The following is a 56,578-nucleotide window of genomic DNA, read 5'->3' as shown; positions in this document are numbered from 1 at the left end:
AGCGTCGGCCGCCTGCTTCCGCTGACCGATCACCCGTCCACCGAGGATCTGCTCGACTCGTACTCGACCACCGCGATCCGGCCGGGGATCTTGGTCGAGCACTGGCCCAACATCCTTCCGGACCCGGACGAGGACAGCGGGATGCCGATCGGACTCAGCGATTTCCAGGGCCTGGAGTCGCTGATGGACTGCCTGGATGAGGCATACAGCAGCTGGATGCGGGACATCGAGCTGGGCAAGGCCCGGATTCTGGCGTCAGCCGAGATGCTGGACGCCGCACCCCAAGGCCGTTCGCGGTGGTTCGGCGGCCGTGCCGCACCTGCCAAGGTGTTCGACGAGGACGCGCGCGTGTTCACGCCGATCCCGGGCCTGCCCGCCGACGACGCGGGCAAGGCCGCTCCGCTCACGCCGGTGGAGTTCGCGATCCGGTTCGAGGAGCACCGCGAGACCTGCAAGGCTTGGATCGACGCGATTGTGTCGCGCGCAGGGTATTCGCCGCAGACGTTCGGGATCGACGTGGACGGTCAGCTCTCCGGCACCTCGTTCCGGCTGCGACGGCACCGTTCGTCCCGGACCGGCGGCCGGAAGCGCCGTTACGCACGCCCGCCGATCGAGCGGTTCGCCGAGACCCTCGCACTCATCAACGCCGTCCAATTCGGACAACCCAAGCCCACCACGCGCCCGACTCTGTCGTGGCCCGAGGGGGACCAGGACGCGAAGGAACTCGCCGAGGTCGTCGAGCTTCTGCGCCGCGCGCAGGCAGCATCCGACGAGGTGGTGGTGCGCATGCTCCACCAGGATTGGGATGACGACCAGGTCCAGGCCGAAGTGGACGCGCTTGCCGACGAGCGCGCGATCGCGCCGAGCTGGGACGGCACGGAGCCGATCACCCCCGGCCCGGTCGACGACGGGCCTGCCGACGGCGGCGGCGAGTAGTCGTGGTGCGCGGGGTCAGTCCCGGCGACGCTGCCCGCGTGCTGAAACTCCTGCTGGACGTGTGGGACCAAGCGGCCGAGCGGATGCTGGCCACGGTCGTCAAGCACCTCGTCCGCGGACACACTGCGCCGGACTGGGCCACGGCCAAGACCCGGGAGACGCTGGCCCTGCGCGCCGAGCTGCGCGCCGTCGTCGCCCAGGCCGACGCGCTCACGCCCGAGCTGGTCACGCTCGCGCTCGACGAGGCGTACGCGATCGGCGCGCGGGCCGCGACGACGCTCGACGTGCCCGCGGTCGTGTCCCGCCCGCAGGCGGTGCAGCAGCTCGCCACCCGACTCGTCACGCGACTGGAAGGCGCGCACGTCCCGGTCATCGCCGCGCACGAGCGGATGGCATGGCGGGTCGTGTCCGATGTGGAGCTGGGCGTGCAGGCTGGGGCGGGCACCCGGCAGGACGCGATCGCCGAAGCGGTCGACAAGCTGCTCGTGCGCGGGGAGGACCGGTTCGTCGACAAGAGCGGGCGCCGTTGGCATCTTGACGCCTACGCTCGGATGGCAGGCCGCACTATCAGCGGGCAAACCGCCGTGCAGGGCCAGTTGGACACCATGGTGGCCGAGGGCAGGGACCTGGTGGTCGTCTCCGATTCGCCCAGAGAGTGCGGTGTCTGCCGCCCGTGGGAGGGCAACCTGCTGTCGATCACCGGGCGGACCGCGACCGGCACGGCCGTCGACAGGCTCACGGTCGCGGGCACCGTCGCCGAGGCGGTCACCGCTGGACTCCAGCACCCCAACTGCACGCACCGCCTCGATCCCCACGCAGTCGGTTTCACCCGCGCGCCGCGTCCGGCCGAGAACCCCACCGGCTACCGCGAGCAGCAAACCCTGCGCCGCCTGGAGCGGGAGATGCGGGACCTTCGCCGCCGCCAGTCCGCCGCCGAGCAGATCGACCACAACGGGCCGGTCGCACGCCGTCTGCGCGCGCAGATCCGGGCGAAGTCGACGCGAATCCGCGAGCACACCGAGGCCACAGGCCAGATTCGGCGGCGCGATCGGGAGCAACCCGCTGGGTGACAGATCTGTTGCACAGTGTCGCCATGAGCAACCTGACCGACGGCAACCCGCCCCGTCCGATCCTCCGCTACTTCGAGCACAACCACCTGCCGCCCGCGCTGGCCGAAGTGGCCCGCATGTTCCATGCGCTCGCGCATGAGCTGGAAGGCCGGTTCACCCCGGACACCGATCCGGCCGAGCACACCACCGCACTGCGGAAGCTCTTGGAGGCCAAGGACGCGGCCGTCCGCGCGCACCTGTAGGTGACAGCGGCGGGCCACGGTGACCCCGGCACACACCATCGTCCAGGCCGAGGAGTCCACCGTGGCCCGCACCGCAATCCCCGTCCAGCTCGCCGACACGACCGGCGCCGAACTCACCTTCAGTGCGGTCGACGCGAGCGCTGCCCCGAACGGCAACTCGTTCCTCTACGACGGCGGCCCCGCCGTGGTGCTCATCAAGAACGCCGACACCGCGTCGCACACCATGACCGTCCCGATCCCGCTGCTGGTCGACGGACAGACCGTGACCTCGCGAACGGTCACCATCCCGGCGGGCAAGACCTACCGGTGGCGGCCGAGCCCGGTCTACCGGCAGCAGGACGGCAACGTGTACCTGAACTTCGACGCCGCGACGTCGATGACGGTCGCGGTGGTGGACCTGTAGGTGACACCAAGGGCACAGGGTCCGGGGCATGACCGCACCTACCCCCGGACCCGCCCCGACCGCGCCCGGAGTCGCCCCCGATGGGCAGCAGCCCGCGCCCGTGGCAACCCCGCCCGCCGGGCCCGCCCCCGCCGGGCCGACCACCCCCGCCCCCACCGCCCCCGGTGGAACGCAGCCCGAAGGGGCCACGCTCGGCCTGACGCAGGCCGACCTCGACGCGCTCATGAAGGACCGGCTCGACCGGCAGGCCGCAAGCCTCACCGCGCAGTTCACCGCGCAGCAGCAGGAGTTCCAGGCGAAGCTCTCCGCCGCGTTCGGGCTCGCACCGGAACAGCAGCAAGACCCCGCCGCCGCACTGGCGGCAGCACAGCAGCAGGCCGCCGCCTACCAGGACCAGGCGCGGGCCGCGATGGTCGAGTCCCTCGCGCTCGCCGCGGGCATCAAGGCTGAGCGGGTCGGGGTGTTCGCGAGGCTGGTTGACCTGACCGGTGCACTGAACGGCGTCAGCCCTACTGACACCGCCGCAGTGCGGCAGGCCATCAGCGGAGCGGTGACGACCACCGCCGAGCAGTACCCGGAGTGGAAGACCGCCCCGGGCCTGCCAGCGTCGTCCGGCGGTGACCGTACCGGTGTCGGTGCCCCCAGCCTGGACGAGCAGATCGCCGCCGCGCAGCGGGCAGGCGACCATCGCACGGCGATCGCGCTCAAGCGGGCGAAGGCGCTCCAGACCCCGCAGTGACACCGGCCGGGTCTAGTGAGGACCGCAGGCACCCCGCCCGGATCACTGCGCCCGGCACCACGGAGGCTCCTTCGCTCGAACTCCGCGAGCACGAGAACACCTGACTGTCCAAGGAGAACGCCATGTCCGGAATCACGGGCCTGGGAACCATTTTCAACCTCCCGAACTACACGGGCGAGCTGTTCGCGCTCACGCCGGAGGACACCCCGCTGCTCTCGTCGATCGGTGGCCTGTCCGGTGGTGGCCAGACCACATCGACCGAGTTCGAGTGGCAGACCTACGACCTGCGCGACCCGGGCCAGCGAGTCAAGGTCGAGGGCGCCAACGCGCCGACGGCCGAGGAGCGGGCGCGGGCGAACGTGACCAACGTCGTCGAGATCCACCACGAAGCCGTCGAGGTCTCGTACACTAAGCAGGCCGCGACCGGGAACCTGGCCTCGCCGCAGTCGGCGCCGTACGTGCACCCGGGCGGTGGCCCGAACCCGGTCGCGAACGAAATGACGTGGCAGGTCGAGCAGGCGCTCAAGTCGATCGCGCTGGACGTGAACTGGACGTTCTGGAACGGTCAGTACGCGAAACCGAGCTCAAACGCCAGCGCCCGCCAGACCAAGGGCCTGCTCGCCGCGTGCACCACCAACCGGATCGCGAAGGCGACCACGGTCACCGGCGCCAGCTCGGCGACCGACACGATCACCTCGACCGCGCACGGCCTGATCGACAACGACAAGATCGTCTTCCGCACGACCGGCGCCGCGACCAACATCGTCGCGGGCCGCGTGTACTACGTCGATCAGATCGACACCAACAACTTCAAGGTGTCGACCTCGCAGGGCGGCGCCGCGCTCGCCCTCGGTACCGCGACCGGCCTGTCCTGGGTGAAGCCGTGGACCACCACGCTCACCAAGGACCACGTCCACGACATCATCCAGGCCGTCTTCGACAACGGCGGGCTCACCGAGCAGGGCACCGCGACCCTCGCGTGCAACAGCATCCAGAAGCGCGCCCTGACCGCCGCGTTCGCTGACGCCTACGGCAAGTACACCGAGACCAGCCGCACCGTGGGCGGTGTCGCGCTGACGACGATCGTGACCGACTTCGGGACGTTCAACACGATGCTGGACCGGCACCTGCCGCAGGACATGATCGTCCCGGTGTCGCTCGAACAGCTCATGCCCGTCTTTCTGTCCATCCCGGGCAAGGGCGTGTTCTTCGAGGAACCGCTCGCGAAGACCGGGGCGAGCGAGCGCAGCCAGATCTACGGCGAGATCGGCCTCAAGTACGGCAACGAGCGCGCCCACGGGGTCCTCGAAGGACTGAAGGTCTGATGCCGACCTTCGAGCGCAACAGCGGCGGGCACCTGGCCGCGAGCATCCGCACCCACGACCAGACCGAGATCGCCCGATACCGACGTCTGGTCGAGGACGGCATCGAGGGCTGGCGTGAAGTCGCCGACCCTGGCAAGGCGCCCAAGGGGAAGACCAAGGGTATGTGGCAGGCCGACGCCGAAGCGCTCGGCCTGGACACCTCTGGCACCATCCCCGAGCTGGTCGAGCGGATCAACGCCAGGATCGTCGAGCTGAACGAGCAGGCGGCCGAGCTGGGCGTCGACCCGACTGGCCTCACCGCGGTGGAGCTGGCCGCGGCGATCGAGGCCAAGCTCGGCGAGTAAGCGGGAGCCCGCGGCCCGGCAGGTTGCCGTGGTGGGCACCGGGGAAGGTGGTCCCGGGCTGCGGGCTCCTACCATCATGAGGAAGGGGGTGGACGGCGATGCCGTGGTACGCACAGCGGAAGGGCTTGCCCGAGACGCACTGGATGTGGGTCGACCCGGGGACTGAGCTGGAGCGCGCGTACGTGGCGATCGGGTACGTGGTCGTGCGGGTTGACGTGGTGTCGGTCGACGAGCCGCCGGTCGACGCCGCGCCCGCCCCGACCAAGCGGAGGCGGTAGCGGTGCAGGATCTTCCTGTGGTCGCGTGGGTGTTGTCCGTCGCTGCTGTGATCGCGGCGTTGATCATCATTGGTAGGGCGGTCAAGGCCACGCTCGCGTTCATGCGGACGCTGGCGCATTTCGCGGATGACTGGTTCGGGGAGCCCGGTCGTCCGGGTATTCCTGCGCGTCCGGGGGTCATGGCGCAGCTCGCGGCGGTGCGTGCGGAGCAGGCCGCGATCGTCGAGCGCTTGGCGGTCGTCGAGCACGAGCTGTTGCCCAACTCGGGTAGCAGCCTGCGGGACGTGGTGGATCGGGTCGAACAGGCTGTCCGGCCGGAGTGACACCCGCGCCTGATGGTCCGGGTGTGGCTGACGAGTACTTCCCGTTTGATGGTGCCCCGGTCTACGAAGGCCAGTGGGCGGGTATGGCTCCCCTCTGGGCGCCGGATGGCCTGGATGCGCGCACGCCCGTGGTGACCTTGGGGTCCGGGTTGACTTTTACGATCCCGAGTGGACTGTCCGGGTGGGTGCGCGGCCACCGGTATCGCAACACGGCCGCACAGGCGAAGACGGCCGCTGCGAACACGAACAGCAACCCGCGTATCGATCGTCTCGTGCTCAAGCTGGATCGGTCGGCGAACTCGATCCTGCCCGTGATCAAGGTCGGCACCCCGTCGGCTTCGCCGGTGGCGCCGGCCCTGACCCAGACGGACACGCTGTGGGAGCTGCCGATGTGGCGGGCCACCTGTCCGGGGTCCGGGTCCGCGCAGAACTACAGCGGACTCACGCCGGAGTGGCGTCCGGTGTCGACGGAGCGCGCCCGGCACGTGTGGACGTCCTCGGTCACGGTCGGTGCCGGGGGCCAGAACTTCAACGCCGCATGGGCTGCGGACACGCAGCAGCGGGACGGCGTGGCCAGTATCGACGGGAGCGGGCGTCTGCTGCTCAACGTCCCTGGCCGTTGGTCGATCCGATGCGACTTCACGTCCGATGCGGTCGCGGCGGGCATCAGCCAGGTGTGGATGTCCTGGCCTGGAGGCAGTTTCGAGGCCGCGGGCGGTGAGATCCGGGACCGGCGAATGCGCGGCTCGGGCAGCCCAGGGTGGGGCGTTCTGTCGCAGTCGCTTTCCTGGGATGGACTGGTGCTCGCGCCGGAGCACCTGGCGCCGATCACGTGCGCTGCGGCTTGGGACGGCCCGACGTCCGCGGTGCCCTACTACGCCCGGCTGGCCGCGCACTATCTCGGCGGGTGACACCCGGGCCTCAGGCTCACCGGCATGGCGCTACCACTGGCGAACCTGCCCGCGATCCTCCGTGCGGCAGGGATATCGGTCGTCGAGTACCCCGGGTGGTCGACACGAACTCAGACAGACGGTCCATTCGCCCCCAAGGGCGTGATCTGGCATCACGACGCGAGTCCACCCGGTCCGACGCCGAGCGAACCCGCGTACATGGCCGATCCGGCGCACAACGGAGCCCAGTGCTGGGTGGACACCCGAGGCGTGTGGACGGTCATCGCGGCGGGCCGGATGTGGCACGCCGGACTCGGAGCCGGGTGGGGCCGGATCGCGGCGAACCAGGGCAACAGGGACGCGATCGGCATCGAGACCGATCACACCGTGGGCGAGGCGTGGCCCGCCGCGCTGCTGGACAGCCTGCGAATCGGGACCGCCGCGATCTGCCGAGCGTACGGCTGGGACCCGGCCACATCCCTGTGCGGGCACAAGGAATACGCGCTGGGTAGGAAGCCGGACCCGGACAGGCTCGACATGGCGGCCGAGCGGCGCACGGTCGTCGCGCTCATTACCAACCCCAAGCAGTCCCAGGAGGACGACGTGGTGACCCCACAGGACATCGACGCGATCGCAAGGGCAGCAGCCCAGGCGACCGCTCCGGCAACCGTGAACGAGCTCATGAGCCGGGGAATCGGGCTCGGCGTTCCCGTCGAGGACCACTCGCTGCCCTTCTCCGGTGCGGTCAAGTACCTCGACGCCAACGCATCGGCCACGCGGGAGATCGCAGCTCGGATCGAGGGCCTGGTGCAGCAGCTCATCGCGGCGGTATCCGCTCACGGCGTGCCCGTGTCCGCCATCGACTACGACAAGCTCGCGGCCGCCGTCAACGACGACGCCGCGCGCAGAATGGAGAACTGATACATGGGCGACAAGCTGACCGCGTGGGTACGCACCGTCGTGCCAGGACTGTGGGCCGCGCTGGTGGCGTGGCTGGTCTCGCTCGGCCTGCCTACCGAGGTGGTGACGGCGGTCGACGGGCTTGGGCAGATCGTGCTGGTGCCGGTCGCACTCGCGGCGGTATACCAGGCGGCTCGGTGGGTTGCGAGCAGGTCTCCGGCTTGGCTCGCAGTCCTGCTGACCGGCTCGACCACCACCCCGACCTACCAGCCCTCCGCGAAGGACTGATCCGCCGTGCCGATCCCCGGAAACCTCACACTGGTGACGGTCACCGGAACCTACGTCTACACCGACGGGAGCCCGGGGGTCGGCACCGTGTCGTTCAGCCCGACCGACGGAGCGTGGTTGAAGGACGTCGCGGCCGAGACCACGGTCGTGGCGAAGAAGGTCGTGGTCACGCTCGACGGGGCTGGCGCGTTTTCCGTGCAGCTCCCGGCGACGGATGATCCGGACGTGTCACCGTCGGGCACGACGTACGACGTCGTGGAGACGGTCGGCGGGGTGTCTCGTTCCTACTCGATCGTGCTGCCGATGTCGGACACTACGGTGGCGCTCGTCGAGCGGGCGCCGGTTGCGCCGTCCGGAAGCGTCTCCCAGCTGGTCGTCAAGGTCAACGGGAAGCTTCCGAACGCGTCCGGCGAGGTAGTCCTCTCCGCATCTGACCTGGGCGCGGCCACCGCGACTGACCTGACCAACGGGCTCGCAGGCAAGGCGGCCTTGAGCCACACGCACAGCATCGCGCAGGTGACGGGTTTGCAGGCCGCGTTGGACGGCAAGGCCGCGGCCTACGTCCCGCAGGCGCTCACCGACGCAGCGACGCTGTCCGTTGACGCGTCACTCGGGCGGCACTTCAGGGTGACGCTCGGCGGCAACCGGACGCTCGCCGCGCCGTCGTCCGGTGTGGACGGGCAGATGATCCTGCTCGAAGTGACCCAGGACGGAACCGGCGGCCGGACACTGACCGCGGGTACCGGCGTAGTGCTCGGCGACGATGTCGCGTCGCTGGCGCTGTCGACGGGCGCGAACCGAACCGACTACGTCCTCTTGCTGTTCCACGCGGCCAAGGGGAAGTGGTCCGTGCTCGGTGTGATCCACGGGTACGCGCTGTGAGACACCTGCATCCACCCCAGACCCACCCGCACACCACGGCCTTCGCTGGCGCGGGCGCCACCTACACCATCGCGCTGGCCGACTCCTGCGTCGCGGGCTCGCGCGTCGTGGTGGTCGCGTCCGGTGGCGCGCAGCCGACGATCCGGTTCACCAACTCGTCCGGCACGGCGTTCGTCCGCCGTGCGCAGGCGTTGTCCGCGCTCGACGTGTCGATCCATGACGCCGTAGCGACCGGTGGCGAGTCCGTTCTGCATGTGACTCTGAACGGTGACGAGAACGTCGTGGTGACCGTGTACCACACGGACGCCGGGGAGTACGTCGCCGGAAGCGCGGGCACCAACGGCAACATCGTGGCGGAGGTACCAACCGCGGTCAGCGTCGCCGACCCGGCTGTGTTGTTCGTCGGGGCTGCTGTGCAGAAGAACACGGCGGCCGACGAGGTGCTGAAGCTGCGCCAGCTTGGGCCGCTCGGGCGCTTCTACGCGAACGGCGCCCACCAGCCGGGCAGCGGGACGAAGCTGATCTACGCCAACGGTTGCGCGGACATCGACGCCGCGCACTGTTTCCCGGCGACGCTGGCGGCCGGGCAGTACAAGGCAACGACGATGTGGGTCAACGGGGGCGGAGACCTGGTTCATATCGCGCAGGCCGCCTACGCGGACAGCACCGGCATCCCGTCGAATCCGTCGCCAGCGAATCCGGTCGTAGCGGAGAACAGCCTCCCGGGGGATCTCCAGAGCGCGTGGTTCGGTGGGGTCGCGGCGACGTCGGCGACGATCGCGGGCTACACCGATGCTGTGTCCTACCAGCCCGGCGACACGGTTTCGTTCCGCGTGGACAGCACCGGGCATCCGTTCCGCGTCGAGCTGCGCAGGCTCGGCTACTACGGGTGGGAGACCATCGGCGCCCGGCTGGTCGCCCCGTACATCACGGGCACGGTGGCCAGCCAGCCCGGGCCGACAGTGGACCCGGTGCTCGGCTCGACGTCGTGCGCCTGGTCCACGAACGCGTCGTGGACGATCCCGGTCGACGCGTGCAGCGGCGTCTACCTCGCGACGTTCCGCCGCACCGACGACACCACCGCTTACCACCAGCACCATTTCGTCGTGCGCGGGGACCCGGCGGGCCGGGTGCCGGTGGTCATCGCGGACCAGACGTACCAGGCGTACAACGTCTGGGGGCAGACCGGTGACCACGGTGCCCGGTTCGGCGCGGGCACGCAGTGGTCCGGGCGGTCGCTCTACGGGTACGGGCCGGACACGAGCGAGCAGTACGCGCACCGCGGCTACGCGGTCAGCTTCGACCGGCCGTACTCGTGCGCGTCGACGCAGGCGAACACGTACTTGTGGGACTCCGATTACCCGTGGTTGCACTGGGCCGAGGCTCAGGGCCTGGATCTCACCTATGTGTCTGATGTGGACCTCGACAAGGACACGGGCCTGCTGCTCGGTGCGCGGGCGGTGGTGGTGTTGGGGCATCACGAGTACTGGACGACCCGGGTCTACGACGCGATGCGGGCGGTGCAGGCCGCGGGCATCAACATGCTGATCAACAGCAGCAACACCGCGCTGTGGCGGGTGCGGTATGCGTCGGACGACACCCTTCGCCGCACGGTGATCTGCTACAAGGAATCGCTCACCCGCGATGGCGCGCCCGGGTGGACGGGGACCGGGTACGACCCGGTGGCCTGGACGGGGACCTGGAGGGACGCGGGCACGGCGAACGGGCGCGCGAACCCGGACATTCGCCGGGAGAACGCGCTCACGGGCCAACTGTTCCGGCTCAGCGCTCCGGTGGCTCAGCGGTACGGCGTGCCGTACGCGAGCAGAGCGGTCCCGTGCTGGCGCAACAACAGCGCGGTGCAGGCGCTCACCAGCGGTCAGACGTGGCAGGCACCGGCGGGCACGATCGGCGACGAGGCGGACGCGGCCGACGGCTCGACCGGCCAGCCCGCGAACCTCGCCAACCTCTGCCCGACCTCGATCTCGGGCACGACCGGCCCGAACGCTGCCGGGACGCTCTACTCGACGTCGGTCACGATCACGTGCGGGTGGACGGTGCACCGGACAGGTGCCGGTGGCCTGGTAGCCAATAGCGGTTCTTGGCGGGCCGGGCAGGGGCTGACGCGCTGGGCGCAGTCGACACTCGGGAACGTGGTCACCTCGTCCTCCGTGGACTGGCAGTCGTCCTGGCTCGCCCTGCTGTGGGACCTGGAGATCCGGGCCGCCACGCCACGGTCGCTGCGGCCGGGGCTTGACGCTGCGCCGGTCGATCCCGCGACTGGGGCACCAGCCGGTCCCCGTAACCGGGTGGCCGTTGCATACGGATTGAGCGTGCCACCCACCTCCGGCCTGCTGACCTTCTTCCTCCAGGGGGCACGATGATCTGGGCGACTGTCGACGAGGTGCGCGGCTACCGGCCCGCGCTTCCCTTGTCCGGGTTGGACGATGCCGAGCTGGGCGGGCTGATCGCGTCAGCGGTCCGCGCGCTGGTGCCGTACGTGATCCGCTGGCCGGTGGTCGACACCGACACCGACCGGCCTGCGGACGACACCGTGCGTGCGGATGTGGTGGCCGCGGTCGCCGAGCTGGTGCGCGACCGGCGCGCGGCGACGCTGGCCGAGACCGAGCTGGGCGGCACGGGCGCGGCGGCGGTGATCGCGGCCGGAGGCAGCGTCACCGCCGGGAGCCTGACGGTCTCGGGCGGGCGCGGCGCTCGGGTCGGGTCGACGGATCGACCCGTTCCGCGGGCCGCGCTCGACGCGTTGTGCAGCGCAGGCATGGTTGGCGGGAGCGTGCCGACATGGTGACCTTGCTGGGGTTCGTCGGCGCGACGCGCACGGTGCTGTACGAGGCATCGCTCCCGGACACCGGCACCCGGTCGCAGTGGGCCGCCCCGGTTGCTGTCGGGCCGTGCCGGGTCGAGCACGGGACGCGGCGTATCCAGACCCGCACGGGCGCCGTGGTCGTCATCACCGCGACCGTGTTCATGCCCGGGACGCCGGAGATCGTCCCGGGCGGTCGCCTGGACCTCCAGGACGGACACGGACTCCGGATCATCCACCAGGTCGACGCGCCGGTCTGGCTCGACGGCAGCCGGATGCATCACGAGGTCGGTGTGGCGTGAGGGACTACGAAGAGGTTTCACGAGCCGCTGAGGCTGCGTCGGCGGTTGGCGCCGAGCAGGGCGTCCGTGAAGCGGTCGACGATCTTGGTTCGCTGTCGCAGGACCTCGTGCCCTACGACACCGGTCTGTTGAGCCAGTCACTGTCCAAACAGGTCACTGGGCACGGCGCGTCGACAGTCGGTCAGGTTGCCTACGACCGGCCGCCCTACGCGGAGATCCAGCACGAGGACGAGACGCTGCGCCACCAGGACGGCCGCGTCGCGCACTTCCTGTCCGGGCCGCTCAAGGTCGAGGCTCGCCGGTACGTCAACCACATCGCGCGGCGGACCGGTGAGGCCATCAACCACGCCTGACCGCCGGGTGACACCCGGGCCTGATCGTCGGGGGCGTGTTGTCGACCGCGTGCTGCATCCATCTCGCCTCGCTCGGACTCGGGATCTCCTTCCCGCCCGGTGCAGGTGTGCCTGCGTACGCGGAGGAGCTGCCGGGTGAACCGGACGCGGCGGTCGCCGCCTTCGTGTTGCTGGGTTCGGCACCGCCGGACCTGTCCGGCTACGTCACGCCGATCGTGCAGATCGTCGTGCGCGGCGCGGCGGGTGACCGGGAGACGGCGGCGGACCTCGCCCGCGCGATCCGGTCCGCTCTGGACGGGACGGACACGGTCACGTGGGCGGCCGGGACCGCGCACGCGGTCGAGCTGCTGACGGTCGCCACCACGACATCGCACCCCACCAACCGCGGGCTCGACCTGCTCGGCCGTCCGCTGTGGTCGGTCGATTTCCGCGTCGAGTATCTGGAGGACTGACCCGTGACGCTGAAGAAGCGCCTGTCCCGCAAGTGGTCTGTGTGGGTTGACACCGGCTTGGAGGGCAGCCCGAACTATGTGCGGCTCAACGGGCTGAGCAACTTAAAGCTGACGGTCGACGGTAACGAGGTCGACGTCACCGACTTCGACTCGGATGGTTTCGAGGACTCGCTGACGACGATGCGGAAGTGGTCTCTCGCGGCGTCTGGGTTCGACGGCTACACCGGTCCCGACGGTGCCCAGGTCGACGATCCCGCGCAGGCGTACCTCAAGACCAAGGGCTTGCTGTCCGGTCCCGACGCGTACGTGTCGCTCCGCCTGTACCGCACCGATACCGGCAAGGGCTTCAGTGGCCGGGCGGTGGCGAACTGGACAGGCGCGGGCGGTGAGGCCAAGGGGGTCGAGCCGTTCGAGTGCAACTTCACCGGCTCCGGCGCGTTGTCGCCCTACACCGCACCGTAAGGACTCACCGTGACCACCTTCCCCGACTTGTCCACCCTCGGTCCCTTTGTCGAAGAGACGGAGGACCACATCCTGTCCCTGCCTGTGCACGGCACTGTCCACACCTGGCGGGGCGCGTTGCCATGGACCACTGGCCTGCGTGTCCGGCTGCTCCGCGAGCGCGCCTTCGCGCTGGCGGTAGCTCAAGAGGAGGCCGAGCGTACCGGCGAACCACTCGACGCGACCGCGGTTGCGGACCTTCCCGAAACCGATTGGGACGCGTTCGAGAAGCAGATCGTGGGCGAGGATTTCCTCGCACGTGCGGCGGATGACCCCCAGATCACCGAGGACGACGTCGCGCGGGTCTACCAGACTGTGCTGACCTGGAAGCTGTACGGCAAACAGGCCGCCCTCGCTGTGTGGACCGAGGGCCTGCGCGGCGGTGATGCCCGCCCCCCGGCGGAGGGGTCCGGATCGACCCGGACACCGGATGGATCATCGACGAAGACGACGCGGAGCCGTTCGACTGGTGCGCGGTCTTCGCGCGCTGGCATCTCGTCGAAGCGAGCTTCCACGCGGTCTACCACCTCGACCTGACCGACCCCGCAGTCCAAGCGCGGTCGTGGCGGTGGTTCACCGCACGCCTGTTCGGGCTGCCGCCGGACTGCGTGCTCGCCCTGGCGCTGCGGCCGGACGACGAGGCGGACGACAGCGTGGAGAGCATCGACGACGCGCTCGGCCTGGACCGGGAGTGACACCCGGGCACGAGAGTGCGTCTCGTGTCTGAGACGGGGGTTGCTGCCGGTCAGGTCGTCGCGCTGCTGACGGCCGACCGGTCACGCCTGCTGGCCGAGCTGCGCGCGGGTCGGGTCGACGTCGCGAAGTTCAAAAGGGACGTCCAGGGCTCGCCGGTCCGGATCGACGCGAGCCTCGCCGATCTGGACCGGGTCCTCAAGCGCGCCCACGTCCGGTACGCGGAGACCAAGGCGCGGGTTGAGCGGGACGAGATCCGGGTCCGCGCCGATGTCTCGGAGGTGGAGCGGGCGGCGCGGCGCGCGGAAGCGGTGGCCGACCGGGCCGCCCAGCACGCGGAGGCCCGCTTGCGCCAGACGGCGCTCAACGTGGCCAAGGCGGGCGCCACCATCGCGGCGTCTCTGTCCGGTCAGGGCATCAAGGCACTCGGCGGGCAGGCCGCGGCCGGTGGTGCGGTCGCCGCCGCCGGGGAGGTGAAGAACCTACTCGGCGCAATCTTGCTGCTGCCCGCGGCCGGTGCTGCCGGGGCTGCCGGGATTGCTGTGTTGACTGTGGGTTTCGAGGGCCTGGGCGACGCGATCGCGGCGGACGATCCGGCCGCGTGGGGGGAAGCTCTCCAGGATCTGTCTCCGCAGGCGCGGGCCGCTGCGATCGCGGTGAAGGGGCTCGGCAGCGCCGCCCACGCGTTGCGGCTCGATGTGCAGGACCACCTCTTCGCAGGGATGGCCAGCGACATCACCTCGGTCGCAGGCGAGTACCTTCCCGTTCTACGGCGTGGCCTGTCCGCGACCGCGACTGAGATCAACCACGGCGCGAAGTCGTTCAGCGCGTTCCTGCTGTCGGGACAGTCCCTTCGGGACACCGGGATCATCCTGGACAACACTGCGGCTGCGTTCCACAACGCGGCCCCGGCTCCGGCCGCCTTCGCGAGCATCCTGCGTGACGTCACCGCCACCGGTTCCGACCTGCTGCCGGGCCTGTCCTCGGGCTTGGCCGGGGTGACGGGGCGCTGGGCGGCGATGGTGTCGCAGGCCCGGCAGTCGGGGGCTCTGGCCGAGTGGATGCGTGACGGGATCGACGCCGCGTCCACGCTCGGGTCGACTGTGGGCAATGTCGTTGGCACCATCGGCGCGGTGATGCACGCGGGCCAGCAGTCCGGGGCCGGGTTGCTGACCACCATGGAGGATCTGACCGGCCAGATGGAGGACGCGGCCAAGTCTGCCGAGGGCCAGCGTGTACTCGGCCAGATCCTTGGTGACGCGCGTCAAGCCGCACTGTTGCTGTTGCCTGCGCTGGGATCGGTTGTGCAGCTGGCTAGCGACGATCTTGGTCCGCTGCTGGTGCGTGTCGGTCAGCAGATCGCGCCGAAGCTCGCGTCCTCGATCGACGACGTGGGCCAGGCTGTGCACGAGGCCACCCCAGGCATGGAGTCGCTCGCGGGCGGGACGGCGTCCGTGTTGGACGCTGGCACGGACGCTCTGCCGATGCTGGGGCGGCTGGCGGGGCTGGCCGGGTCGGTGCTGGGGCCCGCGCTGGACGTGGTCGGCGGCGCGCTCGGCGGGGTGCTGCACCTGCTGGAGGATCTACCCGCTCCGATCCAGGCTGCGGTGATCGCGCTGGCGGCGTGGCGAGTGGCGGGGGATCGGGTCGCGTCGGGCGCCACGTCGCTCGGCGACCGCCTGACCGCGCCGTGGCGACGGTTTGCCGACCAGGTGCGTGTCCAGACCGATCTTGCGGCCAAGGACGGGATCGCAAACCTGTCCCGGCTCCAGGCGGGCATGGCGGTGGTGGAGTCGCGTTCGCCTGCGGTGGCGCGGATGGCGGACGCGTACCGCACGTGGTCGGCCCGGGTGTCGGAGACCGTGGCCGCGCATACCGCGCTGGCGGCCGGGCTGGGCGGCATGGGCGGCACGATGACGGCTACCGCGTCCGCAGTGGACCGCGCTGGTGCGGCGGTCGGCCGGTTGGGTGGTGCGGCGGCGGGCGCGGCGGCAGCTGGTATGTCCGGGCTGAAGTCGGCCGCGGGCGGGTTGATCGGTGCGCTGGGTGGTCCGTGGGGGCTGGCGATCGGTGCGGCCGTGACCGGGCTGTCGCTCTGGGCGGAGTCGTCGGCGAAGGCGCGGGCGGAGCAGCAGGCGCTCGCGTCCGCCGGTAAGGATCTCGCCCGCGTCATGCGTGAGCAGGGCGGTGTGATCAATGAGGTCGTGCGACGCAAGGCCGCGCAGACGGCCGCCGACCAGGGTCTGCTTCAGGAGGCAAAGAAGCTAGGTCTGGGACTGTCCGATGTGACTGACGCGATCATGTTGCAGGGCACCAGCTATGACGACCTGCGGGCTCGGATTCAGGGCGCGATCGCGTCGGAGAAGGAGTACATCAACGCGGGCACGGCGCGGCAGCGGGTCACGCAGGCTCACGATCGGATCGCCGCCTACGAGGAACTGCTGTCCAAGATCGACAGCGTGACAGGCGCGACGAAGGGCGAGATCGGCACCGAGCAGCTGCTGGCAGAAGCAATGGGCACCAGCGTGGACGGGATGCGCCGTAGCGAGAAGGAACTCGCCGCGCTCGACACTGCGGTGCACGGGCTGTCGTCCGGTGTGGCCGGTGCGGCGGACAAGGTCGACCAGCTGACGTCCGCCCTGGATGGATTGGCGGGGGACACCCTGACCGTCGAAGAAGCGACACAGCGGGTGAATGACGTCACGCGCGGTCTAGGGGATGCGTTCAAGGCAGCCGGAGACCAGGCGCAGGGGGCGAAGCGCGGGCTTCTGGACGCGACGGGTGCGATCGACACCACAACGGAGGCCGGGAGTCATCTCCAGGACACCGTGGTCGAGCTGGCCTCCGCCTATCGACAGGCGTACGTGGCGACTCTTCAAGCCACGGGGAGCCATGAGCAGGCCGCCGCCGCGGCCGAGGGCGCGCGCAAGGCTCTGCTGGACCAGGCGACCGCGGCGCTTCATTCCGGCGATGCCGCCCGAGAGCTGGCGGCGCGGTATGGGTTGGTGCCCGAGTTTGTGCGCACGAGTATCGAGCAACCCGGCATGACGCCCGCGCAAATCGCGCTGGAGATCCTGAAAGGAAAGATCATCGGCGTCCCGGATCGCAAGGGGATCACCGTGTCCAGCAACGCGCAGTCGGTCATCGGGCTGATTGAGGCGCTGGGGTTCAAGGTGGATCACCTGCCCGACGGAACGTTCCGGATCTCCGCTGGCACGGATGAGGCGCAAAACGCGGTCGACAACTTCGTGTCCAGGAACAGCGGTCGACGCATTGTCATTGGAGTCACGACCTCGGGCGCGAACATGCCTGTCGGGATGCGGCAACCGGTGATGAACGCGTCAGGCCGGTACATTCAGTGGTTCGACCAGGGCGGCATCGCGAACGCCGGTTTCGAACCGCTGTCGGGCAAGCAGGCCGCGATTATCGCCAGCCATCGCCACAACGGCACCGTGCGCGGAATTGGCGACAATCCCTTGTACCCGGAACTGTTCGTTCCGCTCGACCCGCACAATGCACAGGCGCAGTCCCTGCTGGACATCGGTATCCGCAAGATGCGTCCGGAGTGGACGGGGCAGCGTCGGCAGCCCGCTGTGGTGCGTGGCGGGGAAAGCTACGTCGATCGGCGCCGGGCGGTCACCTACCACATCAACGGGCCCGACGCCCGCGCCGTTGCTCGCGAGGTGCGGAACATGATGCGCGCGGAGGAGGCGCTTTATGGCGCGTGAGCTGCGCTGGTATCCGGGCGACGGCTCCGACCCGCTCGTCCTCACGGACCCGGCCGCTGGATACAAGGTGCTCAAGGGAAGCACGGGGTGGGGCGCCGCGCCGGTCGAGCACGTCACCGAGTCAACCCCGCTTGTGGACGGTGAGGAGATCCTGGAGACCTACGAGACTGGCCGGACGATCCTGCTCCCGATGCTCATCACCGGGCGAACCTACGAAGCGTTCCAGGAGCGCTTGGGCGCGCTCGTGGACGCGATGGACCCGAGAGTGCCGGGCCAGCTGGAGATCGCGCAACCCAACGGCCAGCGCCGCCGCATCGCCGCCGTCTACGCCGAGGGCCTGGAGGGCGCCGAGGACAAGGATTCGGGTGGGGATACGACGTGGCACAAGGCCGTGATCCGGCTCTACTGCCCCGACCCCGCGTTCTTCGACCCGACGCCGGTCCGGCTGATGTTCGGCTACCCCGCGCCAGTGTCCTTCTTTCCGTTGTTCCCGTTGCGGTTGAGTGCGGACGCGGTGCTCGGCGCCGCGACTATCATCAACCCGGGCGACCTTCCCGCGTGGCCACAGTGGACAGCGACCGCGCCCGGAACCGGCGCGCAGTTCGACAACGAGGACACGGGCGAGGAACTGCACGTCTCCGGCACGCTGACCGACACTCTGACCATCGTCACCCGACCCGGTATCCAGGCCGTGACCATGGGGTCCGCCGACTGGTGGGACCGACTCGTCGACGTGCCCCAGCTCTGGGCGCTCCCAAAGGGACAGACGAACGTCACCGTTGCACTGACCGGCGCGGCCCCCGGCTCGTCGGTGATGGTCGAGTTCCGCCCCCGCTACCGGAAAGCGTGGTGATCGTGGCTGACGCGGTGTGGATGATCGACCCCAGCGGGGCGACCCGGGGCACGATCACGTGGACCAGCTACACGGCGGTGGCCCGGTTCAACGCGACCGGCACCGCAGAGATCACGTGCCCGCTGACTCCCGTGCACGCGCGGGCTGCCGCGCCAGGGTGGCGTCTGGCCATCATGGACGGAGCCGCGCCGGTCATGGTGGGCGCGGTGGTCGATGCCGAGATCGCGGTCGGTGACGGCAGCTCGGGCAGCAGGACCGCACCGCGGCTCACGCTCCGAATCGAGGATGATCTCCGGTGGCTGGCCGGGCGGCAGGCTCGCCCCGCCCCGCTCGCGGCGCTGTCCGCGCAGACGCCCGCGTACGACGTGCGCACCGGTGCCGCGTCCACGGTGATGCGACAGTACGTCGACCTCAACGCAGGGCCGGGCGCGCTCGCCGGGCGCCGCGTGCCGGGCCTGGTGCTCGCACCGGACCCAGTCGTGGGCGGAGCCGTGACCGGCCGCGCCCGGTTCGACCGGCTGGCCGACCTACTGTCCGGGCTCGCGATCTCCGGCGCGGTCGGGGACATCACGCTCGGCTACCGGGTCACGGCCGGACTCGGGACGACGAAGACGTTCGAGGTCTACAGGCCGACCGACAGATCCGGGCCTGCCCGGTTCGGGCTCTCGCTGCGCAACCTACGGTCGCTCCGCTGGCAGCTCACCGCACCGGCCGCGACCCACATCGTCGGAGGCGGCCGGGGTGAAGAGACCGAGCGTGAGTTCGTCGAAGTCGGCGACATGGACGCGTCGACCGCGTGGGGCCGGGTCGAGGACTTCTACGACTACCGGTCCGCGTCAGACACCGACGCGGGCGCCGAGCTGGCCGCAGGCGCGGCGAAGCGACTCACCGAGCAGGGAGAGACGCAGCTGGTCGAGATCGAGCCGGTCGACACCGCCCGCCTGCGGTACGGCCGGGACTACGGGCTCGGCGACATCGTCACCGTGGACGTGTATGGCGGGGTCACGGTGGACGAGGTGGTGCGCGAGGTCGAGATCACCGTCGACCGGCGCGGCCGAGTCGTGCGTCCGCGGATCGGCACGGTGGGTGCGACGCGCACGACTCGTAGCGCGCTGTTGCTCCGCGACGCGCTCGCCCGGCTGGCCGCGATCGAGCGGCGTTAGCCGAGGGTCAGGTTTGCGTGGCCGTTCCGTGCGTCGGCCGCGGTGACCGCCACCTTGCCGCGGTGGGTGACCTCGACCTGGTAGATGTCGTGGCCGTCGGGGACGGTTACGCCGAAGGTGATTGCGCAGTCGCCCGCGAGCGCGTTGCCGGTGAACCGCGAGGCGCCGAGTTCACCGACTGCGAGGACTTCTCCGGTGGAGCTGTAGACCGTGACGGCCGCGCCGCGCCGGACGTCCTTGTAGCCTCCGCGCCCTTCGCAGGATGTGCCGGTTCCTGTGTCGCCGGTGGTGGAGATGCCGGATGTGTCGGTGATGTGGAGCCAGCCGCGAAATGTGAACGACGTGACCGCGGGGGCCTGTGCGGCGGCAGGGTCCGGAGTGGGCTTGCTGCCGATGGTGAGGACCAGGACGAGCGCCGTGGCCAGACCGAGGATCACGACCGTGCTGGCGGCGAGCAGGATGGTGGTACGTCGCATGATGTGCTGATCGTGTGACTTTGGGTGGTTGTTACGAGCGGCCCCCGGCGCTGGCCGGGGGCCGCGGTGCTCAACGGAGCCGGTCGGCCCGCACCGCGTCAAGCAGCGGTACGAGGGCGACGCGCAGCGTCGGCCCTGTCGGGTTCTTGCTGTCCCGGATGGCGCCAGCCGGGTGCAGCTCGACGCATTGGCCGCCGTTGCTGCCGCTCCGGCTGGACTTCCTCCATTGCTGTTCTGGCAGGTCACACACGATGTGGCCTCCGTTCGCTCGGTCTCACAGTTCCCGCAGAGCAGTATCCACCAGGAGCGCGGTCGCATCTGGGTCGAGTGCGGCGGCGGAGACGTGCTCCCACATGGCTGCGTATGCCTGCCTCGCCGGGTCGTCCTTGCGATCGAGATACGTCGCGGTGGTCAGGTCTTCGAGATAGACCACGTCGTGGTGGTCGTCAGGGAAGCGCAGCATGGTGAAGTCGAAGCCTTCGGCGCCGACAGCGCCGCGCGAGAACGGCACGACCTGGATCGTCACGTTCGGCAGCCGCCCGAGGTGTGCGAGTTGGGCGAGTTGCTCGCGCATGGTGGCGGGGCCGCCGACGATCCGACGTATCGCGGCCTCGGACATGATCACCCACAGTCTGGGTGCGCTGGGTGCTGTGAGTCGGGCTTGGCGGTCCGATCGCGCCTCGACGAACCGGTCGATCTCTGACGAGTCATGAAGTGGTGACGAGGTCGTCACCGCACGCGCGTAGTCGGCGGTCTGGAGTAGGCCAGTGATGATCTCGCCGCAGTAGATGCGGATCTCACTGGCCGCTCGCTCAAGCCCGAGGTAGCGGTGGAAGAACGACGGCAGGCTCTTGCCGTAGGTGGTTCGTGGTCGACGCTGGCGTGCCGCCCGCGCGAGGTCTTCGAGTTCTGCCCGGTCCTCGGCGCTCGCCTCGTAGAAGTCGATCAACCGGGCGAGATCGTCAGCTGGTGGCGTGCTCTGCCCGGTCTCCAGCCGTGAGACCTTGCTCGCCGAGAATCCCAGGGACTCGGCTGCCGCATCAAGCGTCAGGCCACGTGCCCGACGCAGGTCGCCGAGTGCACGGCCGATCTGGCGCCGTGCGGCTGTGGGGCTGGTGGCCATCGTGCTGGTTCTCCTGGATGTCGAGTGGTCGCCAGTCTGCCGTACTCCTCTTCGGGTTGGCTAACCTGCAATTGCAGGTTACGGTGATAGTCGCCGGGTTCGCCCGGTCGGCCCGCCCCGGCGCCTCACAGTTCCCAGCTGCCGCGCCGGGGCAGGGTCGCCAAACGCTGCGCGGAGGTGCACATGCCGAAACCGGATATCGAATGGCAGCAAGCTGGCGAAGAGCTTCACGCGGCCTTGGTGGTGTCGCCGTACTGGTTGGCTCCCGGTGATGTCCTGATCTCGCTTTGCGGCCTGCACGCCGAGTTGCGGCGAGAGGACTTTCCGCGGCGTCCCCCGAGGACTCCGCTGTGTTCGACCTGCCGGCGCCACGTCAACGACGTTCGACGGGCGTCATGACGGGTCCCACCCGTCTGGGCCGTAGGGCCGGTGACGACCTGGTGCACCACTGGAAGGCGGACCCTGCCCCGGGCGTGATGGAGACCGAGTGCGATATCAGCGTCCCGGCTGCGGCTGTGACCTGGGGGATCGCCGGGCCGCTGTGCGGGCGGTGTCTGGTGGCTGTGGGGGAGCGGCTGCCGGACACGCTCAGGTGGATGGACTAGGACTAGTCCGCCTTGGACGTCGTGTGACCTGCGACGTCACGATCATGGTGATGCCTGTCACGATCATGATGGTCTAGACGACTGACCATCTACGTCCCATGAGGACCGCTCGACTACTGGGGAGTAGAAAGTTGTCCGACCCTGAAGACCCCCCCTTCGCCGCGCCGGACGGGTACGCGTGGCACCGCGATCTGTTCGGCGACTGGTTCGTCCACCTCGTTGCGGACGACTCGCCGCGCTGGACGCTGGTCAATCCGCCGCGCAGGTACTCGACCACGGTCTGCCGCAGGGGTCGACGCGCGCTGATCGGCGCGGCGGGCGGCGAGGGGATGACGAGGTGCCCGGACTGTCAACGGTGGCTGCGGGAGCAGGGCAACGCCCCCCTCGTTTGATACCGCGAAAACTGCGAGCACAACGCTAGACTGCGACCAGCGACAACCAGGGCGAGCACAGCGCTACAGCCACCCGGAACCAGTAGTTCTCCTCGACGATGCCGGGCACGGTCCGCTCACCGGTCAGCGGCAGGCCGGGGGCGTGGGGTTGGGCGGGCACGCGGGCACGGTATCCGATGGGCTACCGTCCGGTAAGCGTCAGGGTTTGACGCCGACGCCGCCCGCGATGCAGTACTGGACCTCGTCCAGGGGCCTGATCCGCGGTCCGTCCGGCCACCACTCCGCGCACCGCACCACGCCCGGCTCCACCAGGTCAACGCCGGGGAACATGCCCTCGATCTCGGCCATCGTGCGGAACACGCCGGTGCCCATGGGGCTGTGCAGGAACACGTCCTCCATGCGCCGGGCCAGCGGGCTGTACTCGGGGGTCTCCGGGTCGTAGAAGTGCGTGATCCCCACCATCGAGCCGGACGGCAGCGCGTCGATGTAGGCGGTCATGATGTCCCGCGGGCTGCGCGCGCCGTCGTAGTGGTGGATGGTGCCGAACTGGAACAGCGCTATCGGCTCGGTGAAGTCCAGGTAGCGCTGTACGACGTCGTTGCCCAGCACCGCCTCCGGCTCGAAGATGTCCTCGGCGATGAAGTGCGTGCGGTCGTTCTCCTCCAGCAGCGCGCGCCCGTGCGCGAGGACCACCGGGTCGTTGTCCACGTAGATGACCGTCGACTCGGGGCGGATGCGCTGCGCGACCTGGTGCGTGTTCTCCGCCGTCGGCAGGCCGGAGCCGCAGTCGAGGTACTGCCGGATGCCGGTCTGCAGTGCGATGAACCGGGTGGCGCGGATGAGGAACTCGCGGTTGTCGAACGCCAGCTGCGCGGCCTCCGGTGCCACCCGCTGCACCCGGCGCAGCACCTCGCGGTCGATCTCGTAGTTGTCCTTGCCGTTGAGGAACGCGTCGTACACCCGGGCGATGCTGGCCTTGCTGGTGTCGATGTAGGTGGGTATGCCGAGCTCCGCGACCGGGGGACCGGGATTCGACATAGCGCCTCACAGAGCGTCGTGGAGCGGGGACCGTGCGCACCCAAGGAGTACGCTCACCCTAGGGGTTCGGGCAAGGGGCGGACGACGGTGGGGCCCGCTGCACGCGGCGTTCGCGAAGTGTGCCGGACCGTGCGTCGGATGGGCTTGGCTGGTCTGGACCTGTCCTGGATCATGGACGGTGGGTCCGTTCGGTCGAACGGACCCGCGAGCGGCACGGATCAGGGCAGTGCTGGTCGGGCCAGGGCGAGCGGAGGATGGGACCGTGACGGAGACGCGAAGCGAGGGCGGGCAGAGCAACGGCCCCACCGCGCGCCGGATCGTGCTTGGCTCGCAGCTGCGCAGGCTCCGCGAGGCCTGCGAGATCAGCCGCGCCGACGCCGGGTACCACATCCGCGGCTCCGAGTCGAAGATCAGCCGGATGGAGCTGGGCCGGGTCGGGTTCAAGGAGCGCGACGTCGCCGACCTGCTCACCCTCTACGGCGTGCACGACGAGGTCGAGCGCACCCAGTTCCTGGCCATGGTCAAGCAGTCCAACGAGCCGGGCTGGTGGCACCGCTACAGCGACCTGATGCCGCCGTGGTTCAACGACTACGTCGGCCTGGAGGAGTCCGCGGCCCGGATCCAGACCTACGAGCTGCAGTTCGTGCCCGGTCTGCTGCAGACCGAGGAGTACGCGCGGATGCTGGCCGGGCACGGCAGACCCGAGCTGGCCAAGGAGGAGACCGAGCGCCGGGTCGCGCTGCGGATGAACCGGCAGAAGGTGCTGCAGCGGATGGACGCGCCCAAGCTGTGGGCGGTGATCGACGAGTCGATGCTGCACCGGCCGATCGGCGGGCCGCGGGTGCTGCGCGAGCAGATCGACCACCTGCTGGAGATGACCCGGCTGCCCAACATCACGCTGCAGGTCATGCCCTACCCGCTGAGCGGGTACGCGGCCGAGGGCTCGTTCACCATGCTGCGCTTCACCGAGCCGGAGCTGCCGGACCTGGTCTACATCGAGCACCTGGGCGGGGCGCTGTTCCTGGACCGGGTCGAGGAGATCGAGCGCTACAGCCGCGTCGTGGACCGGCTGACGGTGGACGCGGAGACGCCGAGCCGGTCGCGGCAGCTGCTGAGCAAGCGCCGCGAGGAGATCTGAGCCGCGTTCGCGATATGACCCTTTCGGCTGGTGGTCACCGGTGCGGGGGCCGCTCTCGGTAGTCCGTGGGTGACGGTTGCACGGTTAATTGTCTCGTGCGGGTGGCCCGTTCGGATGCACGTGCATTTGCCAGACCGCCTGAGCGTGTTACGGTCGTCACTATCAACGCACGTGCATCTGCACTGAGTGACTGCCGAAGGCGAGGTCCAGTGTCTGAGATTCGCAACGGGATGACGGCGGATGAGGTGCCCGGGGCGCGGTGGCGCAAGGGCAGCCGGAGCGGTGCCGTGGGCAACTGCGTCGAGGTGACCCCGGTCGACGAGGCCCGCATCGCCATCCGCGACTCCAAGAACGGCTCGGGGCCCGCGCTGGTCTTCCGCGGGCCGGTCATCGCCACCTTCACCCGCGCGGTGAAGGCGGGGATCGTCACCGTTCCGGACGCCTCCCATGCTGCCGAGGCCTACCTGCGCAGGCTCGTCTCGCGCGGCTTCGAGTTCCTGCACCCGCGCGACGCCAGCGGCGAGATCGCCGCCGTGGTCGGCGTGCGGGCGCACGACAACGTGATCGATGTCGTCCGGTTGCACGCGGAGAACGAGGTGATCGCCACCCGGCTGCCCGGCGACACCGACGACCTGCTCAACCCGCCGCCGAGCGTCGTGCTCTGGCAGCGCCAGGGCTGGGCGGCCGAGGTGCTGCGGCAGATGGTGGACCTGCCCGACGACCGCACCCCGGGTTCGCTGGACCCGGTGCGCGGCGGGCTGGTCCCCGCGGCCCATGGCCGGGAGAAGTGGCTGCCCGCGTCGGCTTGACCTGACCTCGCGCGATGTAGCCCCGGTTCCCCGGCGGTGCCGACCAGCGCGCCCTGGTCGACACCTCTCGAAGGCCACCTCCCTCGGACGGGAGGTGGCCTTCGGGCATTCCCGGGGGCGGGAGAGAGGTTCATCGCGGCCGGGTGGGGAGGCAGCGCGGGCGTCGGGTGAGGATGGTCACCGGGACGCGGATTGCGCGCGTGCTACCGGTCGGTAACATCGACCTGGGGCGGACCACCGCGTCGGGCGGCGCGCCCACGTGGCAAGGTCGGCACCACCGCACGAAAATCGCGTCGGAGAACAATCGCGCCCGGCCCGGCCCACCAGGTCGGTCGCCACACGGTGCTCGTCCCGGGAGGTCGAAGCAGACCCATGCCAAACATCGTTGTCCTGGTCAAGCAGGTGCCCGACACCTACTCGGAGCGCAGGCTCTCCGACGCCGACCACACCCTGGACCGGGAGTCCGCCGACGCGGTGCTCGACGAGATCAACGAGCGCGCCGTCGAGGAGGCGCTGCTGCTCAAGGAGGCGCACGGCGGCGAGGTGACCGTGCTCAGCGTCGGCCCGGACCGGGCGACGGAGGCCATCCGCAAGGCCCTGTCCATGGGCGCGGACAAGGCCGTGCACGTGTCCGACCCGGCCCTGCACGGCTCCTGCCTGCTGCAGACCACCCGGGTGCTGGCCGCCGCGATCGGCCGCGTCGATGGCGTCGACCTGGTGGTCGCCGGCAACGAGGCCACCGACGGCCGCGGCGGCGCGGTGCCCGCGATGCTCGCCGAGGCGCTCGGCTACCCGCAGCTCACGCACGCCCGCAAGGTCACCCTCGACGGCGACACGGTCACCGTGGTCCGGGAGACCGACACCGGGCTCACCCACCTGCGGGCGACCCTGCCCGCCGTGGTGAGCGTCGGCGAGAAGATCAACGAGCCGCGGTACCCGTCGTTCAAGGGCATCATGGCCGCCAAGAAGAAGCCGGTGGAGACGCTGACCGTCGCCGACCTGGGCATCGACGCGGCCGAGGTGGGCCTGGCGAGCGCCAGCACCACCGTCCTGGAGGCCACCCCGAAGCCGCCGCGCGCGGCCGGGCAGCGGGTCGAGGACGGCGGCGACGGCGGCCAGAAGATCGCCGAGTACCTCATCGGCCAGAAGCTCGTCTGAGAACAGCAGCGAAGGAGGAACGAAGTGTCTGAGGTACTGGTCCTTGTCGACGAAATCGACGGCGAGGCGAAGAAGGTCACCTTCGAGCTGCTGACCGCGGCCCGCGAGCTGGGCGAGCCGTCGGCCGTGGTGGTCGCCGCGCCCGGCACCGCGGCGCGGCTCAAGGACTCGCTGGCCGCCTACGGCGCCGCCAAGGTCTACGTCGCCGAGTCCGACGATGTGCCGAACTACCTGGTCACCCCCAAGGTCGACGTGCTGGCCGCGCTGGTCGGCGCCGCCGCGCCCGCCGCCGTGCTGGTCCCGGCGACCGCCGAGGGCAAGGAGATCGCCGGGCGGCTGGCCGTGCGCACCGACTCCGGGCTGCTCGTCGAGGCCGTCGGGGTCGCCACCGAGGACGGGGCCGTGGTCGGCACCCAGTCCATCTTCGGCGGCGCGTTCACGGTCAAGGCCAAGGCCACCCGGGGCACCCCGATCGTGACCGTCCGCCCCGGCGGCGTGGACGCGGTCGAGGCCGCGGGCGCGGCCGTCGAGGAGACCGTCGAGGTGCCCGCCGCGGACGCGGCCAGGGCCACCGCGGTCACCGGGCGGGAACCGGTGGTCGGCGGCGACCGGCCGGAGCTGACCGAGGCGTCGATCGTGGTCTCCGGCGGCCGCGGCGTCGGCTCGGCGGAGAAGTTCGAGGTCGTGGAGAAGCTCGCGGACGTGCTCGGCGCGGCCGTCGGCGCCTCCCGGGCCGCGGTCGACTCCGGCTACTACCCGGCCCAGTTCCAGGTGGGCCAGACCGGCAAGACGGTGTCCCCGCAGCTGTACGTGGCGCTGGGCATCTCCGGCGCGATCCAGCACCGGGCAGGCATGCAGACCTCGAAGACCATCGTCGCGGTGAACAAGGACGCCGAGGCGCCGATCTTCGAGATCGCCGACTTCGGCGTGGTCGGCGACCTGTTCGCGGTCGCCCCGCAGCTGACCGACGAGGTCGCCAAGCGCAAGGGCTGAGTCCCGGCCGGACCGGCAAACGACAGTGGGGTGGTCCCGCCGAACGGGAACCGCCCCACTGTCGTTTGCCGGTATGGGAAAAAGTCCTCCCGGGCGGGCAGAGGTGGCCATTCGACCTGCACGCGGGGCACACACCCGGCAATTCACTCACTTGCCACCGATGTGTCATGGCAAAGAAGGCGCACCGGCCGCCGAGATCGTCTTAACCTGAGGTATGACGCAGGCCCAGGTGCTGGTCAGCACTGCCAAGCCCGGAATCGACGCGCCCGGCTACACCCTGCTCGTCGCCCACGACGCCCCCGAGGTCGAGGCCGCGCAGAGACTGCGCCACCAGGTCTTCGCCGAGGAGATGGGCGCGACCCTGCACAGCCCCGTCCCCGGGCTGGACATCGACCGCTTCGACGCCCACTGCGACCACCTGGTGGTCCGCGAGGACGCCACCGGCGAGATCGTCGGCACCTACCGGATGCTGCCGCCGGAGCGGGCGGCGGACGCGGGCTCGCTCTACTCCGACACCGAGTTCGACCTCCGCGCGCTCGACGGGATCCGCCCGACCCTGGTGGAGACCGGTCGCTCCTGCGTGCACGCCGACCACCGGCAGGGGCAGGTGGTCAGCCTGGTGTGGGCCGGGATCGCCCGCTACATGCTGCTGTCCGGGCACCGCTACCTGGCGGGCTGCGCGTCGGTGCCGCTGGCCGACGGTGGCGGCCTGGCCGCCGGGGTGTGGGACCTGGTCCAGGCCAAGCACTACACCGGCGACGACCTGCGCGTCCACCCGCACACGCCGTGGCTGGGCAGCGCGACGCCGCCCGCGCGGCTGGTGGTGCCCCCGCTGTTCAAGGGCTACCTGCGGCTGGGCGCCAAGGTGTGCGGCCCGCCCGCGCTGGACGCCGAGTTCGGCGTCGCGGACTTCTTCGTGCTGCTCGACCTCGCCACCGTCGACCAACGTTATCTGAAGTTCTTCCTGGGGGAGTAGAACCATGATGGCCCACGGCTGGATGCCCACGTCGCCCTGCGGACCGTCCTGTCAGACCGGGGACGAGCCGACCGTCGGCCGGGCCCGGGTGATCGCCAGACTGACCGGCGCCGCCGCGGTGCTGCTGGTCGCGGCGCTGTCCGTGCCGATACTGCCGCTGCTCGGCCGCCGGGTCCGGGAGCTGTTCGCCAAGCGGGTGTTCCGGTCCCTGCTGCGCGCCTTCGGCGTGCGGCTGGTGGTCACCGGCGAGGCCGCGCTACGAGCGGGCCGCAACCGGGGCGCGCTGGTCACCGCCAACCACATCTCCTGGCTGGACACCGCCGCGATCAACGCGGTGCGCCCGATGCGCGCGCTGGCCAAGGAGGACATCCGGACCTGGCCGGTGCTCGGCCGGGTCGTGGCCGCGGCGGGCACGCTGTTCGTCGACCGCGAGCGGCTGCGCACGCTGCCCGGCACCGTCGCCGAGGTGGCCGAGGCCATGCGCCGGGGCTCGCTGGTCTACGTCTGCCCGGAAGGCACCACCTGGTGCGGCCAGGGCGGCATGGGCCGGTTCCGGCCCGCGCTGTTCCAGGCCGCGATCGACGGTGGCGTCCCGGTCCGCCCGCTGGCCCTGCGCTACCGGATGGCCGACGGCCGGGAGACGCCCGCCCCGGGCTTCCTCGGCGACGAGACCATCGTGGACGCCGTCCGCCGGGTGGCCCGGCTGCGCGGCCTGGTGCTGGAGCTGACCGTGCTGGACGAGCTGGCCCCCGGCCGGGCGGCGAACCGGCGTGAGCTGGCGGCGCTGACCGAGGCGGCCACCAATTCCGCGCTCGGCCGGGTGACCGTGCCCGCGCAGTCCCGCGGGCGGGTTCTCCGGCTCACCGTGCCGAAGCCGACCGGCTCGGCGAACAAGCCGGGACGGCAGTCGGAAACCGCCGTCTGACCGCTTTCCCGCACGGGCCCCGGCGAGAGCCGCGGGCCCCGTGCGCGTTTCCGGGTGCCCGGCGCATCGGTTCAAGATCAAGAATTCCGGTGCCCGAGGGAATCGGGTGTGATCCGTTCCGCGCGGTTCGGTGGCGAAATTCACTGGACCTCCACCGTGGTGGAGCTCGCAGGATGAGCGGGTGACCACCATCGCGCCAGAAACAGCGCCCGGAAAGGACCTCTGGGCGCCCCGCAACCGGGCCACCACGCTCGGCATCCTGCTGTTGATCACCATCGGCGCCTTCGAACACCTCGGCGTGTCCACCGCCATGCCGCACATGCTGCGCGAACTGCGCGGCGAGGCGCTCTACTCGTGGCCGTTCCTGGCCTTCCTGTCCGCCTCCGTCGCCGCCACCGTGATCGGCGGCCGGATCTGCGACCGGGTCGGCGCCCGCGCCGTGCTGGCCGTGGCCCCGGCCGTGTTCCTGGCGGGCCTGGTGGTCGCGGGCACCGCCCAGGCCATGCCGATGCTGCTGGCCGCCCGGGTACTGCAGGGCGCGGGCATGGGCGGCGAGGTGGTGGCGGTCTACGTGCTGGTCGCCCTCGTCTACGCCGAACGCACCCGACCCGCCGCGTTCGGCCTGCTGGCCGCCGCCTGGGTGGTCCCCTCGATCGTCGGCCCCACCCTGGCGGGCCTGGTCACCGAACGGTTCGGCTGGCGCTGGGTGTTCCTGGGCCTGGTCCCCTTGTCCGCGCTCGGCATCCTGCTGCTCGTCCCCGCCCTCCGCAGCCTCTCCACGCGCTCGGCGTCGGTCGAGTCCGAGCCCGTGAGCCCGGCCGGGCCCGTGGCGCCCACCGGGTCCGCGCGGCCCGCGGAGGCCCCGCCGTCCCGCAAGGGTCTGCCGTTGGCGGCGCTCGCCGCGGGGCTCGGTGTGCCCGCGTTGAGCTGGGCGGTGCAGCACCCGTCGTGGAGCACCCTGTGGCTGGGGCTCGGCGGTCTCGCCCTGCTCGTGCCCGCGCTGCGCACGCTGCTGCCCGCGGGCACCCTGCGGGCCAGGTCCGGTCTGCCCCGGGTGGTGCTGGCCCGCGGCCTGTTCGCGGGCGCGTTCTTCGGTGTCGAGGCGTTCGTGCCGCTCACCCTGTCCGCCGTGCACGGCTTCTCGCCCGCGCTCGCCGGACTGCCGCTGACCGTCGGCGCGCTCGGCTGGTCGCTCGCCTCGCACTGGCAGGGGCGACGCGCGGACATCCCGCGCACCACCCTGATCCGCCGCGGCTTCGTGACCCTGGCCGTGGGGCTGGGCGCCATGGTGTTCGTGGCGGTGCCCTGGGGGCCGCCGTGGCTCGCCGCCGTGCTGTGGATCGTCAGCGGCGCGGGCATGGGGATGAGCTTCCCGGCACTCAGCGTGCTCGCCCTCGGTGCCGCCGCCGAGCACGAACGCGGCTTCACCGCCTCCGCGCTCCAGGTCGCCGACACCGTCTTCTCCGCCACCCTGGTCGGCCTCGGCGGCGTCCTGCTCCAGGCGCTCGCCTCCGCCGCCGACCCCACAAGGGCCGTCGTGGTGGTCGACCTGGTCATGGCCGCGGTGGCCCTCTGCGGCGCCCTGGTCTTCCGGCGGTCGACCGACGACCGCGTATGACCGGGCGCTGAGCTGGGCTGCTGTCCCGCGCCCGCCGACTCGGTCTACCCTGGACGGGCGATGACATATCTCGACCACGCGGCCACCACGCCGATCCTGCCCGAGGCGGCCGCGGCACTCACCGGGGCGTTGTCCGCCTATGGCAACGCCTCCTCGCTGCATTCCTCCGGCCGCCGCGCCCGACGCGCCGTCGAGGAGGCCCGCGAGTCCATCGCGGCCGACCTCGGCGCCCGGCCCTCGGAGGTCGTCTTCACCTCCGGCGGCACGGAGAGTGACAACCTCGCCGTCAAGGGCCTCTACTGGGCCCGCCGCGCCGCCGACCCGGCGCGCACCCGGCTGCTGGTCTCGGCCACCGAGCACCACGCCGTGCTGGACGCCGCGCTGTGGCTGGCCGAGCACGAGGACGCCGAGGTGACCCTGTTGGAGGTCGACGACTTCGGCCGCGTGCACGAGGACACCCTGCGCGCCGCCATCGCCGAGAACCCCGCCGATGTCGCCCTGGTCAGTGTGATGTGGGCGAACAACGAGGTCGGCACGGTCAACCCGGTGCGCGAGCTGGCGGGCACCTGCGCCGCGCACGGGATCCCGTTCCACACCGACGCCGTACAGGCCGTCGGCGTCCTCCCGGTCGACTTCGGGCACAGCGGCGCCAACGCGCTGACCGTGTCCGGGCACAAGGTGGGCGGCCCCTACGGCGTCGGCGCGCTGCTGCTGAGCCGGGACGTGGCCTGCGTGCCGGTCTCGCACGGCGGCGGGCAGGAGCGCGACGTGCGCTCCGGCACCCTCGACGTGCCCGCGATCGTGGCCATGGCCGCGGCCGTGCGGGTGGCCACCGAGCGCCGCGAGGAGCGTGCCGACCGGCTGGCCGGGCTGCGCGACGAGCTGGTCCGCACGGTGCGCGCGGCGGTGCCGGACGCGGTGCTCAACGGCGACCCCGGCGAGTCCCGGGTGGACGGCGGACCGTCCCGGCTGCCCGGCAACGCGCACTTCAGCTTCCCCGGCTGCGAGGGCGACAGCCTGCTCATGCTGCTCGACGCCCGCGGCATCGAGTGCTCCACCGGCTCGGCCTGCACCGCGGGCGTGGCGCAGCCCTCGCACGTGCTGCTGGCCATGGGCGTGGAGGCGGCACCCGCGCGCGGGTCGCTGCGCTTCTCCCTCGGGCACACCTCGACCGCCGCCGACGTGCGCGCGCTGGCCGAGGCGATCGGCCCGGTCGTCGAACGCGCCCGCAACGCCGGACTGGCCGGTCTGCGCCGACGCGTGTCCCCGGCGGAGGTCTGAGCGATGCGGGTGTTGGCCGCGATGAGCGGCGGCGTGGACTCGGCCGTGGCCGCCGCCCGCGCCGTCGAGGCCGGGCACGAGGTCGTGGGTGTCCACTTGGCACTGTCCGCGAAGCCCGGCACGCTGCGCACCGGCTCCCGCGGCTGCTGCACCGTGGAGGACGCGCACGACGCCCGCCGGGTGGCCGACCTGCTCGGCATCCCGTTCTACGTCTGGGATTTCGCCGAGCGGTTCACCGAGGACGTGGTCGAGGACTTCGTCGCCGAGTACGCCGCGGGCCGCACCCCCAACCCGTGCCTGAAGTGCAACGAGCGGATCAAGTTCGAGGCGTTGCTGGACAAGGCGATCGCGCTCGGCTTCGACGCCGTCTGCACCGGCCACTACGCCCGGCTCGGCGTGGTGGACGGCCGCCCGCAGCTGCGCCGGTCGGCCGACCTGGCCAAGGACCAGTCCTACGTGCTGGCCTCGCTGACCCCCGAGCAGCTGGCGCACTCGCTGTTCCCGCTCGGCGACTCGGTCAAGTCCGAGGTGCGTGCCGAGGCCACCGCGCGCGGCTTGGCCGTCGCGGAGAAACCCGATAGCTACGACATCTGCTTCATCCCCGACGGCGACACCCGGGCGTTCCTCGCCGACCGCCTCGGCGCCCGCCCGGGGCAGCTGGTGGACGACACCACCGGCGCCGTACTCGGCGTGCACGCGGGCGTGCACGGGTTCACCGTGGGCCAGCGGCACGGCCTCGGCATCGACGCCCCCGCTCCCGACGGCCGCCCCCGCTACGTGCTGTCGCTCGAACCGGTCCAGGGCACCGTCCGGGTCGGCCCGGCGGAGCGCCTGGCGGTCACCGAGATCGTGGCCACCCGGCCGATCTGGCCGTCCGGCCGCCCCTTGTCGGGCACCGTCGACTGTGTCGCGCAGATCCGCGCGCACGGCGGCACCACCCCGGCCTCGGCGTCCATTGTGGATGGCGAGCTGGTGGTCCGGCCCGCGACCGGGCTGCGCGGGGTGGCCCCGGGACAGGCCGTTGTCCTCTATCGGCCGGACCCGGCGGGCGATCTCGTTCTGGGCAGCGGGATGATCGCCGCCACCCGCTGAACCGGGTTCGTGTTTCCCGGCCGGGAAATGTCCGCACGGCCGTTCCGGCTTTCCGCCTTTCGGAATCGCGCAAGATGACCATCTGTTCGACGGCGCGGTCACCGGAAGTGGATCTCCACCCACGCGCGGTGACTAATACCCGATAGGGGCGTTGCCTTTCCGGCGCGCTTCTTGTTGTCTGCCCAGGGGTCCGTCCACCGTCCCACGTCGGACGTCCGGACCCATTGCGCCGCTTTGCCCACGGGTGGGCTATCCGGGTGGACGGTCGCGGTCGCCGTGCACGGATCGTCACTTATCGATCAGCGGAGAGTTGATCCCGAATGTGCGTTACGCAGGAGCTTTGCGAATCGATGTATCTCATGCCCCGAATCCTGCTCTACTACGGATGAGCAGGTCGGCGGGCGATCGACACCGACCGTGACCAAACGACATTTTTCGGGGTGGGGTAAATCATGGCGGACCTGAGCGCCAACGGGAACGGACCGGTGAGCCCGGCCAGGTATGACGACCTGGCCCGCTTTCCACAGGTGATCGGCCTGACGGCCGACGTGCTCGTGCGGCACCGTGCCAGGATCCTGAACCCGTCCACCGCGGTGCCCGGCGAGCGCGGCAAGCGCCCCGACGCCACCGCCTACCGGTCCAACACGCTGCTCATGCCGCTGGCCCTCGTCCGGGACGAGGCCGTCATGGCGCGGTTCAACGAGGTGCTCGCCCCGCTGGGAGTGGAGCTGGTCGTCCAGCTGCCCGACTCCGCGGGCTGGCGCGAGGCCCTGGAGACCTTCGACGACGGGTACGCCTACCCCGTCCTGCTGCACCTGCGTCCGGACGCGATCGTCGAGCACGCCCCGGACCCGTGGACCGTGCTGGCCAACCTGCGCCGGGCGTTCGGCCACGACGCGCTGCGCGGTGTCGGCCTGGAACACCTCGCGCTGGCCGCCTCGGTCGGCATGGACGGTCACACCTACGGCGTGGGCGCCCCGTTCGGCAACGGCGTCCCCTTCGGAAACGGTGTCCCGTTCGGCAACGGCGTGCCCTTCGGCAATGGCGTGCCGTTCGGAAACGGAGTCCCGTTCGGCAACGGCCCCGGCGGCGCCATCGCGCTGGGCAACGGCTCCCGCAACGCGGTGCGGCTGTTCATGCCCAAGCCGCACCGCAGGCGGCCCGAGCACCTCAAGGCGGGCAGGCGCCCGGTGGTGGCGGTGCTGGACACCGGCATCGGCGAGCACCCGTGGCTGTCGGTCGGCGAGCGCGACACCGACCCGGTGGTCGAGGTGTCGGCCGAGTTCCAGCACCTGCTGACCCAGCTGGAGACCACGCTCACCGACGAGAGCGGCGGCGCGCTGCCCTCGCTGGACTCGCCGGTGGACGAGCGCGACGTGCTGCAGCCGCTGCTGGGCCTGACCGACTCGCACTCCGGCCACGGCACCTTCGTGACCGGCCTGGTGTTCCAGAACTGCCCGGACGCCCGCGTGCTGTCGCTGCGCGTGCTGCACACCGACGGCATCACCACCGACGGCTCGGTGCTGCTGGCGCTGGAGTGGCTGCGGCGACGGGTCCAGCGGGCGCTGGACGAGGGCAGGCCGGAGGACCTGGTCGACGTGGCGTCGATCTCGCTGGGTTTCTACCCGGAGCACACCGACCACCACACCGGGCTGCAGCTGACCGAGGCCGTGCGCAGGCTGACCGACCTCGGCGTGGTCGTGGTCGCGGCTGCGGGCAACGACGCCACCACGCGCCCGTTCGTCCCGGCCGCCATGGCGCTCAACCACGATGGCTCCAACAGCGGCAACCCGCTGCTGATCGCCGTCGGCGCGCTCAACGCCTCCGGCCGCACCGTGGCCGCGTTCAGCAACGAAGGCGACTGGGTCACCCGCTGGGCCCCGGGCAACGCCGTGGTCAGCACCGTGCCGCTGTGGCAGGGCCCGGAGGCGCCGGACATCGTGGAGCCCGCGGTGCCCGGCAGGCTGACCCGCGCCACCCTCGACCCGGACGACCTCACCAGCGGTTTCGCCGTCTGGGCGGGCACCTCGTTCGCCACCCCGGTGGTCGCGGGCATGATCGCCGCGCAGCTGGCGGACATGGACGACGCGGCCACCGTGGCGGACCGGGCCACCCGGGCCACCGAGGCCCGCGACCGGTGCGACCGGGAGCTGACCGCGCTGGGCTGGCGCAGCGGCTGACCCGCCGTCGGGATCCCCGAGCCCGTGCCGCGTCCACGATGGGTGGACGCGGCACGTAGGGTTTACCCCATGCCCGCTGTCCGGCGTGCAGGCGCGCTGTACCGACGCGGCCGAAAAGCCGTGTACGCCTACACCTTCGCCCGTGCGCGGGCGCTGCTCGGCGAAGCCCTTGCCGTGCTCGACACCGCGCCGGACCAGGCCGCCCCCGAGGTGGTGGAGCTGCGCGTCCGGGTGCTGGTGACGCTGGCCTACGCGGAGACCGAGGGCGGCCCGATCACCGCGGGCATCGACCGGCTGGCCGACGCGGACGCGCTGCTTGCCGACCTGCCGGACGGCCCCAGGCGCGCCGAGCTGGCCGGGCTTTCCCTGGAGCAGCGCGGGTTCCTGCACATCCGGGCAGGCAACACCGACCTCGGCCTGGAGCTGCTGGAGGACGCCGCCGAGCGGCTGCGCGCCGGTCTGGCCGACGGCGCGGGTGACCCGTACGTGCTCGCCAGCCTCTACCTCAACCGCAGCCTGGCGTGGATCGAGCGCTCGCAGAGCGACGCCGCGATCGCCGAGCTGGACCAGTGCATCGAGCTGTGCGAGCGCTACGACCTGCACGACATCGCGATCAAGGCCCGGCACAACCGCGGCTACGTGGCGCACATGATCGGCGACGTGCCGACCGCGCTGCGCTACTTCGCCGAGACCTCCCGGGACTGCCAGGAACGCGCGCCCAGCATGCTCCCGGTGGTGCAGCTGGACCAGGCCCGCGCGCTGCTCGCGGGCGGCCTGGTGGACGAGGCCGCCCGGCACCTGGACGACGCGCTGCCCCGGCTGCGCCGCCAGCGCGTCGGGCAGGACGCCGCCGAGGCCGAGATCGCCCGCGCCGCGGCCGCGCTGCTGCACGGCGACGCCGCCCAGGCCCGCCGCCGCGCCCGCCGCTCCGAGCGCATGTTCACCCGCCGCGGCAACGAGCGCTGGGCCTCGGTGGCCGCGCTGGCCGCGCTGCGCGCCGAGACCCTCGCCGCGCTGGACGGCCGCGGGCCGCGCGCCGGGGCCGCCCCTGGCAAGATCCAACGCCGCCCCGCCAACGGTTCCCGCGTCGCTCGCGCCCTGCCCGCGACCGCCGTCCGGCTCGCCGAACAGCTGCGCGGCCTGCTGCTGGAGGACGAGGCCGCGCTGGCGCTGATGCTCGCGGTCCGCCTGGAGATCCACCGCGGCGACCTGACCGCCGCCGGACGGCTGCTCGACCAGGTGCCCAAGCCGCGGGTGACCACCCCGGTCGACCACCGGATGCTGCTGCGGCTGTGCCGGGCCGAGCTGGCCGAGGCCGCCCAGGACATCCGCGCCGCGCTCGCCGAGGCCAGGGCGGGCCTCACCGAGCTGGGCCGGGCCCGGGACCGGATGGGCGGCCTGGAGCTGATGTGCGGCACCGCCGTGCACGGCCGCCAGCTCGGCGACATGGCGGTGCGCCTGGTGCTGCGCCACCCCCGACCGGACGCGCGCAGGCTGTTCGGCTGGCTGGAGCGCACCCGCGCGCAGGTGTACCGGTACGAGCCGATCCCGGATATCGACGACCCGCGGATGGCGGAGAAGGCGACCGAGCTGCGGCTGGCCAAGCGCACCGCGCAGCTGGTCCGGCTGGCGGGCCGCTCGGCGGAGCGGGCGGAGAAGCTGGAGAAGCAGACCGCCGCGCTGGAGCGGGAGGTGGCCCGCCAGGGCTGGTACGCCAGCCCGTGGGGCAGGCCGCGCCCGGTCGCCACGCTCGACTCGGTCGCCCCCTCGCTTGGCGACCGGGTGCTGGTGTCGTTCGCCATCTCCGACGACGAGGTGGTCGCGGTCGTGCTGGCGGGCACCGGCGCGCGCATGGTGCGCCTGGGGTCCGCCGCCGACGCCACCGAGTCGGCCGCCCGGCTGCACGCCGACCTGGACGTGCTCGCCCCGGACACGCTGCCCGCCCCGATCGTGGAGGTGGTCAAGGCCTCCGCGGCCCGCAGCGCGGGCGCGCTCGACCAGCAGCTGATCCGCCCGCTGCTGCCGCTGCTGGGCGACCGCGAGCTGGTCGTGGTGCCCACCGGCGCGCTGTACGCGGTGCCGTGGGGGAGCCTGCCGTCGCTGTGGGGCAGACCGGTCGTGGTCGCCCCGTCGGCGACCGCGTGGCTCAGCGCCGCCACCGGCTCGGCCCCGCGCGGCCGCACCGTGCTGGCCCGCGGCCCCATGCTCACCGGCTTGGTCGCCGAGGACGGCCCGCTGCGCGAGGTCTACCCGGACGCGGCCACCCTCGACGGCGAGCACGCCACCGTGGCGGGCGTGCTGGCCGCCCTGGACGGCGCCGAGCTCGCCCACATCGCCGCGCACGGCGAGCACGAGCCGACCAACGCGCTGTTCTCCCGGCTGGAGCTGGCCGACGGCCCGCTGTTCGCCTACGAGCTGTCCCGGCTGCGCCAGCCACCCCGCCAGGTCGTCCTGGCCGCCTGCGAGCTGGCCATGAACTACGTGCGTCCGGGCGACGAGGCCCTCGGCTACGCGGGCGCGCTGCTGGCCAGCGGCGTGCGCACGGTGATCGCCGCGACCAGCCGCGTCGGCGACGAGTCGGCCGCCACCGCGATGGTCGCCTACCACCGCCGCCTCACCGAGGGCGTCAGCCCCGCCCGCGCGCTGGCCGAGTCCATCGCCGAGGACCCGTACCGCCGCCCATTCATCTGCCTGGGCGCAGGCTAGGGCGACCACGAGCGCGGACCACCACGCCGCCACCCCGAACGCCCGCACGCTGGAGCCCCTCGCGACCAGCCCGAGGAGACCTGCGAGCGGTTTCGCGCGCCCGCGTGGAACGCGCGCGGGCACCGGGGCGATCGAGGTCGACCGGTGGCTCGGCGACACGCGGTGGAACCACCGTAGACAACGGCCGACCGCGCTCCCTACCATCACTGCCCTGTGTCGTAGACCACACCGGTGAGAGGTGGCGCGATGAGCGAGCAGCACACCCTCTGCGCGGCTTTCCAGGCCACGGCACGGCAGCACCCCGACCTCGTCGCGCTGCGCACGCCCGGCGGCGCGGTGTCGATCACCTGGCGCGAGTACGCGCGCCGGGTGCGGGCGATCGCCGCGGGCCTGGCCGCGCGCGGGGTCGGCCACGGCGACGCGGTCGGCATCATGCTCACCAACCGGCCGGAGTTCCACCTGGTCGACACCGCCGCCCTGCACCTGGGCGCGCTGCCGTTCTCCGTCTACAACACCAGCGCCCCTGACCAGCTCACGCACGTGTTCGCCAACGCGGGCAACCGGATCGTGGTCACCGAGGCGGCCTTCGTCGCCACCCTGCGCGCGGCCGCCCCCGGTCTGCGCCTGGTGTGCGTGGACGGCCCGGTCGACGGCGGCGAGACCCTGGCGGACCTGGAGGCCGCGGGCGACCCCGACTTCGACCTCGACACCGCCTGGCGCGCGGTCGCCCCCGACGACCTCGCCACCATCATCTACACGTCCGGGACCACCGGCCCGCCCAAGGGCGTGGAGCTGACCCACGCCAACCTGATGGCGGTCTCCGGCGCGGTGAAGAACGCCTTCGAACTGCTGCCCGGTGACCGGGTGATCTCCTTCCTGCCCTCGGCGCACATCGCCGACCGCGTCGTCTCGCACTACGCCTCGCTGCTGTTCGGCACCGTGGTCACCTCGCTCGCCGACCCGAGGCGGCTCGGCGAGGTGCTGCCGGAGGTCCGGCCGCACCTGTTCTTCGCGGTGCCCCGGGTGTGGCAGAAGTTCAAGCTGGCCGTCGACACCGCGCTGGCCGCCGAACCGAGCCCGGCCAAGCGCGCCGTCGCCGCCTGGGCGGTCGACGTGGGCGTCCGCCGGGCCCGGCTGCGCGCCGCGGACCGCCCGGTGCCGATCCGGCTCGGCCTGGCCCACCGGGTCGCCGACCGGCTGGTGCTCGCCCGGCTGCGCGCCCGCCTCGGCCTGACCGAGGCCAAGGTGCCCGCCTCCGGCGCGGCCGCGATCCCGGTCGAGATCCTGGAGTTCTTCTGGGGCGTCGGCATCCCCGTCTACGAGATCTGGGGCATGTCCGAGACCGCGGGACTGGGCACCTCCGGCCGCCCCGGCGCCAACCGGCTGGGCACCGTCGGCACCCCCGTGCACGGCACCGAGGTGCGCGTGGCCGACGACGGCGAGCTGCTCATCCGCGGCCCCTCGGTGATGCGCGGCTACCGCGGCGACCCGGGCCGCACCGCGGAGACCGTGGACCCCGACGGCTGGGTGCACACCGGCGACGTCGGCGTGATCGACCCGGACGGCTACGTGTCCATCGTGGACCGCAAGAAGGAGCTGATCATCAACTCGGCGGGTAAGAACATGTCGCCGACCAACATCGAGAACGCCATCAAGGCCGCCAGCGGCGTCATCGGCCAGGTGGTCGCCATCGGCGACGACCGCCCCTACATCTCGGCCCTGGTCGTACTGGACCAGGACGCCGCCGCGGGCCTCGCCGCCGCGCACGGCCTGCCCACGGCCTCTCCCGGCGCGGTCGTCGCCGCCGACGAGGTGCGCGCCCTCGTCACCGCCGCGGTGCGCACCGGCAACGCCCGACTGTCCCGGGTGGAGCAGGTCAAGCGCTTCCGCATCGTCCCCGCCTTCTGGGAACCCGGCGGCGACGAGCTGACGCCGACGCTGAAGCTGCGCCGCAAACCGATCGCGGAGAAGTACGCGCACGCGATCGACGACATGTACGCGGACCAGCCGACCGAGGAGACGGTGAACCTGGGCGCGTGACCCGACGCGGGCGGACCCGGCCATGCCACTCACCTCCTTTCCGATTCGTCGTGTCGTCAGGGTTGTCGGGGTCGTCGGGGTTCTTGTGCGGGGACCGGCGCGCGGTCAGGGGAGCAGGAGGTTGAGGTCGCCGAACTCGTGCCAGAGGTAGCCGTGGTCGAGGGCCTCCCGGTAGCACAGGTCGAGCAGCTCGGGCCCCGCGATCGCGGCCAGCATGTCCAGGTGCGACGCCCGCGGCTCGTGGAACCCGGTGACCAGCCCGTCGACCACCCGCACGCTCCGCTCCGGCGTGACCACCAGATCGGTCCACCCCTCGGCGGCCCGCACCAGCCCGTCCTCGCCCACCGCGGACTCCAGCGCCCGTACCGCAGTGGTGCCGACCGCGACCACCCGCCCACCCCCGGCCCGCGCCTGGTTCACCAGCCGCGCCGCGGCCGCCCCGACCCGGAACCGCTCCGGGTACGGCCGCTCGTGCGCCTCCGGCGACGCGACCCCGGTGTGCAGCAGCACCGGCGCGAACTGCACCCCGGCCGCGACCAGCCGGGTGACCACCCGCTCGGTGAACGGTCGGCTTGCACTGGGCATCTCCGCGCTGCCCGGCTCGGTCCCGAACACCGTCTGGTAGTACCGCAGCGGCCACGCCCGCGACACGTACCCGTAGCGGATCGGCGACCCGAACACCCGCAGGTACGCCCCGACCGACGCCAGCCCGGCGGGCCGCACCTCCGCCTCCCACAGTCGACCCCGCGAGTACGGCCGCAGCAGCGTCGCGGTCGCCCCGCCGATCAGGTGCAGACTCGTCCCTGCGACCCCGTCCGGATACGGCTCGGACGCCTTGTCCCGCATCCGCCGCAACTCCACCAGCCACGTGCCCTCGGCCGTCTCGGTGGAGAAGTGCGCCATCAGATCGCCACCCACCACCCGCACGGCCGCCGGGATGGTGGCGGAGGTGTTGACCACCAACACATCCCCGGTCCGCAACAGACCCGGCAGGTCCACGAACCGACGATGGCTCACCGACACCTCGCCCCGGCCGGTACCGACCAGCAGCCGAACCCCGTCCCGAGACAACCCGCGCCCCTCGGGCGGCTCGTGCGCCTCCGACTCCGCAGGCAGTGCGAACCGCAAGCCCTGCATGACAACCTCCCCTGTGTTCACTGCCGCCGCGTGCGTCTGGTCCGCCGCACGTGCCGATCCGATCGTGTTCCCCTACCAACGCCAGCCCACCTCGGCGCGGATATGTCCGTGCCTGCTTGCCCGGTACGCACTGCCCGCCTCCCGGCAGACAACTCACCTGCACCGTCCTCAGGCGACGGTCTTCGCGGCCGCACACCCTGTCTCGCGGCGCCTCCACGCCGAACCGTCATAGGCGTCGAGCCCACCTGTCGGTGCCCTGTTCGTCCATGGCCGTTCTCTGTTTCCCGTCCCGCGTTTCCGGTTCACCGTTCCCGTACGCTCAGTCGTGTTCGTGCCAGAGCATCACGGGCGTGCCCGCCGGATCACGGACCTCGAACCCGTAGTGCCCCCGCGGATACACCCCCGGCGGCCGGAGCACCTCGACCCCCACGAGCCGAGCGTGGACCGCGTCCACCGATGCCCGGTCGGGCAGTTCGAACGCGAGCGGTGCGGACCGTCGGATACCGGGTGACACCAGTTCCACATAGGCCGCGTCCGCGGCGCGCAGGACCACCCCGCGTTCCGCGCCCGCCACCCATTGGTCCACAACGGACAGTCCGAGCCCGTCGACGTAGAAGGCCCGGGTTGCCGCGAAGTCGTCGACCTCGAACGGCAGCCACAACGCGCGCGGCGGGTTCACAGCAGCTCCCGCAGGCGCACGCGTCCCGACTCCGGTCGGGTGGCCAGCAGCTTCAGCACCGCGGGCACGACCGTCTCCGGCAATGGTCGGTCGCCGATGTCCTCGCCGGGGAAGGCGTCCTGGTGCATTCGCGTGCGCAGGTCGCCGGGATCCGCCCACCACACCCGCACATCCGGTTCCTCCACGGCGAGCACCCGGCCGAGTTGTTCGACCGCGGCCTTGGACGCGCCGTATCCACCCCACCCCTCGTAAGCCTCGACCGCCGCGTCCGAGGTGATGTTGAGGACCCCGCCCTCGTGTTGTCGCAGTCCAGGCAGCGCGAGCTGGGTGAGCCCGAGCAGGCCCACCACATTGACCTCCAGCAGCTCGCGGAACGCGGGCAGCGGCAGGTCGGCCAGGCGCGGTAGTGGGCTCGGGCCCAGCGCCCCGGCGTTGTTGACCACGAGATCGGGTCCGCCCAGCTCGGTCGCGACGGCCACCAGCCGCGCGCGGTGGTCCGGATCGATGAGGTCGCCGGGCAGCGCGACGACCCGGCCCGGCGGTCGAGCAGGCAGTCGGGCCGCCGCCTCGGTGAGCGCGGGAGCGCCACGGGCGTCGAGCACGAGCGACCAGCCCGCCTCGGCGAGCCCGGCGGCGATGGCGCGGCCGAGCCCCCGGGACGCCCCGGTCACGATGGCCACGCTCGGAACACTGTTGGTACGCATGGTCTTTCCCTTCCGTGGGGACACGGTCGGATGACACGTGTCCATTGCCGACGATGTGGAGTCGTTGCGCCCCAGGCCCTTCGGGACGCGGTGTCGGTGTGCCCGACGGGATCCAAGGTAGGCGGGGCGCGGGCGGGTTCCATCGGACCCGAGGCGGCACTTCTCTCGGACTTTGGTCCTAGGACCCCGGGTTTGGCCGCCCCGGCTCGGTACCGTGGCAATGTGACCGGGATCGGGAGAAATGAGCTGCGGGCCATCAGCGCCGCCGTGCGGGCCGTCGCCGTGCACCTGTCGGTGCGCGATGTGCTGCGCACCATCCTGGTGTCCGCGCGCGAGCTCGTCGGCGCCCGCTACGCCGCGCTCGGCCTGCCCGACGAGACCGGCGGGTTCACCGAGTTCCTCGCCGACGGCGTGACACCGGAGGAATGGGCGGCGATCGGCCCGCTGCCCCGGCAGCACGGCCTGCTCGGGGCCATGCTCACCGACCCGAACCCGGTCCGGGTCGACGACATCCGCGAGCACTCCAGCTTCGGTTGGTGGCCGTCGGCGCACCCGGAGCTGGACACGTTCCTCGGCATGCCGGTCACCGACGGCGACGAGATCCTCGGCGAGATCTTCGTGGCCAACAAGCTTGCCCCCGGCGGCTTCACCGAGCAGGACGAGGAGCTGCTCGGCCTGCTCGCCGACCACGCGGCCATCGCGCTGGTCAACGCCCGGCTGCACGAGCGCGAGCGGGAGCTGTCGATCATCCGCGAGCGCACCAGGATCGCCCGCGAGCTGCACGACTCGGTCACCCAGAAGCTGTTCAGCCTTCGGCTCACCGCTGAGGCCGCGGTCGAGGTGGCCCGGCGCGACCCCGCCCGGGTGCGGCCGATGCTGCGCGTGGTCGGCGACCTGGCCGCCGAGGTCACCGACGAGCTGCGCTCGGCGGTGGTCGGCCTGCTGCCCCCGGACCTGGCGGGCGACGGGCTGGACGTGGCCATCGGCAAGCAGGCCGATCTGCTCAACCGGGTGCTGGACATCGACATCGTGTTCCACGCCGAGCCGCTGCCGCGACTGACCGAGGCCAGGGAGGAGGCGGTCTACCGGATCAGCCAGGAGGCCCTGCACAACGCGCTGCGGCACGCGGCCGCGGGCCGGATCGAGGTCGACCTGGCCGCCGACGAGCGCAACGTGGTGCTGGAGGTGCGCGACGACGGCGTCGGCTTCGACCCGGCCGACGCGCACACCCGCAGGCTCGGCCTGGTGTCGATGCGGGAGCGGGCCCGGTCGGCGGGCGGCAGGCTGCGGGTCAGCTCGGGCAGTGCGGGCGGCATCGGCGGCACTGTCGGTACCACGGTGCGGCTGGAGGTGCCCCGTGGCGGCTGAGGTGATCCGGGTGCTCGTGGTCGACGACCACCCGGTGGTGCGCCAGGGCCTGCGCACCTTCCTGGACCTGTGGGACGACCTGGAGGTCGTCGGCGAGGCGGCGGACGGCGCGGGCTGCCTGGCGGCGGCCGACCGGCTGCGCCCGGACGTGATCCTGCTCGATCTGCGCATGCCCGGCACCGACGGCGTGCACGCGCTGCACGGCCTGCGCGCGGCGGGCAACCCGGCGCGGGTGCTGGTGATCACCAGCTTCGCCGAGCCGTCGGTGATCGTGCCCGCGGTCCGCGCGGGCGCGGCGGGGTACGTCTACAAGGACGTCGACCCGGCCGCGCTGGCCGCCGCGGTGCGGTCCGTGCACGCGGGCCACGTGCTGCTGCACCCGTCCGTGGCGCGGCTGCTCGCCGAGGGCGAGGCGCGGCCCGGCGCGGCCGCGTTGACCGCGCGCGAGCGGGAGGTGCTCACCGAGGTGGCGCGCGGCAACTCGAACCGGGAGATCGCCAAGACCCTGCTGCTGTCGGAGAAGACGGTGAAGGCGCACATGACCGCCATCCTCGGCAAGCTCGGTCTGCACGACCGCACCCAGGCCGCGCTCTACGCCGTGCGCACCGGTCTGGTGTCCCCGGCCGGGTGGTGACGCGTGCCCGGTTCGCCGCGGGTTCGCCACAATGGCGGCATGTTCGACCTGGTGCGCCTGCGGGTGCTGCGGGCTGTCGCCGACCAGGGCACGCTGGCGGCCGCGGCCGAGGTGCTGTCCCTGACCCCGTCGGCGGTCTCGCAGCAGATGGCCAAGCTGGAGCGGGAGGCCCGGTGCGCGTTGGTGGAGCGGCACGGCAGGCGGATCCGGCTCACCGAGGAGGGCCACGTGCTCGCCCGGCACGCGCACCGCATCCTGGGCGCGGTGGAGGAGGCGGCGGCGGATCTCGACCGCAGGCGTGGCGAGGTGCTCGGCGATCTCACGGTGGCCGCCTTCCCCACCGCCGCGCGGGGTCTGCTGCCCGCGGTGGTGGTCGGCCTGGCCGTCACCCACCCGCGGGCGCGGGTGCGGCTGCTGGAGATGGAGCCCTACGAGGCGGTCGCGGCCGTCGCCCGGGGCGATGTCGATCTCGCCGTCTCGCAGGACTGGGGCGAGTCGCCCGCGCCGTTGCCGGATCGGTTGCGGGCCCTGGATCTCGGTCACGACCTGGTCGACGTCGCGCTGCCCGCCGGGCACCCGCTGGCCGCCCGGTCGCCGTTGTCGGTTGCGGACCTGGCCGCCGAGCGGTGGATCTCCGCGGCGGCCGGGACCAGCTGTCACGACTGGTTGATCAGCCTGTTCCGGGCGGCGGACCGGCTGCCGGACGTGGCGCACCAGGCGACGGAGTTCCCGACCCAGCTGACCCTGGTGGCCGCGGGGTTGGGTGTCGCGCTGGTGCCCCGGCTGGCGGGCGACCAGGTCCCGGCCGGGGTGGTGCTGCGTCCGGTGCAACCCCGGCTCTCCCGGCGCGTCTTCTCGGTGTGGCGCGCGGAAAGCGCGGGGCGACCCGGCGTGCGCGCGCTGCTCGACGCGGTGCGACGGGAATGGCACTCTCGGTGTGATCCGGCCACAAGATCCCTATAAACTGTGTGTATAGTGCGGTGGATCCCGGTTCACATCACGATTTTGGGGGCACCGGTGAACACGCGTCTCATTCTTCTCGGGCTGTTCGCGACCGCCGCGGTCGCGGGCTGCACGACCAGCTCGGCCTCCGCGCCGGTACCCGGCCTCGCCGAGCGCGGCACGACCATGACCACCGCCGCGCTCACCCGCCAGGACCTGAGCAACAAGGTCAGCCTCAAGGGCACAGTCACCCTCAACCCGGTCTTCGGCCTGGTGGCGCCGATCGACGGCGAGATCCGCTACCTGGACGTCAAGGACCAGAAGGGCACCCCGACCAAACCCACCCGCGTCGGTGCCGTCTGGGTCGGCGGCAAGCCCACGCACATCGAGGTCCCGACGGGCTCCACCTTCTCCGGCAGGCTCGTCGACGACCGCGCCAAGGTGACCGCCGGGATGCCGGTGGTCTCGGCGAAGTACGGCGGCTACGGCATCGTCGCCGACATCGGCGGCGAACAGGCCTACGCCCTGGCCGACGGCACCGGCGTGGTGCGCGTCCAGATCAAGAGCGGGCCCGGCCCGTTCGACTGCGCGGTGCTGGGGACCATCGCCGCGCTCCCGGCGGGCACCATCCCGCCGCCGCCCGCGCCCGCCACCCCGGCCGCGCCCGTCCAGGGCGACCCGAAGGCGCTGCCCACCCAGATGGCCCCGGTCCCGCAGCCCGCCGAGGCCCCGGGCGAGGGCCGCGAACCGTCCAGCGCCACCGGCATGCGGCTGGTCTGCACCGCGCCCCCGGACATCCGGCTCATCAACGGCGCCGAGGCCACCGTGGAGGTGGTCACCGCCCAGGTCAAGCAGGCGCTGGTCGCCCCGGTCGAGGCCGTCGCGGGCAGGCAGGGCAACGGCAAGGTCGACGTGCTCGGCCCGGACGGCGCCCGGCAGACCAAGGACGTCGTGCTCGGCCTGACCGACGGCCGCGTCGTGGAGATCAAGTCCGGGCTCGCGGGCACCGAGACGCTCGCCGTCCCCGGCCCCAGCCTGCCGCCCGCCCAGGCTGAGCCGAAGGAGGGCTACGGGAAATGAGCGACGTCCCGCTGATCCACCTCGACGGCCTGACCAAGACGCTCACCGGCCAGGGCGAGCCGCGCCCGATCCTGTCCGGGGTGAACCTCACCGTGCACCCCGGCGACAGCGTCGCGATCCTGGGCCGCTCCGGCTCCGGCAAGAGCACGCTGCTCAGCCTCATCGGCCTGTTCGACCGCCCCGACTCCGGCCGCTACCTGTTGCACGGCAACGACATCGCGCGCGTCCCCGAACGCCGCGCGGCCCGGCTGCGCAGCCAGGAGTTCGGGTTCGTGTTCCAGCGCTTCTTCCTGCTCAAGCACCTCACCGCGCTGCAGAACGTGTCCATGGCCCTGGTCAACGGCCAGGGCTGGCTGCCGCGCCGCAAGCGCCGCGCCAAGGTGATGGCGGCGCTGGAGCAGGTCGGCATCGCGCACCTGGCCAGGCACAAGCCCGCCCGGCTCTCCGGCGGCGAGCAGCAGCGGGTGGCCATCGCCCGCGCCCTGGTCCGCGAACCCAAGATCCTGCTGGCCGACGAGCCCACCGGCGCGCTGGACACCGAGACCGGCGCCCTGGTGATCGACGTCCTGCACGCGGCGACGCACCGCGGCTGCGGCCTCGTCCTGGTCACCCACGACCACGCGCACGCCAACCGCATGCAGCGCGTGCTGCGGCTGACCGACGGCATGCTCGTGCCCGAACACCAGGGGGTGTTCCGGTGATGGGACTGTCCGGCCGGTTCCGCTCCGCGCTGGTGATCGGCGGGCAGGGGATCCGCGCCCGGAAGCTGCGCACGTTCCTGTCCATGGTCAGCCTCTTCCTAGGCGTGCTCGCGATCGTCACCGTGCAGGCCGGTTCGGTGCTGGCCAACCGCGCGCTGCTGGCCGACATCGAGCTGCGCATGGCCAAGGACGGCACCACTCGGGTCAACCTGTCCTCCAGCGGGAAGACCGTGCCGATCGCGGTCGACACCCTGGCGGGCCGGTCCGATGTCGTCGGGACGCTGACAGCCACCGCGATCATCGGCGAGCCCGGCGTGCGCCCGATCAACCCGGGACCCTCGCCGCTCAAGTACGCGAACCAGGACATGTACGGCAACAGCTCGCGGATGGTGTGCGACTCCAGCGGCACCTGCCGGGTGATGGAGCAGGACGCCGCCGGGATCCTGCCCCGCGGGCAGGCGGTCGAGCTGCAGCTGGTGCTGCTCACCGGCGACATCCGCCCGTACCGACCGTTCCCGGTGGAGGCGGGTCGCTGGCTCGACTTCGGCGGCCCGCCCTCGCTGTCGCCGAGCCTCGTCCTCAACCGCGAGGCCGCCACCGCGCTGACCCAGTACCGGCTGCCCGCGGAGATGCAGATCATCTCGGAGGCGAAGAACCCGACGCCGCGGATCATCGGCACCGTCCACGACGCCAACGAGGTCCCGACCGCCTACGTCCGCGCCGACGAGGCCATGGCCTGGATGTCCTCGGCGAGCCTCGGCAACCTGTCGCTGGAGCTGTACCTGAACGGCGACGGCGAGCCGTTGTTGCAGACCCTGCTGGCCAGGATGTCGGCCGTGTCGACCGACCCGGTCGAGCCGTACCGCTCGGTGGTGAACTCGCGTGAGCACATCGGCGGGCAGCTCGACCTGATGCGGTGGATCTTCCTCGGCATGGCGGCGCTGGTGCTGCTCATCGGTGTCGCGGGCATTCTCAACGTCGGCCTGGCCACGGTCGGCGAACGGGTGGAGGAGTTCGCGCTGCGCCGCGCGGTCGGCACGCCGCGACTGCTGCTGGCGGGCATCGTGCTCGCCGAGACGTTGATCACCGGCCTGCTCACCGCAGCGGCCGCCATCGGCGTCGGGGTCGCCGGTCTGCAGGTCGCGGGCACGCTCTTCGGCGACCGGCGGGAGATGCTGCACGATGTGGCGTTCCCGTGGGAGGCCGGGGTCGCGGGCGTCGTGGCCGGCCTGGTCGCGGGCATCCTCGGCGGCCTGTTCCCGGCCATCCGCGCCGCCCGCATCCCGATCGCCACGGTGATGCGGGCCTGACCCGTGGTCCGGGCCGCCCATCCCGGGCGGCCCGGACTACCAGCTCTCCGGCGGCTCCACGAACGCCTTCGCCACATCCCGCGTCAGCGACATCGCCCGACGGGACCACCGGGCCGTGGCACCGGCCAGCCCACAGCCCGGCGTCGCCACCGCACGTTCCGCCAACAGCGAACGCGAGAACCCCAGCCGGTCCACCAACCGCAGCGCGGGCTCGGCGGCCGAGCGCAACGTCACCGGCGTGGCAGGCTCCACAGTGGGCACCACGCCCAGGAAGAACACGGTTCCCGCGTCCCAGGCCTCGCCGATCTCGTCGAACAACGCGGCGGGCGCGTCCCGCAACAACGTCACGTCCAGCGCGATCGCGCCCGCGCCCGCGTCCCGCAGCAGCGCGACCGGCGGCCGCTTCGCGCAGCAGTGCACGATCACCGGCTGCCCGCTCGCCTTCCGCGCGGCCTCCACCACGGCCGCGAGCGTCTCGCGCGCCTCCGGTTCCGCGACCGCGGGCACGGTGCCGTAACCCGACGGCGTGCGCAGCGCGCCAGCCAGCACGGCAGGCAGGCCCGGCTCGTCGAACTGGACCACCACCTCGGCCCCGGTCCGCCGCCGCACCTCCGCCACGTGCCGGGTCACGCCCTCGGCGAGCGACTCGGTGAACTCCCGCAGCGCGCCCGGGTCGGTGAGCACCCGGTGGCCGCGCGGCAGCTCCAGGTTCGACATCAATGTCCACGGCCCGGTCGCCTGCACCTTCACCACCCGCGGCGGCGTGCCGAGCCGCTCCACGGCCTCCTCCAGCGCGTCCACGTCCCAGCGCAGCAGATCGGCGGCACGCCGGTGGTCGACGCCCGGCCGTGCGGTCACCCGATAGCCGGACGGCACCAGCTCGACCGCCAGGTCCACCAGCAGCGCGGCCGTCCGGCCGATCATGTCGGCGCCCAGGCCGCGGGCGGGCAGCTCCGGCAGGTGCGGCAGGTCGGGCAGCTCGCCGAGCACGGTCGCGGCGGCCTCCCGGGGATCGGTGCCGGGCAGCGAGCCGATACCGGAGGCGGTGCCCGGCGGCCAGGGAACGGTGGTCACCCCAGCAGTGTGGTGGATGCCCGGTGCGCGGCCGCGATCGCATTACCATCGGGACGCGTGGACCACGCCGACGTCACCGCAGCCGCCGACCGCATCGCGCCGTACGCGCGCCGGACTCCCGTGTGGCGTGTCGAGATCGACGGCAGGCCGGTGGTGCTGAAGCTGGAGCACCACCAGCTGACCGGCACGTTCAAGATCCGCGGCGCGCTCAACGCCCTCCTGGCGGGCGACCGCCCCGGCCACGTGGTCACCGCGTCCGGCGGCAACCACGGCCTGGCGGTGGCTACGGCCGCGCGCCTACTCGGCCTGCCCGCCACGGTGTTCGTGCCCGAGCCCGCCCCGGAGTCCAAGACCCGCCGCATCGAGGCGGCAGGCGCCACACTGGTCCGACACGGCGCCTCCTACGCCGAGGCCTCCGCGGCCGCGCTCGCCGCTCCGGCGAGGTCTACGGCAGCCGCGACGAGGGAGCCCACTGGACGCGCGTCGCCGCGCACCTGCCGGACGTGCTCTCCCTGCGCGCGGCGGTGATCTAGGTGTCGGTCACCGTGCACCTGCCCGGCGCGCTGCGCGCCAAGGCCGGGGGACAGGCGGAGGTGTCGGTCGACGTCGACCCGCCCACCACGCTGCGCACCGTGCTCGACGTCCTCGGCACCCGCCACCCCGACGTGGGCCGCCGAGTGCGCGACGAGACCGGGGCCCTGCGCCGGTATGTCAACTTCTACGTGGACGGCGAGGAATGCCGGTATCTGGGCGGCCTCGACACCCCGATCGCGGCCGACAGCCGGATCGAGGTGATCCCGTCCGTCGCGGGCGGCTGAACCACGCCATGATGGGCACATGACCTGGTTCCGCCGCGCCCGACCCGAGCAACGCCCCTCCGCACAGGAGTCGGCCGAACGGTTCTGGGCGCGCTGGCACGAGCTGCTGCCCGACATCGCGGCCGCCCTCGGCGACCGCGAACCACACCGCGTCGAGTCCCGACTCTGCGACCTGGTCGCCGACGTGCACCCCGACCTGCACTTCTCCCTGGACCGCGGCACCCGCGCCATCTACGCGCTGGTCGTCTCCGGCCAGGAGGACCCGGCCCTGCGCCCGTACACCGACGCCTGGAAAGCCGCCGCACCCCCGGACGACGCCCTCTGGGAGTTCCACGACTCGGTGCCACCGGTACCCGACCCGACCGGGGTCACCGTCAACCTGGGCCCACATCGCGTCGTCCTCGCGGACGTCCGCGTGCACGCGCAGGTGGACGCGGCGGCGGGCGTGGTCGACGTCGCCGTCCACCACCCGGTCCTCGCCGAACTCGACACCGCCGCCCGCGCCGCGCTGACCTTCCTCCCCCTGGACGCCACCCTGGGCGAACGCCTGGCCGCCGCCCGCCTCCGCCGGGTGGAACCTGCGCTGGAACTGCCCGCGGACACGATCGACCTGCTTGAGCTGCGCGAACTCGTCCGCGGGCTTGTGGACTGAATCCTCCGCGTGCCGATCGCGGTCGTTAGTCTCCGGATGTGACCAGCGCTGACCGGCAGGTGCCCAGGTGCGTCCACTATGGACTCGCCTTGGTTGCGCCGCCCTCTCTCAATCGACTCTCGGCTGCCCGAAGTAGCCTCGGAACCGAACCCCGACCCCGGACTTCGATGACACGATTCCCCCGACCGGGTCGTCTCGTCACGACGAGTTTCCCTTGCGGCCCAAGGAACTCACCACATCGTGCGACCGAAACTCGACACCGTACACCGTGCCTCATTCGTTGCGATATAAGGAACGGCGCGCGGGGGAGCTCGACACGGACCCTGACCAGGGACGCCTGCCCGAACAGAAAGGAGCCACATGCCACCAGCCCGCGCACCCGCTAACCCGTCGGCCTACCCGCCCTCGACTACCCAGGATCTCTGTACCGCCGGATTCCCGCAGCCACAACTCACATGGCGGAGTCGTGGCAGCGGGAGCGAGAACCGCGCCCGACGGCCCGCCTTCCGAACTCCCCGATGCCAGCCCGGCGAGACCTCACCGCTGCCACTGCCACGCCATGACCCGGAACTGCGACAGCGACCGACCCCGAGCCTGTCAAGGAGCCGCCGCTGCCATACCGTGACCTGCCACCGCGACTGCCGCACGGGCACCACCGTCGATCCCGCGACGCTGCACCAGCTGACGCTGCACCAGTCGACGCTGTACCGCACTGCTCGCCGTACCGGCCACGGCCGCACCGCGCTGCGTGCCCGGTTTGTGTTGAGGTGACGCGCACCGCGCCGCGATGTCGAGCTGCACCGTTGTCGTCGCGGCAGCCATAGCCCTACTGGCTATGGCGGCACCGTGCGGCGTGCCGGGGTCTGCGGTCAGGTGAGGTCACCGCGTCGGGATGGCACTGCCACGTTGAGAGCCGGAATTGTCGTAGGACTGACGCGCCACTGAACAGACTCGGCACGCCACACTGGCAACTCTGGCCACGCCGTACTGGGCAGGCCTCACGCCACACCAAGGGGGTCTGGCACCCGCGTCTGGTACGCCGCAACCCGGCAGGCATGCACGCCACAGCGAGGTTTGACACGCCGTGCTGAGGGAGACCGGTACACCGCACTGGAACGTCGAGACCCTGCGGGGAAACTCCGACACCACCACCCGAGCTGTGACCGTCACGGCTCGGTCGAGATTCGGCGCCATCGTGAGGAAACCTCGACACCGTCGCGAGAACGTTGATGCCGTTGCGAGAACCCCGGTGTCGCTGAAAGGTGGCGTGGGAACGGAGATCCCGGGTGTCGCGGCGAGATCACCCGATCACTCTCCGTGCGACACGTTCGGGCGTGGTGATCGAGCCGAAGATGGTGTAGGACAAAGAAGTCAGGGCGGTGGACGGCGGGAGTGAGGGCCCGCCCGACGCGCCGCCTCCTGGGAGGCGAGGCGTGACAGAGGTGGTTCGACCGGCTGGCATATCGGTGCGTCCGGCGCGCTCGGACGAGGTGCGCGCTGTCGGCGCACTCACCGTCGAGGCGTATCGGGCGGCGGGGCATCTCGCGGGGGCGGGGACCGGGTATGCCGCCACGCTGGCCGATGCCGAGTCGCGTATGCGGGCCGCGGAACTGCTTGTCGCCGTGGACGCGGGGGGTTGCCTGGTGGGGACGGTCACCATCGCCCAGCCCGGGACGCCGTACGCGGAGATTTCTCGGGCGGGGGAGTTGGAGTTTCGGATGCTTGCCGTTCGGGCCGGGGTTCGTGGGCGGGGAGTGGGGGAGATGCTCGTCCGGGCGGTGCTGGACCGGGCCGAGGAGTTGGGCATCTCGCGTGTCGTTCTGTGCAGCCCGGTCGATATGCCGACCGCTCACCGGCTTTACGAACGTGTCGGGTTCACGCGCCTGCCGACGCGGGACTGGCGGCCTGGGCCTGAGGTGTTGTTGATCGCCTACGCGTTCGATCTCTGACGGGTGCGTGCGTGCGGGGATCGCCGGTCGCTGAGGCGTGATCACCGGGGCGTGTCCGGGTTCGATCCTGGGTGATCGGGTACGGCCTACGGGCCGGATCGCCGTCCGAGGCGGGCATGGTGCGGGAAATCGGTCAGTCCATTCGCGAGCCCGAATGGATCCGGCGGGTGATCGGATCTCTGGCCGGGGTCGGTCGCGGCCAGGTCCAAGGGGTGCCGGAACCGGAGAATCGCGATGGCCGCCGGGGACCGTGCGACGCTTCCGGCGCAGCCACCGGGAGAGGGGCGACGTTTCCGGGTGCGGACGCCGGGAGGGGGCGATGTTTCGGGCGCGGCCGCTGGGCTGGGAGGTGTTCGCGCAGGTCACGGCCAGATCTGAGGCGTGCGGCGCGGGGCAGGTCGAGCCTGGTATCGAGCGGTAGCCGTCGCGTCGCCCGTACGTGGCAAGGGTGCTCGTTCGTGGGAACGTTGTCACCGGCAACCGCCGTGGGCGTTCAGGCGGGCCGTCTGGCTAGTCCGGCAGGACGACGGCCACTATCCCGGCCAGGTGCGCCAGCCGCGCCACCTCCGCCGCGCGGAACATCGGCCCGCCCGGTCTGCCCACCAGCAGCACCCGATCGGGTTTCCCCAATGGTGTCGCCGCCAGTTCCGTGCCCAGCTCCCGCCAGGTGGCCGGTACCCACGGTTCCTCGCCGTCCAGCACCGTCGCGCGGGCCAGTGGCATCCACGGCACGTCGATCGTCTGCATGTCCGGGGCCGCCGTGCTCGCCGCCAGGCGGTTGGCGCCGTCCGCGCCGGGGCCGACGATCATGGCCCAGCCCGCGCGGATGATCTTGGGGACGCCCGCCGCGAAGATGGCCAGGCCGTCGGCGGGGTCGGCGGCGACGTCCTCGACCAGTTCCAGTTCGCGGTGGGTGTCCAGGAGGCCCGCGTACGGGCGGACCGCGTCCACCTCGACGCCCGCGACCGACTCGGCGGCGGTGATCAGGACGTCCGGCAGGCGGCCGCTGGGGAGTTCGACCACCATGTCGTCGATCGCGACGCCGCCCGCGCGTTCCACCACGTCCACGCTGAGGATGTCCGCGCCGATGGCCCCGAGGGCGGTGGCGACCGCGCCCAGGGTCCCCGGGCTGTCCGGGAGCTGGACCCGGATCAGGAACGACAAGGCGAACGCCTCCCGCAGCTAGAGCCCTCTCACACGGGACCTGGTGGCCCGCGCCCGACCGCTGATTGTCGCAGACCAGACCGCGGGTGTGCGGGCCGCCACCAATCGTGGGATCGGGACCGGTTTAGCACCGAGACGGCTTCGGAACAACCCGTTCGGGGCGGCCGATGTGCGCGAAATAGACTCGCGGGGTCCTGTCACAGACAACCCCGGGGGTTCGTCGAGTGCCCAGCATCTCCCGCGGCGAGGTCGAACACCTCGCCCGACTGGCCAGGTTGGCCGTCACCGAAGACGAGGTGGACCGGTTCGCCGCCCAGCTCGACCAGATCGTGCAGGCGGTCGCCCAGGTCGGCCAGGTGGCCGACCAGGACATCCCGCCGACCTCGCACGCGGTGCCGCTGACCAACGTGTTCCGCCGCGACGACGTGCGCCCCGGGCTCAGCCAGCAGCAGGCCGTCGCCGCCGCGCCCGCGGCCGAGGACGGCCGGTTCCGTGTACCGCGCATCCTCGGGGAGGAAGCATGAGCGAGCTGACCCGCCTGGACGCGGCGGACCTCGCCGCCCGGATCCAGGCCCGCGAGGTGTCCGCGGTCGAGGTGACCCAGGCGCACCTGGACCGGATCGCCGCCGTCGACGCGACCGTCCACGCGTTCCTGCACGTCGACACCGAGCGCGCGCTGGACGCTGCCAAGGCCGTGGACGACGACGTCGCCGCAGGCCGCCCGGCCGTCTCGCCGCTGGCCGGTGTGCCGCTGGCGCTCAAGGACGTGCTCGCCATGCAGGGCGCGCCCACCACGTGCGGCTCCAAGGTGCTGGAGCACTGGCAGCCGCCGTACGACGCGACCGTGACGCGCCGCCTGCGCGAGGCGGGCGTGGTGATCCTCGGCAAGACCAACATGGACGAGTTCGCGATGGGCTCCTCCACCGAGAACTCCGCGTTCGGCGTCACCCGCAACCCGTGGGACCTCGACCGCATCCCGGGCGGCTCCGGCGGCGGGTCGGCCGCCGCGCTGGCCGCGTTCGAGGCGCCGCTGGCCATCGGCACCGACACCGGCGGTTCGATCCGCCAGCCGGGCGCGGTCACCGGCACCGTCGGGGTCAAGCCGACCTACGGCACCGTGTCCCGCTTCGGCCTGGTCGCCTTCTCGTCCTCTTTGGACCAGGCAGGCCCGTGCGCGCGCACCGTGCTGGACGCGGCGCTGCTGCACGAGGTGATCGCCGGGCACGACCCGCTGGACTCCACCTCCATCGACGCGCCGGTGCCGCCGGTGGTGGCCGCCGCGCGCGAGGGCGCGACCGGCGACCTCACGGGTGTGCGGGTCGGCGTGGTCACCGAGTTCGCGGGCGACGGCTACCAGCCGGGCGTGTCCGCCGCGTTCGAGGCGGCCGTCGCGCAGCTGCGCGAGCTGGGCGCGGAGATCGTCGAGGTGTCCTGCCCCAGCTTCGACCTGGCGCTGCCCGCCTACTACCTGATCGCGCCCAGCGAGGCGTCCTCGAACCTGGCCCGCTTCGACGCCATGCGCTACGGCCTGCGCGTCGGCGACGACGGCGAGCGCAGCGCCGAGGAGGTCATGTCGCTGACCCGCGCGGCCGGGTTCGGCGCCGAGGTGAAGCGCCGCATCATGCTCGGCACCTACGCGCTGTCGGCGGGCTACTACGACGCCTACTACGGCTCCGCGCAGAAGGTCCGCACGCTCATCATGCGCGACTTCGAGGCCGCGTTCGGCCGGGTCGACGTGCTGGTGTCGCCGACCACGCCGACCACCGCGTTCCGCATCGGCGAGCGGGTCGACGACCCGATGGCGATGTACCGGGCGGACCTGTGCACCATCCCGTCCAACCTGGCAGGCAACGCCGCCCTGAGCGTCCCCTGTGGACTGTCCGGGGACGACGGCCTGCCGGTCGGCCTGCAGATCATGTCGCCCGCGCTGCAGGACCACCGCGGCTACCGGGTCGCCGCGGCCTACGAGGTCGCCAGGGACGCGGCCCAGGGCGGTTCCCTGATCACCCGTGTGCCCGAGTTGGAGGTCGTGTGATGGCCGGGTCGAACAAGTTCAAGGGTGTCTTCGGGCTCGTCGGCTCGGTCACCGCGGGCGTCAGCGCGGCCCGCGGCCTGGCCGAGGCGCGCGCCGACAAGGACCGGCTGCTGCTGGTCAACGCGGTGGGCAGCATCATCGTGGCGATCACCGGCGTGCTCATCGCCGTGCGCGCGTTCCGGAGGGACAAGTGACCACCACCGTCGCACTGATGGACTACGCCGACGTCATCGCGCGCTTCGACCCGGTGCTCGGGCTTGAGGTGCACGTCGAGCTGTCCACCAACACCAAG

Annotated in this window: 61 protein-coding genes and 1 pseudogene (2 of these 62 cut by a window edge); 52 read left to right on the top strand and 10 right to left on the bottom strand. The window is 71.8% G+C overall.

The features are described 5' to 3' along the window. The 23 genes from C503_RS0110665 to C503_RS0110550 all read left to right on the top strand — a co-directional run. Positions 1-936 carry the 3' portion of a hypothetical protein gene (locus tag C503_RS0110665; RefSeq protein WP_018682190.1) on the top strand. 597 nt of this gene lie to the left of the window's left edge, so only the last 936 of its 1,533 coding nucleotides appear in the window; its start codon lies beyond the left edge, outside the window; its stop codon occupies positions 934-936. A 38-nt stretch (positions 937-974) separates the two neighbouring features. Beyond that, entirely contained in the window at positions 975-2,006 is a 1,032-nt protein-coding gene (locus tag C503_RS0110660) for a phage minor capsid protein (protein ID WP_245572445.1), read from the top strand. A 23-nt stretch (positions 2,007-2,029) separates the two neighbouring features. After that, positions 2,030-2,248: a hypothetical protein gene (locus C503_RS0110655; protein ID WP_026316154.1), complete on the top strand. Its 219-nt coding sequence runs from the start codon at positions 2,030-2,032 to the stop codon at positions 2,246-2,248. A gap of 61 nt (positions 2,249-2,309) precedes the next feature. Next, a complete protein-coding gene (locus tag C503_RS0110650) occupies positions 2,310-2,651 on the top strand; it encodes a hypothetical protein (protein ID WP_156893122.1) in 342 nt (113 codons plus the stop codon). A gap of 28 nt (positions 2,652-2,679) precedes the next feature. Further along, on the top strand, positions 2,680-3,390 hold the full coding sequence (locus C503_RS0110645) for a hypothetical protein (RefSeq protein WP_156893121.1): 711 nt from the start codon (positions 2,680-2,682) through the stop codon (positions 3,388-3,390). 122 nt (positions 3,391-3,512) lie between these two features. Continuing rightward, positions 3,513-4,715: an SU10 major capsid protein gene (locus C503_RS0110640; protein ID WP_018682185.1), complete on the top strand. Its 1,203-nt coding sequence runs from the start codon at positions 3,513-3,515 to the stop codon at positions 4,713-4,715. Beyond that, entirely contained in the window at positions 4,715-5,059 is a 345-nt protein-coding gene (locus tag C503_RS0110635; protein WP_018682184.1) for a hypothetical protein, read from the top strand. Before C503_RS0110640 ends, C503_RS0110635 begins: the two co-directional genes overlap by 1 nt. Positions 5,060-5,157: 98 nt before the next feature. After that, positions 5,158-5,337, top strand: a complete 180-nt coding sequence (locus C503_RS0110630; RefSeq protein ID WP_018682183.1) for a hypothetical protein — start codon at positions 5,158-5,160, stop codon at positions 5,335-5,337. 17 nt (positions 5,338-5,354) lie between these two features. Continuing rightward, the gene (locus tag C503_RS0110625; RefSeq protein ID WP_018682182.1) at positions 5,355-5,660 is read left to right on the top strand and encodes a hypothetical protein; all 306 of its coding nucleotides are present in this window, start codon (positions 5,355-5,357) and stop codon (positions 5,658-5,660) included. Positions 5,661-5,683: 23 nt separating this feature from the next. Continuing rightward, a complete protein-coding gene (locus C503_RS0110620) occupies positions 5,684-6,571 on the top strand; it encodes a hypothetical protein (RefSeq protein ID WP_156893120.1) in 888 nt (295 codons plus the stop codon). 24 nt (positions 6,572-6,595) lie between these two features. Beyond that, entirely contained in the window at positions 6,596-7,471 is an 876-nt protein-coding gene (locus C503_RS43180) for a peptidoglycan recognition protein family protein (RefSeq protein ID WP_084476976.1), read from the top strand. 3 nt (positions 7,472-7,474) lie between these two features. Next, positions 7,475-7,738: a hypothetical protein gene (locus tag C503_RS0110610; protein ID WP_018682179.1), complete on the top strand. Its 264-nt coding sequence runs from the start codon at positions 7,475-7,477 to the stop codon at positions 7,736-7,738. 33 nt (positions 7,739-7,771) lie between these two features. After that, a complete protein-coding gene (locus tag C503_RS0110605) occupies positions 7,772-8,620 on the top strand; it encodes a phage tail fiber repeat family protein (RefSeq protein WP_156893119.1) in 849 nt (282 codons plus the stop codon). Continuing rightward, positions 8,617-11,004 carry a N,N-dimethylformamidase beta subunit family domain-containing protein gene (locus tag C503_RS0110600; RefSeq protein ID WP_018682177.1) on the top strand — a complete coding sequence of 796 codons (2,388 nt, stop codon included), beginning with the start codon at positions 8,617-8,619 and terminating at the stop codon, positions 11,002-11,004. Before C503_RS0110605 ends, C503_RS0110600 begins: the two co-directional genes overlap by 4 nt. Continuing rightward, positions 11,001-11,429, top strand: coding sequence for a hypothetical protein (locus C503_RS0110595; RefSeq protein ID WP_018682176.1), 429 nt, complete (start codon positions 11,001-11,003; stop codon positions 11,427-11,429). The genes C503_RS0110600 and C503_RS0110595 overlap by 4 nt, the downstream gene beginning before the upstream one ends. Continuing rightward, positions 11,423-11,746, top strand: coding sequence for a hypothetical protein (locus C503_RS0110590; protein ID WP_018682175.1), 324 nt, complete (start codon positions 11,423-11,425; stop codon positions 11,744-11,746). Before C503_RS0110595 ends, C503_RS0110590 begins: the two co-directional genes overlap by 7 nt. Further along, complete coding sequence (locus C503_RS38895) at positions 11,743-12,099, top strand: hypothetical protein (protein WP_051114791.1); 357 nt, start codon at positions 11,743-11,745, stop codon at positions 12,097-12,099. Before C503_RS0110590 ends, C503_RS38895 begins: the two co-directional genes overlap by 4 nt. Positions 12,100-12,134: 35 nt before the next feature. Then, positions 12,135-12,551, top strand: a complete 417-nt coding sequence (locus C503_RS0110580; RefSeq protein WP_026316152.1) for a minor capsid protein — start codon at positions 12,135-12,137, stop codon at positions 12,549-12,551. Positions 12,552-12,554: 3 nt separating this feature from the next. Continuing rightward, positions 12,555-13,013 carry a phage tail tube protein gene (locus C503_RS0110575; protein ID WP_018682172.1) on the top strand — a complete coding sequence of 153 codons (459 nt, stop codon included), beginning with the start codon at positions 12,555-12,557 and terminating at the stop codon, positions 13,011-13,013. 9 nt (positions 13,014-13,022) lie between these two features. Next, positions 13,023-13,589 carry a DUF7426 family protein gene (locus tag C503_RS0110570; protein WP_018682171.1) on the top strand — a complete coding sequence of 189 codons (567 nt, stop codon included), beginning with the start codon at positions 13,023-13,025 and terminating at the stop codon, positions 13,587-13,589. A 182-nt stretch (positions 13,590-13,771) separates the two neighbouring features. Next, the gene (locus C503_RS0110560; protein WP_018682170.1) at positions 13,772-17,473 is read left to right on the top strand and encodes a hypothetical protein; all 3,702 of its coding nucleotides are present in this window, start codon (positions 13,772-13,774) and stop codon (positions 17,471-17,473) included. Beyond that, positions 17,463-18,326: a phage tail family protein gene (locus C503_RS0110555; RefSeq protein WP_018682169.1), complete on the top strand. Its 864-nt coding sequence runs from the start codon at positions 17,463-17,465 to the stop codon at positions 18,324-18,326. Before C503_RS0110560 ends, C503_RS0110555 begins: the two co-directional genes overlap by 11 nt. A gap of 2 nt (positions 18,327-18,328) precedes the next feature. Next, on the top strand, positions 18,329-19,489 hold the full coding sequence (locus C503_RS0110550) for a siphovirus ReqiPepy6 Gp37-like family protein (protein ID WP_156893118.1): 1,161 nt from the start codon (positions 18,329-18,331) through the stop codon (positions 19,487-19,489). On the opposite strand, the gene C503_RS43175 is transcribed toward C503_RS0110550, so the two are convergent. The 3 genes from C503_RS43175 to C503_RS0110540 form a co-directional block, all read right to left on the bottom strand. Next, positions 19,486-19,965, bottom strand: coding sequence for a hypothetical protein (locus C503_RS43175; RefSeq protein ID WP_018682167.1), 480 nt, complete (start codon positions 19,963-19,965; stop codon positions 19,486-19,488). The genes C503_RS0110550 and C503_RS43175 overlap by 4 nt on opposite strands. A 70-nt stretch (positions 19,966-20,035) precedes the next feature. Beyond that, the gene (locus C503_RS44460; protein WP_084476974.1) at positions 20,036-20,215 is read right to left on the bottom strand and encodes a DUF397 domain-containing protein; all 180 of its coding nucleotides are present in this window, start codon (positions 20,213-20,215) and stop codon (positions 20,036-20,038) included. Positions 20,216-20,239: 24 nt separating this feature from the next. Then, positions 20,240-21,088: a helix-turn-helix domain-containing protein gene (locus C503_RS0110540; RefSeq protein WP_018682166.1), complete on the bottom strand. Its 849-nt coding sequence runs from the start codon at positions 21,086-21,088 to the stop codon at positions 20,240-20,242. A 395-nt stretch (positions 21,089-21,483) separates the two neighbouring features. Here C503_RS0110540 and C503_RS0110535 point away from each other — a divergent pair, with 395 nt between their 5' ends. Together C503_RS0110535 and C503_RS0110530 are read left to right on the top strand one after the other, a co-directional pair. Then, positions 21,484-21,693: a cupredoxin domain-containing protein gene (locus C503_RS0110535; RefSeq protein WP_018682165.1), complete on the top strand. Its 210-nt coding sequence runs from the start codon at positions 21,484-21,486 to the stop codon at positions 21,691-21,693. Positions 21,694-21,824: 131 nt separating this feature from the next. Beyond that, complete coding sequence (locus tag C503_RS0110530; protein ID WP_018682164.1) at positions 21,825-22,085, top strand: hypothetical protein; 261 nt, start codon at positions 21,825-21,827, stop codon at positions 22,083-22,085. Between the two features lie 25 nt (positions 22,086-22,110). Here C503_RS0110530 and C503_RS48480 read toward each other — a convergent pair whose 3' ends face one another. Continuing rightward, positions 22,111-22,245 (bottom strand): hypothetical protein, encoded by a 135-nt coding sequence (locus tag C503_RS48480; RefSeq protein WP_018682163.1) that lies wholly within the window; start codon positions 22,243-22,245, stop codon positions 22,111-22,113. A gap of 38 nt (positions 22,246-22,283) precedes the next feature. Next, entirely contained in the window at positions 22,284-23,123 is an 840-nt protein-coding gene (locus tag C503_RS0110520) for an SAM-dependent methyltransferase (protein WP_018682162.1), read from the bottom strand. A gap of 262 nt (positions 23,124-23,385) precedes the next feature. Between C503_RS0110520 and C503_RS0110515 the strand changes: the two genes are divergently transcribed. From C503_RS0110515 to C503_RS0110460, 12 genes are all read left to right on the top strand, one after another. After that, positions 23,386-24,261 carry a helix-turn-helix domain-containing protein gene (locus C503_RS0110515; protein WP_018682161.1) on the top strand — a complete coding sequence of 292 codons (876 nt, stop codon included), beginning with the start codon at positions 23,386-23,388 and terminating at the stop codon, positions 24,259-24,261. Between the two features lie 209 nt (positions 24,262-24,470). Then, a complete protein-coding gene (locus tag C503_RS0110510) occupies positions 24,471-25,070 on the top strand; it encodes a DUF397 domain-containing protein (protein ID WP_156893117.1) in 600 nt (199 codons plus the stop codon). A gap of 372 nt (positions 25,071-25,442) precedes the next feature. After that, a complete protein-coding gene (locus C503_RS0110505) occupies positions 25,443-26,228 on the top strand; it encodes an electron transfer flavoprotein subunit beta/FixA family protein (protein WP_018682159.1) in 786 nt (261 codons plus the stop codon). A gap of 24 nt (positions 26,229-26,252) precedes the next feature. Then, positions 26,253-27,221, top strand: coding sequence for an electron transfer flavoprotein subunit alpha/FixB family protein (locus tag C503_RS0110500; protein WP_018682158.1), 969 nt, complete (start codon positions 26,253-26,255; stop codon positions 27,219-27,221). A gap of 214 nt (positions 27,222-27,435) precedes the next feature. Continuing rightward, positions 27,436-28,197 carry a GNAT family N-acetyltransferase gene (locus C503_RS0110495; protein ID WP_018682157.1) on the top strand — a complete coding sequence of 254 codons (762 nt, stop codon included), beginning with the start codon at positions 27,436-27,438 and terminating at the stop codon, positions 28,195-28,197. Between the two features lie 7 nt (positions 28,198-28,204). Next, the gene (locus C503_RS0110490) at positions 28,205-29,122 is read left to right on the top strand and encodes a lysophospholipid acyltransferase family protein (RefSeq protein ID WP_033400482.1); all 918 of its coding nucleotides are present in this window, start codon (positions 28,205-28,207) and stop codon (positions 29,120-29,122) included. A gap of 181 nt (positions 29,123-29,303) precedes the next feature. After that, entirely contained in the window at positions 29,304-30,740 is a 1,437-nt protein-coding gene (locus C503_RS0110485) for an MFS transporter (RefSeq protein WP_018682155.1), read from the top strand. Positions 30,741-30,800: 60 nt separating this feature from the next. After that, complete coding sequence (locus C503_RS0110480; protein ID WP_018682154.1) at positions 30,801-32,021, top strand: cysteine desulfurase family protein; 1,221 nt, start codon at positions 30,801-30,803, stop codon at positions 32,019-32,021. Between the two features lie 3 nt (positions 32,022-32,024). Then, positions 32,025-33,113: a tRNA 2-thiouridine(34) synthase MnmA gene (gene mnmA / locus C503_RS0110475; protein WP_018682153.1), complete on the top strand. Its 1,089-nt coding sequence runs from the start codon at positions 32,025-32,027 to the stop codon at positions 33,111-33,113. 452 nt (positions 33,114-33,565) lie between these two features. Then, positions 33,566-35,293, top strand: a complete 1,728-nt coding sequence (locus tag C503_RS0110470; RefSeq protein ID WP_026316149.1) for a S8 family peptidase — start codon at positions 33,566-33,568, stop codon at positions 35,291-35,293. Between the two features lie 69 nt (positions 35,294-35,362). Further along, positions 35,363-37,999, top strand: coding sequence for a CHAT domain-containing protein (locus C503_RS0110465; RefSeq protein WP_026316148.1), 2,637 nt, complete (start codon positions 35,363-35,365; stop codon positions 37,997-37,999). A gap of 246 nt (positions 38,000-38,245) precedes the next feature. After that, positions 38,246-40,039, top strand: coding sequence for an AMP-dependent synthetase/ligase (locus tag C503_RS0110460; protein ID WP_018682151.1), 1,794 nt, complete (start codon positions 38,246-38,248; stop codon positions 40,037-40,039). A 105-nt stretch (positions 40,040-40,144) separates the two neighbouring features. Here the strand turns inward: C503_RS0110460 and C503_RS0110455 are convergent, their stop codons facing one another. The 3 genes from C503_RS0110455 to C503_RS0110445 form a co-directional block, all read right to left on the bottom strand. Further along, positions 40,145-41,176, bottom strand: a complete 1,032-nt coding sequence (locus C503_RS0110455; protein WP_018682150.1) for an S-adenosylmethionine:tRNA ribosyltransferase-isomerase — start codon at positions 41,174-41,176, stop codon at positions 40,145-40,147. A 319-nt stretch (positions 41,177-41,495) separates the two neighbouring features. Beyond that, entirely contained in the window at positions 41,496-41,855 is a 360-nt protein-coding gene (locus C503_RS38885) for a VOC family protein (protein WP_018682149.1), read from the bottom strand. Beyond that, positions 41,852-42,559, bottom strand: coding sequence for an SDR family NAD(P)-dependent oxidoreductase (locus tag C503_RS0110445; protein ID WP_033400456.1), 708 nt, complete (start codon positions 42,557-42,559; stop codon positions 41,852-41,854). The genes C503_RS38885 and C503_RS0110445 overlap by 4 nt, the downstream gene beginning before the upstream one ends. Before the next feature lie 222 nt (positions 42,560-42,781). Here C503_RS0110445 and C503_RS0110440 point away from each other — a divergent pair, with 222 nt between their 5' ends. From C503_RS0110440 to C503_RS0110415, 6 genes are read left to right on the top strand one after another with little or no spacing between them, the layout of a single operon-like run. Beyond that, positions 42,782-43,927 carry a GAF domain-containing sensor histidine kinase gene (locus C503_RS0110440; RefSeq protein ID WP_018682147.1) on the top strand — a complete coding sequence of 382 codons (1,146 nt, stop codon included), beginning with the start codon at positions 42,782-42,784 and terminating at the stop codon, positions 43,925-43,927. Beyond that, positions 43,917-44,561 (top strand): response regulator, encoded by a 645-nt coding sequence (locus C503_RS0110435; RefSeq protein ID WP_018682146.1) that lies wholly within the window; start codon positions 43,917-43,919, stop codon positions 44,559-44,561. The genes C503_RS0110440 and C503_RS0110435 overlap by 11 nt, the downstream gene beginning before the upstream one ends. A 39-nt stretch (positions 44,562-44,600) precedes the next feature. Then, entirely contained in the window at positions 44,601-45,524 is a 924-nt protein-coding gene (locus C503_RS0110430) for a LysR family transcriptional regulator (RefSeq protein WP_018682145.1), read from the top strand. A gap of 54 nt (positions 45,525-45,578) precedes the next feature. After that, positions 45,579-46,583: an efflux RND transporter periplasmic adaptor subunit gene (locus tag C503_RS0110425; protein WP_018682144.1), complete on the top strand. Its 1,005-nt coding sequence runs from the start codon at positions 45,579-45,581 to the stop codon at positions 46,581-46,583. Next, a complete protein-coding gene (locus C503_RS0110420) occupies positions 46,580-47,284 on the top strand; it encodes an ABC transporter ATP-binding protein (RefSeq protein ID WP_018682143.1) in 705 nt (234 codons plus the stop codon). Before C503_RS0110425 ends, C503_RS0110420 begins: the two co-directional genes overlap by 4 nt. Continuing rightward, positions 47,284-48,594 carry an ABC transporter permease gene (locus tag C503_RS0110415; RefSeq protein WP_018682142.1) on the top strand — a complete coding sequence of 437 codons (1,311 nt, stop codon included), beginning with the start codon at positions 47,284-47,286 and terminating at the stop codon, positions 48,592-48,594. The genes C503_RS0110420 and C503_RS0110415 overlap by 1 nt, the downstream gene beginning before the upstream one ends. Before the next feature lie 36 nt (positions 48,595-48,630). On the opposite strand, the gene C503_RS0110410 is transcribed toward C503_RS0110415, so the two are convergent. Next, the gene (locus tag C503_RS0110410; protein WP_018682141.1) at positions 48,631-49,668 is read right to left on the bottom strand and encodes a methionine synthase; all 1,038 of its coding nucleotides are present in this window, start codon (positions 49,666-49,668) and stop codon (positions 48,631-48,633) included. A 57-nt stretch (positions 49,669-49,725) separates the two neighbouring features. Here C503_RS0110410 and C503_RS42670 point away from each other — a divergent pair. The 5 genes and pseudogenes from C503_RS42670 to C503_RS0110385 all read left to right on the top strand — a co-directional run. Then, a pseudogene (locus C503_RS42670) lies at positions 49,726-50,103 on the top strand (pyridoxal-phosphate dependent enzyme); the annotation flags it as partial. 98 nt (positions 50,104-50,201) lie between these two features. Continuing rightward, positions 50,202-50,486 (top strand): MoaD/ThiS family protein, encoded by a 285-nt coding sequence (locus C503_RS0110400; protein ID WP_018682140.1) that lies wholly within the window; start codon positions 50,202-50,204, stop codon positions 50,484-50,486. Positions 50,487-50,505: 19 nt separating this feature from the next. Continuing rightward, positions 50,506-51,138 (top strand): hypothetical protein, encoded by a 633-nt coding sequence (locus C503_RS0110395; RefSeq protein ID WP_018682139.1) that lies wholly within the window; start codon positions 50,506-50,508, stop codon positions 51,136-51,138. Between the two features lie 621 nt (positions 51,139-51,759). Continuing rightward, a complete protein-coding gene (locus C503_RS45810) occupies positions 51,760-51,909 on the top strand; it encodes a hypothetical protein (RefSeq protein ID WP_018682138.1) in 150 nt (49 codons plus the stop codon). Between the two features lie 662 nt (positions 51,910-52,571). Next, the gene (locus tag C503_RS0110385; protein ID WP_245572444.1) at positions 52,572-53,087 is read left to right on the top strand and encodes a GNAT family N-acetyltransferase; all 516 of its coding nucleotides are present in this window, start codon (positions 52,572-52,574) and stop codon (positions 53,085-53,087) included. Between the two features lie 510 nt (positions 53,088-53,597). Here C503_RS0110385 and C503_RS0110375 read toward each other — a convergent pair. After that, positions 53,598-54,251: an ACT domain-containing protein gene (locus tag C503_RS0110375; protein WP_018682135.1), complete on the bottom strand. Its 654-nt coding sequence runs from the start codon at positions 54,249-54,251 to the stop codon at positions 53,598-53,600. A 224-nt stretch (positions 54,252-54,475) separates the two neighbouring features. Between C503_RS0110375 and gatC the strand changes: the two genes are divergently transcribed. The 4 genes in view from gatC to gatB are tightly spaced (each overlapping or abutting the next) and all read left to right on the top strand, a layout consistent with a single transcriptional unit that may run on beyond the window. Beyond that, complete coding sequence (gatC, locus tag C503_RS0110370) at positions 54,476-54,775, top strand: Asp-tRNA(Asn)/Glu-tRNA(Gln) amidotransferase subunit GatC (RefSeq protein ID WP_018682134.1); 300 nt, start codon at positions 54,476-54,478, stop codon at positions 54,773-54,775. Beyond that, entirely contained in the window at positions 54,772-56,286 is a 1,515-nt protein-coding gene (gatA, locus tag C503_RS0110365) for an Asp-tRNA(Asn)/Glu-tRNA(Gln) amidotransferase subunit GatA (RefSeq protein WP_018682133.1), read from the top strand. Before gatC ends, gatA begins: the two co-directional genes overlap by 4 nt. Next, entirely contained in the window at positions 56,286-56,480 is a 195-nt protein-coding gene (locus C503_RS0110360) for a hypothetical protein (RefSeq protein ID WP_018682132.1), read from the top strand. The genes gatA and C503_RS0110360 overlap by 1 nt, the downstream gene beginning before the upstream one ends. Continuing rightward, positions 56,477-56,578: the 5' portion of an Asp-tRNA(Asn)/Glu-tRNA(Gln) amidotransferase subunit GatB gene (gene gatB, locus C503_RS0110355; RefSeq protein ID WP_018682131.1), read on the top strand. The gene runs 1,404 nt beyond the window's last position; the window shows 102 of its 1,506 coding nt (coding positions 1-102); its start codon is at positions 56,477-56,479; its stop codon lies beyond the right edge, outside the window. The genes C503_RS0110360 and gatB overlap by 4 nt, the downstream gene beginning before the upstream one ends.

The sequence above is a fragment of the Actinokineospora enzanensis DSM 44649 genome (assembly GCF_000374445.1).
Lineage (GTDB): Bacteria > Actinomycetota > Actinomycetes > Mycobacteriales > Pseudonocardiaceae > Actinokineospora > Actinokineospora enzanensis.
This window is presented reverse-complemented; position numbering and strand designations above follow the sequence as displayed.

What these genes read in the sequence shown, in the direction of transcription:
- C503_RS0110415 (WP_018682142.1), top strand. Translation starts at nt 47,284, where the DNA reads ATGGGACTGTCCGGCCGGTTCCGCTCCGCGCTGGTGATCGGCGGGCAG.
- C503_RS0110470 (WP_026316149.1), top strand. Translation starts at nt 33,566, where the DNA reads ATGGCGGACCTGAGCGCCAACGGGAACGGACCGGTGAGCCCGGCCAGG.
- C503_RS0110505 (WP_018682159.1), top strand. Translation starts at nt 25,443, where the DNA reads ATGCCAAACATCGTTGTCCTGGTCAAGCAGGTGCCCGACACCTACTCG.
- C503_RS0110455 (WP_018682150.1), bottom strand. Translation starts at nt 41,176, where the DNA reads ATGCAGGGCTTGCGGTTCGCACTGCCTGCGGAGTCGGAGGCGCACGAG.
- C503_RS43175 (WP_018682167.1), bottom strand. Translation starts at nt 19,965, where the DNA reads ATGCGACGTACCACCATCCTGCTCGCCGCCAGCACGGTCGTGATCCTC.
- C503_RS0110610 (WP_018682179.1), top strand. Translation starts at nt 7,475, where the DNA reads ATGGGCGACAAGCTGACCGCGTGGGTACGCACCGTCGTGCCAGGACTG.
- C503_RS43180 (WP_084476976.1), top strand. Translation starts at nt 6,596, where the DNA reads ATGGCGCTACCACTGGCGAACCTGCCCGCGATCCTCCGTGCGGCAGGG.
- C503_RS0110555 (WP_018682169.1), top strand. Translation starts at nt 17,463, where the DNA reads ATGGCGCGTGAGCTGCGCTGGTATCCGGGCGACGGCTCCGACCCGCTC.
- C503_RS0110490 (WP_033400482.1), top strand. Translation starts at nt 28,205, where the DNA reads ATGGCCCACGGCTGGATGCCCACGTCGCCCTGCGGACCGTCCTGTCAG.
- C503_RS0110630 (WP_018682183.1), top strand. Translation starts at nt 5,158, where the DNA reads ATGCCGTGGTACGCACAGCGGAAGGGCTTGCCCGAGACGCACTGGATG.
- mnmA (WP_018682153.1), top strand. Translation starts at nt 32,025, where the DNA reads ATGCGGGTGTTGGCCGCGATGAGCGGCGGCGTGGACTCGGCCGTGGCC.
- C503_RS0110540 (WP_018682166.1), bottom strand. Translation starts at nt 21,088, where the DNA reads ATGGCCACCAGCCCCACAGCCGCACGGCGCCAGATCGGCCGTGCACTC.
- C503_RS0110635 (WP_018682184.1), top strand. Translation starts at nt 4,715, where the DNA reads ATGCCGACCTTCGAGCGCAACAGCGGCGGGCACCTGGCCGCGAGCATC.
- C503_RS0110535 (WP_018682165.1), top strand. Translation starts at nt 21,484, where the DNA reads ATGACGGGTCCCACCCGTCTGGGCCGTAGGGCCGGTGACGACCTGGTG.
- C503_RS0110595 (WP_018682176.1), top strand. Translation starts at nt 11,001, where the DNA reads ATGATCTGGGCGACTGTCGACGAGGTGCGCGGCTACCGGCCCGCGCTT.
- C503_RS0110460 (WP_018682151.1), top strand. Translation starts at nt 38,246, where the DNA reads ATGAGCGAGCAGCACACCCTCTGCGCGGCTTTCCAGGCCACGGCACGG.
- C503_RS0110445 (WP_033400456.1), bottom strand. Translation starts at nt 42,559, where the DNA reads ATGCGTACCAACAGTGTTCCGAGCGTGGCCATCGTGACCGGGGCGTCC.
- gatA (WP_018682133.1), top strand. Translation starts at nt 54,772, where the DNA reads ATGAGCGAGCTGACCCGCCTGGACGCGGCGGACCTCGCCGCCCGGATC.
- C503_RS0110495 (WP_018682157.1), top strand. Translation starts at nt 27,436, where the DNA reads ATGACGCAGGCCCAGGTGCTGGTCAGCACTGCCAAGCCCGGAATCGAC.
- C503_RS0110520 (WP_018682162.1), bottom strand. Translation starts at nt 23,123, where the DNA reads ATGTCGAATCCCGGTCCCCCGGTCGCGGAGCTCGGCATACCCACCTAC.
- C503_RS0110420 (WP_018682143.1), top strand. Translation starts at nt 46,580, where the DNA reads ATGAGCGACGTCCCGCTGATCCACCTCGACGGCCTGACCAAGACGCTC.
- C503_RS0110590 (WP_018682175.1), top strand. Translation starts at nt 11,423, where the DNA reads ATGGTGACCTTGCTGGGGTTCGTCGGCGCGACGCGCACGGTGCTGTAC.
- C503_RS0110645 (WP_156893121.1), top strand. Translation starts at nt 2,680, where the DNA reads ATGACCGCACCTACCCCCGGACCCGCCCCGACCGCGCCCGGAGTCGCC.
- C503_RS0110465 (WP_026316148.1), top strand. Translation starts at nt 35,363, where the DNA reads ATGCCCGCTGTCCGGCGTGCAGGCGCGCTGTACCGACGCGGCCGAAAA.
- C503_RS0110430 (WP_018682145.1), top strand. Translation starts at nt 44,601, where the DNA reads ATGTTCGACCTGGTGCGCCTGCGGGTGCTGCGGGCTGTCGCCGACCAG.
- C503_RS0110640 (WP_018682185.1), top strand. Translation starts at nt 3,513, where the DNA reads ATGTCCGGAATCACGGGCCTGGGAACCATTTTCAACCTCCCGAACTAC.
- C503_RS0110395 (WP_018682139.1), top strand. Translation starts at nt 50,506, where the DNA reads ATGACCTGGTTCCGCCGCGCCCGACCCGAGCAACGCCCCTCCGCACAG.
- C503_RS0110480 (WP_018682154.1), top strand. Translation starts at nt 30,801, where the DNA reads ATGACATATCTCGACCACGCGGCCACCACGCCGATCCTGCCCGAGGCG.
- C503_RS0110360 (WP_018682132.1), top strand. Translation starts at nt 56,286, where the DNA reads ATGGCCGGGTCGAACAAGTTCAAGGGTGTCTTCGGGCTCGTCGGCTCG.
- C503_RS0110655 (WP_026316154.1), top strand. Translation starts at nt 2,030, where the DNA reads ATGAGCAACCTGACCGACGGCAACCCGCCCCGTCCGATCCTCCGCTAC.